This window comes from Aeromonas oralensis (assembly GCF_049665575.1).
Taxonomy (GTDB): domain Bacteria; phylum Pseudomonadota; class Gammaproteobacteria; order Enterobacterales; family Aeromonadaceae; genus Aeromonas; species Aeromonas hydrophila.
The window spans coordinates 2,119,174-2,176,844 of the sequence record NZ_CP187186.1; the positions used below are offsets into that span (position 1 = coordinate 2,119,174).

Annotated in this window: 41 protein-coding genes and 4 pseudogenes (2 of these 45 only partly in view); 29 read left to right on the plus strand and 16 right to left on the minus strand. The window is 62.3% G+C overall.

Annotated elements, in window-relative coordinates; all coding sequences use genetic code 11:
• On the plus strand, positions 1–137 hold the final stretch of the coding sequence (locus tag ACPDZI_RS10050; RefSeq protein WP_024941711.1) for a dicarboxylate/amino acid:cation symporter. 1,102 nt of this gene lie to the left of the window's left edge; only the last 137 of its 1,239 coding nucleotides appear in the window; the start codon falls outside the window, past its left edge; its stop codon occupies positions 135–137.
• 60 nt (positions 138–197) lie between these two features.
• On the opposite strand, the gene ACPDZI_RS10055 is transcribed toward ACPDZI_RS10050, so the two are convergent.
• Positions 198–593: a MerR family transcriptional regulator gene (locus ACPDZI_RS10055; protein ID WP_016350830.1), complete on the minus strand. Its 396-nt coding sequence runs from the start codon at positions 591–593 to the stop codon at positions 198–200.
• A 121-nt stretch (positions 594–714) separates the two neighbouring features.
• Here ACPDZI_RS10055 and ACPDZI_RS10060 point away from each other — a divergent pair, with 121 nt between their 5' ends.
• Positions 715–1,878: a thiolase family protein gene (locus ACPDZI_RS10060; protein WP_135319801.1), complete on the plus strand. Its 1,164-nt coding sequence runs from the start codon at positions 715–717 to the stop codon at positions 1,876–1,878.
• Here ACPDZI_RS10060 and ACPDZI_RS10065 read toward each other — a convergent pair.
• The 11 genes and pseudogenes from ACPDZI_RS10065 to ACPDZI_RS10115 form a co-directional block, all read right to left on the minus strand.
• Positions 1,875–3,098 carry an EAL and HDOD domain-containing protein gene (locus tag ACPDZI_RS10065; RefSeq protein WP_076360687.1) on the minus strand — a complete coding sequence of 408 codons (1,224 nt, stop codon included), beginning with the start codon at positions 3,096–3,098 and terminating at the stop codon, positions 1,875–1,877. The two genes, ACPDZI_RS10060 and ACPDZI_RS10065, sit on opposite strands and share 4 nt — an antisense overlap.
• Positions 3,099–3,226: 128 nt before the next feature.
• Entirely contained in the window at positions 3,227–4,483 is a 1,257-nt protein-coding gene (locus ACPDZI_RS10070) for an OmpP1/FadL family transporter (RefSeq protein ID WP_408755200.1), read from the minus strand.
• A gap of 253 nt (positions 4,484–4,736) precedes the next feature.
• Positions 4,737–6,035 carry an outer membrane protein transport protein gene (locus ACPDZI_RS10075; RefSeq protein ID WP_076360689.1) on the minus strand — a complete coding sequence of 433 codons (1,299 nt, stop codon included), beginning with the start codon at positions 6,033–6,035 and terminating at the stop codon, positions 4,737–4,739.
• A gap of 410 nt (positions 6,036–6,445) precedes the next feature.
• Positions 6,446–7,189 carry a DUF3379 domain-containing protein gene (locus tag ACPDZI_RS10080; protein ID WP_011706005.1) on the minus strand — a complete coding sequence of 248 codons (744 nt, stop codon included), beginning with the start codon at positions 7,187–7,189 and terminating at the stop codon, positions 6,446–6,448.
• A complete protein-coding gene (locus ACPDZI_RS10085; RefSeq protein WP_017408325.1) occupies positions 7,182–7,772 on the minus strand; it encodes a sigma-70 family RNA polymerase sigma factor in 591 nt (196 codons plus the stop codon). Before ACPDZI_RS10085 ends, ACPDZI_RS10080 begins: the two co-directional genes overlap by 8 nt.
• A gap of 33 nt (positions 7,773–7,805) precedes the next feature.
• Positions 7,806–9,325 (minus strand): annotated as a pseudogene (locus ACPDZI_RS10090) (hypothetical protein).
• Positions 9,322–10,821, minus strand: a complete 1,500-nt coding sequence (locus ACPDZI_RS10095; RefSeq protein WP_438834563.1) for a tetratricopeptide repeat protein — start codon at positions 10,819–10,821, stop codon at positions 9,322–9,324. The pseudogene ACPDZI_RS10090 and the gene ACPDZI_RS10095 overlap by 4 nt, the downstream one beginning before the upstream one ends.
• Positions 10,821–11,834 carry a VWA domain-containing protein gene (locus ACPDZI_RS10100; RefSeq protein WP_438834456.1) on the minus strand — a complete coding sequence of 338 codons (1,014 nt, stop codon included), beginning with the start codon at positions 11,832–11,834 and terminating at the stop codon, positions 10,821–10,823. The genes ACPDZI_RS10095 and ACPDZI_RS10100 overlap by 1 nt, the downstream gene beginning before the upstream one ends.
• Positions 11,831–12,406: a DUF4381 domain-containing protein gene (locus ACPDZI_RS10105; RefSeq protein ID WP_438834457.1), complete on the minus strand. Its 576-nt coding sequence runs from the start codon at positions 12,404–12,406 to the stop codon at positions 11,831–11,833. The genes ACPDZI_RS10100 and ACPDZI_RS10105 overlap by 4 nt, the downstream gene beginning before the upstream one ends.
• A complete protein-coding gene (locus ACPDZI_RS10110; RefSeq protein WP_438834458.1) occupies positions 12,391–13,281 on the minus strand; it encodes a DUF58 domain-containing protein in 891 nt (296 codons plus the stop codon). The genes ACPDZI_RS10105 and ACPDZI_RS10110 overlap by 16 nt, the downstream gene beginning before the upstream one ends.
• A gap of 34 nt (positions 13,282–13,315) precedes the next feature.
• The gene (locus ACPDZI_RS10115; RefSeq protein ID WP_438834459.1) at positions 13,316–14,266 is read right to left on the minus strand and encodes an AAA family ATPase; all 951 of its coding nucleotides are present in this window, start codon (positions 14,264–14,266) and stop codon (positions 13,316–13,318) included.
• A gap of 193 nt (positions 14,267–14,459) precedes the next feature.
• Here ACPDZI_RS10115 and fadI point away from each other — a divergent pair, with 193 nt between their 5' ends.
• The 5 genes from fadI (at position 14,460) to ACPDZI_RS10140 (ending at position 19,998) form a co-directional block, all read left to right on the plus strand.
• Positions 14,460–15,770 carry an acetyl-CoA C-acyltransferase FadI gene (fadI, locus tag ACPDZI_RS10120; RefSeq protein ID WP_438834460.1) on the plus strand — a complete coding sequence of 437 codons (1,311 nt, stop codon included), beginning with the start codon at positions 14,460–14,462 and terminating at the stop codon, positions 15,768–15,770.
• Positions 15,770–17,917 (plus strand): fatty acid oxidation complex subunit alpha FadJ, encoded by a 2,148-nt coding sequence (gene fadJ, locus ACPDZI_RS10125; protein ID WP_197918080.1) that lies wholly within the window; start codon positions 15,770–15,772, stop codon positions 17,915–17,917. The genes fadI and fadJ overlap by 1 nt, the downstream gene beginning before the upstream one ends.
• Before the next feature lie 294 nt (positions 17,918–18,211).
• Positions 18,212–18,352 carry a TIGR02808 family protein gene (locus tag ACPDZI_RS10130; protein WP_005301193.1) on the plus strand — a complete coding sequence of 47 codons (141 nt, stop codon included), beginning with the start codon at positions 18,212–18,214 and terminating at the stop codon, positions 18,350–18,352.
• A 192-nt stretch (positions 18,353–18,544) separates the two neighbouring features.
• Complete coding sequence (locus tag ACPDZI_RS10135) at positions 18,545–19,102, plus strand: YaeQ family protein (protein WP_016350817.1); 558 nt, start codon at positions 18,545–18,547, stop codon at positions 19,100–19,102.
• Positions 19,103–19,113: 11 nt separating this feature from the next.
• Positions 19,114–19,998, plus strand: coding sequence for an AEC family transporter (locus ACPDZI_RS10140; RefSeq protein ID WP_010633898.1), 885 nt, complete (start codon positions 19,114–19,116; stop codon positions 19,996–19,998).
• Positions 19,999–20,165: 167 nt separating this feature from the next.
• On the opposite strand, the gene ACPDZI_RS10145 is transcribed toward ACPDZI_RS10140, so the two are convergent.
• Positions 20,166–20,459 (minus strand): HNH endonuclease signature motif containing protein, encoded by a 294-nt coding sequence (locus ACPDZI_RS10145; protein WP_438834461.1) that lies wholly within the window; start codon positions 20,457–20,459, stop codon positions 20,166–20,168.
• 387 nt (positions 20,460–20,846) lie between these two features.
• On the opposite strand from ACPDZI_RS10145, the gene ACPDZI_RS10150 reads away from it, so the two are divergent.
• The 10 genes and pseudogenes from ACPDZI_RS10150 to ACPDZI_RS10195 all read left to right on the plus strand — a co-directional run bounded on the left by ACPDZI_RS10150 (position 20,847) and on the right by ACPDZI_RS10195 (position 33,206).
• Positions 20,847–21,167, plus strand: a complete 321-nt coding sequence (locus ACPDZI_RS10150) for an AAA family ATPase (RefSeq protein WP_438834462.1) — start codon at positions 20,847–20,849, stop codon at positions 21,165–21,167.
• An 87-nt stretch (positions 21,168–21,254) separates the two neighbouring features.
• Positions 21,255–22,823, plus strand: coding sequence for an ATP-dependent nuclease (locus ACPDZI_RS10155; RefSeq protein ID WP_438834463.1), 1,569 nt, complete (start codon positions 21,255–21,257; stop codon positions 22,821–22,823).
• A gap of 178 nt (positions 22,824–23,001) precedes the next feature.
• The gene (locus ACPDZI_RS10160; RefSeq protein WP_438834564.1) at positions 23,002–23,265 is read left to right on the plus strand and encodes a phage protease; all 264 of its coding nucleotides are present in this window, start codon (positions 23,002–23,004) and stop codon (positions 23,263–23,265) included.
• A 51-nt stretch (positions 23,266–23,316) separates the two neighbouring features.
• Positions 23,317–25,250 (plus strand): annotated as a pseudogene (locus ACPDZI_RS10165) (sigma 54-interacting transcriptional regulator).
• 428 nt (positions 25,251–25,678) lie between these two features.
• Positions 25,679–26,866 carry a knotted carbamoyltransferase YgeW gene (ygeW, locus tag ACPDZI_RS10170; RefSeq protein ID WP_438834464.1) on the plus strand — a complete coding sequence of 396 codons (1,188 nt, stop codon included), beginning with the start codon at positions 25,679–25,681 and terminating at the stop codon, positions 26,864–26,866.
• A gap of 127 nt (positions 26,867–26,993) precedes the next feature.
• Entirely contained in the window at positions 26,994–28,193 is a 1,200-nt protein-coding gene (dpaL, locus tag ACPDZI_RS10175; RefSeq protein ID WP_438834465.1) for a diaminopropionate ammonia-lyase, read from the plus strand.
• Positions 28,194–28,315: 122 nt separating this feature from the next.
• Positions 28,316–29,533, plus strand: a complete 1,218-nt coding sequence (locus ACPDZI_RS10180; RefSeq protein WP_146062518.1) for a YgeY family selenium metabolism-linked hydrolase — start codon at positions 28,316–28,318, stop codon at positions 29,531–29,533.
• Positions 29,534–29,651: 118 nt separating this feature from the next.
• Positions 29,652–31,076, plus strand: coding sequence for a dihydropyrimidinase (hydA, locus tag ACPDZI_RS10185; RefSeq protein ID WP_438834466.1), 1,425 nt, complete (start codon positions 29,652–29,654; stop codon positions 31,074–31,076).
• 95 nt (positions 31,077–31,171) lie between these two features.
• Positions 31,172–32,104 (plus strand): carbamate kinase, encoded by a 933-nt coding sequence (arcC, locus tag ACPDZI_RS10190; RefSeq protein ID WP_438834467.1) that lies wholly within the window; start codon positions 31,172–31,174, stop codon positions 32,102–32,104.
• Between the two features lie 178 nt (positions 32,105–32,282).
• Complete coding sequence (locus ACPDZI_RS10195; protein ID WP_438834468.1) at positions 32,283–33,206, plus strand: DMT family transporter; 924 nt, start codon at positions 32,283–32,285, stop codon at positions 33,204–33,206.
• Positions 33,207–33,274: 68 nt separating this feature from the next.
• On the opposite strand, the gene yqeB is transcribed toward ACPDZI_RS10195, so the two are convergent.
• Both yqeB and yqeC read right to left on the minus strand, forming a co-directional pair.
• Complete coding sequence (gene yqeB, locus ACPDZI_RS10200; RefSeq protein WP_438834469.1) at positions 33,275–34,867, minus strand: selenium-dependent molybdenum cofactor biosynthesis protein YqeB; 1,593 nt, start codon at positions 34,865–34,867, stop codon at positions 33,275–33,277.
• A 19-nt stretch (positions 34,868–34,886) separates the two neighbouring features.
• The gene (gene yqeC, locus ACPDZI_RS10205; protein WP_438834470.1) at positions 34,887–35,735 is read right to left on the minus strand and encodes a selenium cofactor biosynthesis protein YqeC; all 849 of its coding nucleotides are present in this window, start codon (positions 35,733–35,735) and stop codon (positions 34,887–34,889) included.
• Here yqeC and mocA point away from each other — a divergent pair.
• The 12 genes and pseudogenes from mocA to ACPDZI_RS10265 all read left to right on the plus strand — a co-directional run bounded on the left by mocA (position 35,734) and on the right by ACPDZI_RS10265 (position 57,375).
• On the plus strand, positions 35,734–36,369 hold the full coding sequence (mocA, locus tag ACPDZI_RS10210; protein ID WP_408834972.1) for a molybdenum cofactor cytidylyltransferase: 636 nt from the start codon (positions 35,734–35,736) through the stop codon (positions 36,367–36,369). The genes yqeC and mocA overlap by 2 nt on opposite strands.
• 420 nt (positions 36,370–36,789) lie before the next feature.
• Positions 36,790–39,900, plus strand: a complete 3,111-nt coding sequence (gene ygfK / locus ACPDZI_RS10215) for a putative selenate reductase subunit YgfK (RefSeq protein ID WP_438834471.1) — start codon at positions 36,790–36,792, stop codon at positions 39,898–39,900.
• 30 nt (positions 39,901–39,930) lie between these two features.
• On the plus strand, positions 39,931–41,259 hold the full coding sequence (ssnA, locus tag ACPDZI_RS10220) for a putative aminohydrolase SsnA (RefSeq protein ID WP_438834472.1): 1,329 nt from the start codon (positions 39,931–39,933) through the stop codon (positions 41,257–41,259).
• A gap of 80 nt (positions 41,260–41,339) precedes the next feature.
• The gene (gene ygfM / locus ACPDZI_RS10225; protein WP_438834473.1) at positions 41,340–42,116 is read left to right on the plus strand and encodes a molybdopterin-dependent oxidoreductase FAD-binding subunit; all 777 of its coding nucleotides are present in this window, start codon (positions 41,340–41,342) and stop codon (positions 42,114–42,116) included.
• Positions 42,113–45,011: pseudogene (locus ACPDZI_RS10230) on the plus strand (molybdopterin-dependent oxidoreductase Mo/Fe-S-binding subunit). The gene ygfM and the pseudogene ACPDZI_RS10230 overlap by 4 nt, the downstream one beginning before the upstream one ends.
• A 95-nt stretch (positions 45,012–45,106) precedes the next feature.
• Positions 45,107–46,623 (plus strand): annotated as a pseudogene (locus ACPDZI_RS10235) (nucleobase:cation symporter-2 family protein).
• Between the two features lie 24 nt (positions 46,624–46,647).
• A complete protein-coding gene (gene guaD / locus ACPDZI_RS10240) occupies positions 46,648–47,964 on the plus strand; it encodes a guanine deaminase (RefSeq protein WP_323933132.1) in 1,317 nt (438 codons plus the stop codon).
• Between the two features lie 285 nt (positions 47,965–48,249).
• Positions 48,250–49,626 (plus strand): NCS2 family permease, encoded by a 1,377-nt coding sequence (locus ACPDZI_RS10245; RefSeq protein ID WP_438834565.1) that lies wholly within the window; start codon positions 48,250–48,252, stop codon positions 49,624–49,626.
• Between the two features lie 330 nt (positions 49,627–49,956).
• Positions 49,957–52,275, plus strand: a complete 2,319-nt coding sequence (gene xdhA, locus ACPDZI_RS10250) for a xanthine dehydrogenase molybdenum-binding subunit XdhA (protein WP_438834474.1) — start codon at positions 49,957–49,959, stop codon at positions 52,273–52,275.
• Positions 52,268–53,146, plus strand: coding sequence for a xanthine dehydrogenase FAD-binding subunit XdhB (gene xdhB, locus ACPDZI_RS10255; protein WP_336988141.1), 879 nt, complete (start codon positions 52,268–52,270; stop codon positions 53,144–53,146). The genes xdhA and xdhB overlap by 8 nt, the downstream gene beginning before the upstream one ends.
• Positions 53,143–53,628: a xanthine dehydrogenase iron sulfur-binding subunit XdhC gene (gene xdhC, locus ACPDZI_RS10260; RefSeq protein ID WP_323933129.1), complete on the plus strand. Its 486-nt coding sequence runs from the start codon at positions 53,143–53,145 to the stop codon at positions 53,626–53,628. Before xdhB ends, xdhC begins: the two co-directional genes overlap by 4 nt.
• Before the next feature lie 528 nt (positions 53,629–54,156).
• Positions 54,157–57,375: an ExeM/NucH family extracellular endonuclease gene (locus ACPDZI_RS10265; RefSeq protein ID WP_323933128.1), complete on the plus strand. Its 3,219-nt coding sequence runs from the start codon at positions 54,157–54,159 to the stop codon at positions 57,373–57,375.
• A 135-nt stretch (positions 57,376–57,510) separates the two neighbouring features.
• Here ACPDZI_RS10265 and ACPDZI_RS10270 read toward each other — a convergent pair whose 3' ends face one another.
• Positions 57,511–57,671: the 3' portion of a glycine zipper 2TM domain-containing protein gene (locus tag ACPDZI_RS10270; protein WP_041218099.1), read on the minus strand. It continues 385 nt past the right edge of the window; the window shows 161 of its 546 coding nt (coding positions 386–546); its start codon lies off the right edge, out of view; the stop codon is at positions 57,511–57,513.

Below are 57,671 nucleotides of genomic sequence, written 5' to 3' on the forward strand. Positions count from 1 at the left end.
GGCTGCCGCTGTTGTTTGCGCTGGATCGTTTGTTCGACATGATCCGTACCGCCCTCAACATCACCGGTGATGCGGCCTGCGCCGTCATCGTCGACCGCTACAGCCCGGATTACGATCCGGACCGCTGGAACAAATAATCCAGCTGCAATGAACAAGGGGCCCGCGGGCCCCTTTCTTTATGCTTGTTGTTGTGAGCATCAGCCGAGCTGAGCGAGTGCCTGCTGGCAGCGCTGCTCGGCGGCGTCCAGCTCCAGCAGCACCATCTTGATGTCTTCGAGCTGCTGCTGCAGGGTCTCCCGTTTGTCGGCCACCAGCCCCAGCATGGTCTGCAGCTGGGTACGGCTGCTCTTGTCCGCATCGTAGAGATCGAACAGATCGCGGATATCCGCCAGGCTGAAGCCCAGTCGCTTGCCGCGCAGGGTCAGCTTGAGCCGCACTCTGTCCTGCCGACTGTAGATCCGGGTCTGTCCCTGCCGGGCAGGATTCAAAAGTCCCTGATCTTCATAAAAACGAATACTTCGGGTCGTAACATCAAATTCACGGGCCAGTTCGCTGATGCTGTAGGTCCGCGTGTCATCCTTGGTTCGGTTCATGGCGCTATCTTGGCTGTCAATCCTGGCTGGCACCTTACCCAAACGTCAACTGCCCCGCAAGTCTTGTTCCCTCAGCGGTGGCAGCATATGTTATTCCAATGTAACAAGGAGAGTGCAATTGATGGATATCGTGATAGTTGCGGCCAAACGTACCCCCATGGGGGCCTTCCAGGGGGCCCTGGCCAACCTGACGGCTCCCGAGCTGGGCGCCTGTGCCATTGCCGCGGCCATGGCAGAAGCTGGGCTCAAGGGGGAGCAGATCGATGAAGCCTATCTGGGCAACGTGCTGAGTGCCGGGGTTGGCCAAGCACCCGCCCGCCAGGCGGTACTGAAGGCAGGCTTGCCGGACAGCATCCCCTGCACCACGGTCAACAAGGTGTGCGGTTCCGGCATGAAGGCGGTGATGCTGGCGGCCGATGGGTTGCGGCTCGGCGATACGAACGTGGTGATCGCCGGCGGGATGGAGAGCATGAGCCGCGCCCCCTATCTGCTCGACAAGGCGCGCAGCGGTTTTCGGATGGGGCACCAGAGCGTGCTCGATCACATGTTCCTCGACGGACTGCAGGATGCCTACGAAGGTCAGCTGATGGGGCATTATGCCCAGCTGAGCGCCGATCGCGCCGGGTTGACCCGTGCCGATATGGATGCCTTTGCCATCGCATCGCTGGAGCGGGCGCTGGCGGCCCAGCGCAGCGGGGCCTTTGCGGCGGAGCTGGCGCCGGTGAGGGCCGGAGATACCCTGCTGCTGGCCGAGGATGAGCAGCCTGCCAAGGCCAGGCCCGAAAAGATCCCCCAGCTCAAGCCGGCCTTCAGCAAGACGGGCACCATCACGGCAGCCAATGCCAGCTCCATTTCGGATGGGGCGGCGGCGCTGATCCTGATGCGTTCCGACACTGCCGCGCAGCTGGGGCTGCCGGTGCTGGCGCGACTGGTGGGTTATCAGAGCCACGCGGCCCTGCCCGCCGAGTTTACCAGCGCGCCGATCGGGGCCATCAAGGGCCTGCTGGCCAAGGTGGGTTGGCGGGTGGAGGAAGTGGATCTGTTCGAGGTCAACGAGGCGTTTGCCATGGTCAGCCTGCTGGCGATGGCCGGTTGCCAGCTGCCCCATGACAAGGTCAATGTGAACGGTGGCGCCTGCGCGCTCGGTCATCCGCTGGGGGCGAGTGGCGCCAGGATCCTGGTGACCCTGATCCATGCTCTGCGCGAGCGCGGCCTCAAACGCGGGGTGGCCAGTTTGTGCATCGGAGGCGGGGAGGCGACGGCGGTCGCCATCGAGCTGGGTTAATCTGTCTCCGCCATCGCCTGGAGTTGCTGGTTGACCCATGCGGTGGCGGTCAGATAGAGCTGGCTGACCTTCTCTTCATTGAGCCCGAGCCGGGCTGTTCTGGCAGTGATCCGCTGCCAGTTCGCATTCTCGTAATCTTCGCAAAACGACAGATAGAACCCCAGGTTGCCTTTGCGTTCCAGCAGGGCGACCCGGATCTCCTCGATCAGTGGAATGGTGCCGAGCAGCTTGTCCATCGGCTGTTCCATCAACACATCAAGCAGGGAGAAGAGGCCGGTGATGAAGGCTTGCTGGGCTTCCTGAGTTGGTGCATGGGTATGGGCCAGCAGCTCGCAGAAACGGGCCCGGATCATCGACATCTGATAGAGCTCGGCACTCTTGCCGTGGCCGGCGCTGGTGGCTGCCACCAGGGTCACGAAGCGTTTGAGCTGGGTGTGGCCGAGATAGACGGCGGCTTGGCGAAAGGAGGAGATGGGGTTGGCGTGGCTCTTGAGGTGGTTGACGTAACGCAGCAGCTTGAGGGACAGGGAGATGTCCTGACTCAGCAGCTGTTCGATGCGGTTGAGGTCGGGTTCGGGCTGGTTGACCACGTTGAGCAGCTGCATCACCACCACCTGGGCTGGCTCCATGGTCGCCTGCTTGACCATCTCGGGCCGGCTGAAGAAGAAGCCCTGGAACAGGTCAATGCCAAGGCGCTTGACCCGTTCAAACTCCGCCTTGTCTTCCACCTTCTCCGCCAGATAGGTGAGCTTGAGCTGCTGATGCTGCTGGATGAACACCTTGATCTGCAGCAGCGACGTGGCGCGCAGATCGAACTTGATGATGTGGATGTAAGGGAGGAAGCGCTCCCAGTCCGGCGACATGGTGAAGTCATCGAGAGCGAGCTGATAGCCCAGCCCGTGCAACTGCTTCACCTTGGCCAGCAGCGCATCGTCGGGATCGGCATCTTCCAGGATCTCGATCACCACCTTCTCCGGCGGCAGGCATTCGGCCAGCCCTTCCAGCAGGAGGGAGTGAGGGAAGTTGATGAAGCAGGGGCGACCGCCGAGCAGCTGATCGATGTTCTGTTGCAGGAACTGTTCGACCACCAGTCTGGCGGTGGCTTGCTGGGAAGAGATGGGAGGAAACACGTTATCCAGACTGTCGCGAAACAGCAGCTCATAGGCGTGGGTCTTCAATTCCCGATCCAGGATGGGCTGCCTTGCTACGTATGAATACATGCATCTCTCCAGCGTGTGTACTGGATTGATTTTATTGTGAAGCCGCCCACTATGCCAGCGCTTGGAGGCCAGAAACGGTCAATAACTGGCATAGTGCTTGAATGGGCGGGCAAGGGTGCCCGCCCGCGTCAGAACAGGTAATTGAGCTGCAGACCGGCCAGCCAGGCGTCCCCTTCCGAAGTGCCCTGGAAGGTGGAGGTGGTTTGCGGTATGCCGGGTTTGAGCTGCATGGTCTCGCTCACGTCCACCTTCTTGCCGTCGATCAGCGTCACCCCCAGATCCAGCGAAAGGTTGCGATCGATCTGATAACCCACCCCGGCGCTGTACCAGACCCGATCCGAGTCGGGGATGGAGATGGTGCGGCGATCCGCCGGGACCGGGCTGCGGTCATAGGCAAGGCCGGAGCGCAGCTGCCATTGCGGCGCCAGCTGGTAGGTCAGGCCCAGCGCGTAGCGCCAGCTGTCTTCCCAGTGCTCGTCCTTGATGTGCATGACTCCGTGGTGATCGAGCTCGGATTCCAGCTGCACGAACTTGCTCCAGTTGGTCCAGTTGATGCTCGAATGCAGCGCCAGCGCCGGCGTCAGTTGATGGAACAGGGCCAGCTCGGCGGTGGCGGGCAGCGGCAGATCCAGGCTGCCGGTATCGGTGAAGGGCTGCCCGTTCTGATCGATGCCGATGGCGTCGCCGGAGAGCTTCAGGGTGACGTCGTGGCGGTAGGAGAGGCCGATGCGGGTTGCCTCCGACAGCTCTAGCAGGGTGCCCACGTTCCAGCCCATGGCCCAGCCATCCCCTTTCAGGTGCTTGGCGATCTGGTTGTTGGACGGGAAGGTGCCACCCACTTCCCCTTCGCCCTGAATGGCGGAGAGGCCGGCGCCGACGGACCAGACGCGGTTGATGCGGTAGGCCAGTGACGCACCCAGATCCACGGTCTTGATGTCGGAGACATTGCCGAAGTGACCGGCATTGTAGTTGTCCGGCATCTTGACGCCGAGCCCGTAATAGGAGGTGGCAGCCAGCCCCAGGCGCCACTGGTCGTTGAGCGGCACTATGAGGTAGGCGTTGGGCACCCAGGCATCATCGGCGATGTCGTGGGCCGCCGCATCCAGACTGACCGGCCCCTTGGGGGTCGGCACCCGGGTGGTGCCCTCGATGTTGACGTCGGGGTGCACATAGATGAAGCCACCGGAGAAGGCCATGGTATCGAAACGGGTCATGGCGGCGGCGTTGCGGGAGAGCACGCTGGCATTGTCGGCGATGGCGGCTTCGCCGGCGAAGGCGCGGCCCATGCCGGTGGCGGATTGCTCGGCCAGCTGAAAACCTGCCGCCTGGGCTTGGCTCGACAGCACCAGCAGGGCGATGAGAGACGGCTTCATGATGGAGTGCATTGCATTGTCCTTGAAAATGAACCTGGAGTTCGAACGTTCTTATGGTCGGAGGCAGGATTTTATATGGTATGACCAGTAAGGCAACTGGCGTGGGGGCGAGCGGATGAAAACGGGATTAAATGCTGGGGGATATGCTGCTAATAGCTTGATAAAAAAAGAAAAGCGTACAGTTGTTTACTACAGATGTACGCTGAAACAGGAATTTTGGATAAAAAAAGAGCGCCCGCAGGCGCTCTGGTCAATTTGCTGATTATCAGAATTTCATGTTGAACTGAGCGGAAGCGAGGAAGGCGTTGCCGTGGGAGGTGCCTTTCCAGCGCAGGGCTTCGTTGCTTTCGACCAGCTTCTCGTTGACGTCCACTTTCTTGCCATCCAGATAGGCCATGCCGAAGTCGACGCTCATGTCCTTGTCGATGTGGTAGGTGGCGCCAGCGCTATACCATACGCGGTCGGAATCCGGGATGCTCAGGCTGCGGTATTCCGGCTCGATCGGGGTGTTGTCGTAGGCAAAGCCGATACGGGCTTCCCAGGACGGGTTGACATACCAGGTGCCGCCCAGAGAGTAACGGGTAGAGTCCTTGAACTTCTCCGGCTTGTAGAGGCAGACGCCGGCACCGTCGGTGCTGTTGCACTGACCGCTGGTGGCCCTGAGCTCCTGGAAGGCGCTCCAGTCGGTCCAGTTGACGGAGTAGTGCACGGCAAACTGCTGGTTCAGACGGTGGTAACCGGCGAACTCGGCCTGGGCTGGCAGATCCAGCGGCAGTTCGCCACTGACAGTCTTGAAGCCGGAAGAGGTGCCCTGATAGTCACCCTTGAACTTCAGGTCTACCTGGGAGCGATAGGTCAGCGCGAAGCGGTTGTTCTCGTTCACTTCATACATGGTGCCCACGTTCCAGCCGTAACCCCAGTCGTCACCCTTCAGGTGGCTGACGATGGTGTCCTTGCCGATACCCGGTACGCTGCTCAGCGGCGGCACGGCGGCCAGCACGCCGGCGCGGCGGTTCAGTTCAGCCTTGGCATAGACCAGGTTCAGACCGGCGCCGAAGCTGAAGTGCTGGTTGACGCGGTAGGCGATGTTCGGGTTGATGTTGAAGGTGAGCAGTTCGGTGTTGCCGGCAATGGAGCCACCGTTGAAGTTCTCGGTGTACTCGGTCGACAGACCGTAGTTGGAGAACAGGCCGATACCCCAGGCCCACTGGTCGTTCAGCGGCTGGATGAAGTAGGTGGCAGGCACGAAAGCGCTCGGCGCGATGCCGCTTTCGCTGGCACCGGCCATCTTGGCAGGGCCTGCATAGATGTCACCATTTACATCCACGTCCGGCTTGATATAGGTACCGGAGACAGAGAACGCCATCTTGTCAAACTGGGTCATGGCTGCCGGGTTGCGGGACAACACGGAGGCGTTGTCCGCCACGGCGGCTTCCCCTGCATACGCACGACCCAAGCCGGAGGCTGAGTGTTCGTTCAATTGGAACGCGGCGGCGAAGGTTTGGGTACTGGCCAGGGTGACGGCGGCAGCGATCAGGCTCTTTTTGAAAAAGGCAGTTGTCATAGTGTTCTCTCTTGTAGGCAGATTTTCCGTCGGCATCAGGGCTATTTTGCCTCTGTATGTGACAAGATCTGTTGTTATTTCAGCTTCTTCCCATTCAATTCTGGCGTGATTCTATGGATCTGGTAGGAGGTAAGAAATCAGACCAGTGACAGCAGAATACATAAAAGTTTCCGGAGTGTTAATCATTTGTTTTAATTCGCCGCTTAAATAGTCTCTTTTACCATTTATTGGACAAAAAACACTCACGTGCGGCGATCTGCATCACAAAAATATTTTTGGGTATTTGCGGGGAATGAGCGGCGAATAGGGGAGAATCGTGATGGGAAAGGGGATAAACGGGCAGCCAACCTGATTGGTCTGCCCGTTGGCTTGACCCGCTACTAGGCGAGTCAAGATTGGGTTAATGCCTGTTAAATCGACCAGTGCAGCCGGGATTCCAGCTGCTCTGCCACCGGCGCCAGCGGCTCCTCCATCTCACCGATCAGCACCATGTTGGCCCCCTTGAGTTGCAGGATCTCGCCCTTGAGCTGGCCATCTTCAAAGGTGGGCTGCAGGGTGAGTGGCACGTGCTTGGGTACCAGGAACAGAGTGACCGGGCCCATCTTGCCCTGCAATACCATGTGCAGCGCCGGCCCCTGATAGAAGGAGCAGTGGTTGACATAGGTGATCTTCAGCCCCTGCATGCCCATCAAGGTCGCGCCATATTTCTCCATCTTGGCGTTGATGGTGCGCAGGCTCACCTGCTCGTCCACATCCTTGATGAAGGGCTCCTCGCCATAGACGTGGGCCATGGCGACCTGGGCCAGCGAGAGCTCGTCGGGAGCGGCCAGCGGCCAGCTCAGCCAGCGAGTGCTCATGCCGAGCAGGAAGGCGACCGAGGCAGCCATCGCCAGCGCACGCCAGTTGCTGCGCGGGCGCACCGGCAGGGGAACCACCTGCGGCTGATCGGCTTCCAGCGCCTGTCTGAGCAGGATGCGCTCGGCCAGCCCGGCCGGCACCTCGACCTCCATGGCTCGCTGCAGGCTGCGATCGAGCTGCTTCATCTCGTCCAGGTGCTTGCGGTTGGCGGGGGAGCGCTGGGCCTGCTCGAGAAACGCGGGATCCTGCTCATGTGGATGGGCTATGGCCCGACGGCGAAATTCCAGCTCATCCATTGGTGTGTCCTCTCTGTTGGGTCGTTGACTCCATGGCCTCTTTTATCTGGTTGCGGGCCCGAAACAGGCGAGTCATGACGGTGTTCTTGTTGAGCCCCAGCTGCGCAGCTATCTCGTCGCCGCTAAAGCCCCCCAGCACCTGCAGCAGCAGGGGTTCCTGATATTCGGCCGGCAGGCGGGCGATGTGACGTCTGAGCCACTCGTTCTCCATCTCCTGCTCGCTGTGCAGTGCCTCCTGATCGCTCTGGGGATGTTCGTCGAGATCGACGAGGTCAAACTGCTTGCGCTCGAACCGACGTGCATTTTCCCGCCGCAGTATGGTGATGAGCCAGGCCTTGGCGGCCTTGTCGTCGAGCAGGGAGTCGATGCTCTTCCAGGCGCGCAGAAAGGTCTCCTGCACCAGATCTTCCGCCACTTGCGGATCCCGGCACAGCCAGTAGGCGTAGCGGTAGATGTCCCCGTGCAGGGCATGTACCAAGGCTTCGTATTTGGTTTGTTTGTCTGCCATGCCTCCATAGACCGGGGAGGTCGTGGGATCCTTTCCGACCGTGGCACCTTTTTTTCTGAAAAAACCTAAAGCCATCGCTGGGCTTCCTTATTTGAATGAAGGCCGGGATCAACCGATCCTGGCCAGTTGCCTGAGGCCATAGGCTATCGCAAAAGTTTCGTGGCCGCATAGGGCGCTGGCAAAGTCCGCCCAGGTTTGCGGGTGGCTCCCAGCAGGGGATACGGTAGCGAAGCAGGCGCGCTCCAGGGCGGCAAAGTGAGGCTCAAGGGCGGGATCGCGACGACAGGGCAGGATATCGAGGCGGGGATGGGGCAGTGGCCAGCGCAGGCGGGCCCATGCCAGCAAGCGGGCCCGGATCTGCTCGGCATCGGCCCGACACAGCGCCTGTTGCAGGCGATAAAAGGCGTGCCAGCGCGGTCCGTGGCGCCAGCAGGCCCGCAGCAGCAGGGCCCAGATGACCCAAAGCAGGCTCTCGTCGTTCGGCCCATCCTGTGCCGGCTGCGACTGCGTGCCTGCGGCGATGTGCAGGGGCGTGGCGGGCAGCCGAGCATATTCAATGCGCCCGCGCTGGGTGTTGAACCAGGCCAGCTCGATGGCAGGCAGCAGGTAGTCGCCGGGTTCGTCAACGGTCAAGGCCTGGCGCCACTCGCGCTCGAAGCGCAGCGTCCCCTTGGCGAGATAGCGCTCCTGCTGCTGCTCCCCATCTGGCCTGGTCCTGATGCCGGCGGGCAGGCCGGATGAGCCGAGCAGGCGTGCCAGATTGAGGCGGCTGCCATCGCCCCCTCCAGGGTGAGGGTCAGGGTGCGGATCACCGGCTCACCCGCTCTGGCCGCCGTGGGCGGATCCAGCCGCTGGCTCAGGGTGAGCTGGCTTGCCACCGGTTGCAGCGGAGGCTCGTCGATCTGCACGAACAGGGTGGCCGCCCGAGCCGAGAGCGGATCACTGCCACCGTCATCTTGCGGCAGGCGCCCCTGAAAGCGAGGGGATTCCAGCGGATGGCGCCCCGCTTCTTTGGCCTGCAGCAGCCAGCTGCGGGTCAGGCGGCCGGGCAGGCCGGGGCTTGCCGGTGGCTGCCACTGATCGTTGCCGAGGCGGCGAATGGTAAAGGCATCGCTGGTCGGCTCGGTGAGGTTGGGGGCCTCCATGTTGGCCGGCAGCCAGAGGCTGAGCTGATAGACAAAGGGCTGGCCGGGGTAGAGTGGCCCCTGTTGCAGCACCCGGGCCTGCAGCTCGATGGGAGAGATGGCAGGCGCTGGCGCGAGATTGCCGGCTTCACTGCGCGGCGGAAAGGGGATGGACGGAGTCTGCTGCGCCCCCAGTGGCAGGGCCGGCACCTGCTGCGGGCTGGTATCCAGCAGGTGCAGGGGGATCTGCCAGCGGGTCAGACTCTGCTGCGGGGCGCTGACCCGGCTCATGGTCACCTTGCCCACCGCAAACTGACGCAATAGGGGGGTGATGGCAAGCTCACTGCTCTGGCGCTCGCCGTCCGCTTCGATGATCAGCAACCAGTCGCGGCGATCGGCCCCCGGCAGCAGCTCGGCCCGGGGCGGGGCGGCAAAAACCTGCGCCGTCATCAGCCAGAGCAGCAACAGGCACAGGGCACGGCAAGGGGCGAAGAGGCGGCTCACCAGGGATCCTCTCCTTTCAGGTTGCCGGGGGCGAGGCCGCGATCGCTCTCCTGCTGGCGCCTGCGTTGATCTTCCTTGCGCAGCCGCTGCTCCAGCAGCAGGACGGGAGGTGACGGAGGCAAGGGCGCATCCGGGGTGGCGGCCTGCTCGGGAGCATCGATGGGCTTGGGATCCTGCGCCTGTGGGGTTGCCTCGGGCGGCTGGGCGCGCAGCAAGGTCAGGTTGTAGCGCGCATCCTGATGGCTGGGTTCCAGCGCCAGAGCCGCCAGGTAGGCCTGCTCGGCGGCCGCCAGCTGACCGAGCTGCACCAGGGCATTGCCCCGGTTGTAGTGGGCAGTGGCCGTGTTGGCTCGGCCATAGGCGGCGACCGCCTTGGCGTAGTCGCCAGCCCGATACCAGGCATTGCCCTGCCAGACGGGATCCGCAAAGGTGCGGGCGGCCTCCTTATAGTGCTTTTGCAAGAAGGCCTGCCAGGCCTGATTGTCATGGGTAGCAGGCGGCAGGGCCGTTGATGCCTGGCTGGCCTGCAGGGAGGGAGGGGTGAGCAGCAGCGTCCCCGCCAGCACCAGCCAGAGGGTGCCGATACGGGCCAGCAGCGCCAGTGGCAGCAGGGGCAGCAGCAGCCAGGGGCCGAGATCCATGGCCTGGTGCGCACCTGTGGTCTGGCTCATGGGCAAGGGGGCAAAGCGTGGCACCCCCTGTTGCAGCCACTGCAGTTGACCGCCGAGATCGCCTGCCAGCTGTTGCAGGGTGGCCACGTCGGGGGCCGGCAGGGTGCGGCCGAAGCCACCACCCATGGTGGCGGGCAGGCGACTAGCCTGGCCGCTGTTGACCAGCAAAATGTCGAGACGTGCTTGTATCTGGGCGTGGCAAAAGAGGCTGCCCTGGCAGGGCCACACCGCCTTGATCCGCTCGGCCTGACGGGCGGTCAGGTCGTCGGTGATCAACAGCAGGCGGGCCTGCTGGCCGACGGGGATCTGCTTGAGCGCCAGCGCCACCGCGCGCTCGGGCGCGCTGCCTTGCCTTGGCATGATGGCCGGGCGCAGGTCGGGCAGCAGCAGGGCGAGGGCCTGGTGATCCCGGGTTGGCGGCATGGCGAGGTAGGCATCCCCGGCAAACAGGATGAGGGCGATGGGATGGGCCGCTTCCTGCTGGGCTCGGTCAGCCAGCAGATCCTGCAGCAACACCCGCACCCGGGTGGCCCGGTCCGGCAGCAGATCGGTGGCCAGCATGGAGCGGGAGAGATCCAGCAGCCAGATGTCGAGGGCCGGGCTCGGAACGTTCTGGCTCTGCTGGCGCAGGGCCGGGCCGCTCAAGGCTAAAATCAGCGGCAGGCAGGCCAGCCAGAGCCAGGGGAAGTGGCGCCGCTGCCCCGGCAGCAGATAGGCCTGCATGGCGGGGGCCAGCAGCGGCGCCTGGCGGTGACGGCGCCATCCCTGCCACAGCCAGGGCAGCAGGGCCAGCAACCAGAGCGGGCGCAGCAGGGTGAGCTCCATCATGGGGCGCCTCGGGAGGGGTTGTCAGGCAGAGTGGCTTTGCGGGTCAGCCGCAGCGGCCAGCGTAATCGGGCGGGCCAGCTTAGCAGCAGCCAGGCCAGCGCCAGTGGCCAGGGGTAGAGCTCCTGGTTGGGGCGATAGTGGGTCTGCGCGGTGGCGACGGGCTCCAGAGTATCCAGCGCCTGATTGATGGCCTCGAGATCCCCCTGGGTGCGCGCCCGGAAGTAACGGCCATGGCCCACCTCGGCCAGCTGCTGCAAGAGGGCCTCGTCCAGCTCGGCGCTGGGGTCGCTCTGGGCCGGGGCCTGCGCGGGGGTTATCGCCTCGGCAAAGGTATCCGGATCGGCGCCCACTCCCAGGGTATAGAGGCGAATACCTGCGGCAGCGGCCTGCTTGGCCTCGCCCAGAGGATCGGCGCTGCCGGCGGTATTGCGCCCGTCGGTGACCAGCAACAGGGCGGTAGAGCGATCGGGGGCCTTGTGCTGGCGAGCAAGCAGGATGGCCTCGCCAAGGGCGGTGGTGCGTCCCACCAGCTCGAAATCGAGCTCGCGGGTCAGACCGAGCAGGGCGTTGGTCTCCTGGGTCAGGGGCGAGAGCAGGTAGGCATGATCGGCGAACACGATGAGGGCGATACGATCGCCGGGGCGGGCGGCGATGAGCCTGTCTATCTGCTGGCGCACCGCGCTGAGCCGGTCTTTTTGCTCCCCTTGATCCAGCATGTCCTGGGTGCGCATGCTGTCGGAAAGATCCACCGCCAGGATGAGATCCCGACTGCTCTGATAACTCACCTGAGGCGGCTCCTGCCACTGGGGGCGGCAGAGCGCCAGCACTAGGGCGCACCAGCACAGCGCCATTCGCCACAGGGGCTGGCCGGCATGGGGGTGCAGCAGGGGAAAGCCGGCATGGGTCAATACGCCAGGATCATGTGCGCCGCGGGAGCGGGGCGGCAGACCAAAGCGCACCAGCAGCGGCAGCGCCAGCGCCAGGGCAAACCAGGGCCAGGCGAGGATCATGGCCGTCTCCCGGCGCGCGCGTTGCTCGTGCGGGCCCGCCGCCAGCGAGTGCGCAGGTCCAGCAACCAGGCTGGCGGGCAGATGCAGCTGCGTCCCCAGACGAGGTAGGCCCGGCACAGCGCCTGGCGCTGCTGCGCATCTGGGCTCTGACCGCCGTAGAGCCAGGCAGACCAGTGCGGGGCCAGCTCGCGAAAGCGGCTGCCCCCCAGAGCATCGAGCCCCAGAGAATCAAGAAAGGCGAGCCAGGGTGCGCCTTGCAGGGAAGCCGCCTCGGGCCAGCGGGGCAGTACGGCCTCGCGCAACACGGCCTGCAGCTGGGGCACCAGGTCGGGGGCCTGCCAGTCAAGCTGTCGCCGCCAGCGGTGATAACGCAGCAGGCTCTGTACGCCGAGGATGAGCATTGTGCCGACCAGCAGCGCGATCAGCAGCCACCACCAGCCCAGCAGGCGGGGATCAGCGGCCAGCTGTAGCGGCGGGCCGGGGTGAATGTCGCGCAGCTGCGCCGCCAGCGGGGAAGTGGGGACGCTGCTGCCCGGCACGGCGCTGGCAAGCCAGCTCAGAATTGGCGGCATGCCCCCTCCTGCCACTGGCGTTGCAGCGGCTGGCCGTTGTCGAGCCGGTAGAGGCGCTGCACCAGCGGCAGCAGTTGCTGATGGCCCTGGCGGGCCAGTTGCTCGGCGGCCTCTTGATAGCGCCAGGCGAACCCCGGTTCGCCGGCCTCGAGCCAGCCGCTCTGTTGGCCGGCGCGCACCGCCAGACGGCCCTGGGCGGGCAGGGCTGCCTCCAGCGGATCCCGAATTTGCCAGCAATGCAGGTCGTGGCGCCGGCCGAGCAGTTGCAACTGGCGGCAGAGCGCCTCATCGAGGGGACTGTGATCGGTGATGAGAGTCAGTCTGGCGCCGTGGGGCAGAGTGAGCCGGGCCAGGGTATGGGCGAGGGCGTTGGGGGGCGGCGTGCGCGCCAGTCCCAGCCGGTAGTGATGGCAGAGGGCCTCCAGCAAGGGTACCAGGGTGCCGCGCTGGTGTTGCAGGTGCGGCTCCACGCCGTGGCAGATCAGGGTGTTAGCCTGCTTTTCCCCTTGCCAGAGCAGGGCGGCGGCCAGCTCGCAACCCAGGCGCGCCTTGAGCTGGTGGCAAGAGCCGAAGTACATGGCCGGGGAGAGATCGAGCAGCAGCCAGTGGGCCTGATCCTGCTCTTCGCTGTAGAGCCGGGTATAGGGGCGACCGAGGCGAGCGGTCACCCGCCAGTCGATGTGGCGTACCTCGTCGCCGGCCTGATAGGCGCGCAGCTCGCGAAAGGTGAGCCCCGGCGTACGGCCAAGCCGGCCCTGCGCCACCGATTGAATGCGCGAGCGCGGCCCCTGCCGGGCCCACAGCCTGATCGCCAGCAGTCTGGCAAGCGGGAGGGCGATATCAGGATGGGCGAGGGGATCGACGGCGCTCGTCATGGCAGCAGGGCCCGCACAGAGGAAACGAGCGGGTTCAGGGGCATGGGATCGCATCCAGCAGCAGGGTGATGAGCGCCTCGTTGTCGAGGTTGTCCGCCAGCGCCTGATAACTGGGAATGAGGCGATGGCGCAGCACGGCCGGCGCCAGCTGCTGGATGTCTTCGGGCAGCACGAAATCCCGCCCGGCCAGCCAGGCCCTGGCGCGAGCCGCTCTGGCCAGACCTATGCTGGCCCTGGGGCTGGCGCCCACCGCGACCAGGGGTTCGAGTTCCGTACACAGGCCGCTGCCGGGGCGGGTGGCGCAGACCAGTTGCACCAGATAGTGCTCCAGGCGCCCCTGCATCTGCACCGCCTGCACCGCGCTGCGGGCCGCCAGCAGATCGGCCTGGCTCAGGGTGAGCGGCGGCGTCGGCAGGGTGTCGCCGCGGGCGTTGAGCTGGAGGATGGCCAGCTCCATGGCGGGGCTCGGGTAGTCCACCAGCAGCTTGAGCAAGAAGCGGTCGAGCTGGGCCTCCGGCAGGGGATAGGTCCCCTCCTGTTCTATCGGGTTCTGCGTGGCGGCCACCATAAAGAGGGGCGGCAGGCGCCAGCTCTTCTTGCCCACGGTGATCTGATGCTCGGCCATCGCCTCCAAGAGGGCGGACTGTACCTTGGCCGGCGCCCGATTGATCTCGTCCGCCAGCACCAGGTGGTTGAAGAGGGGGCCGGGCTGAAACACGAAGCTGGCATCCTGGGGATGAAACACCTCGCTGCCGGTGAGATCGGCAGGCAGCAGGTCGGGGGTGAACTGGATGCGGGCAAAGCGCCCCTCCACCGCGCCGGCCAGCGCCTTGACGGCCCGGGTCTTGGCAAGGCCGGGGGCGCCTTCGATCAACACATGTCCTTCACATAACAGAGCTATCAGCAGCCCCTCGATGAGGGGGCCCTGTCCCAGAATTTGACTACCCAGATAGTCCCCAAGCTGTCTGAACTCGGCCGCTGCCATGCAATAAACCCGTTGTTTTCATAGAAGTTGATCTTTTTATACTCCAGTTGGCGCACAAGGGCGAGGGAGGGGGCCAAGATGGCGGCAATTTAGTTTCAATCAGCTGTATGAAATTTGTGAGTGGATTGTTAAGATGTGGCGCAATGAGGTCAGACCTCTCCCTTTAGTCTTCTCGTTTAACCAAGGAGCCAGGATGAAAGAGCCATTGAAACTGACGACTCGCCAGGGCGAACGGATTGCCGTCGTGGCGGGTTTGCGCACTCCCTTTGCCAAGCAGGCCACCGCCTTTCACGGCGTGCCTGCGGTGGATCTGGGCAAGCTGGTGGTGAGCGAGATGCTCGCTCGCACCGATCTCGATCCCAAGCTCATCGACCAACTGGTGTTCGGCCAGGTGGTACAGATGCCGGAAGCCCCCAACATTGCCCGCGAGATCGTGCTCGGCACCGGCATGAGTGTCAGCACCGATGCCTATAGCGTGTCGCGCGCCTGCGCCACCAGTTTCCAGGCCGTCGCCAACGTCACCGAATCCATCATGGCCGGCACGGTGGACATCGCCATCGCCGGCGGTGCCGACTCCTCGTCCGTGCTGCCCATCGGGGTCAGCAAGAAGCTGGCCCGCGCCCTGGTGGATCTCAACAAGGCGCGCAATCTGCAGCAGCGCTTCAATATCCTGCGCCAGCTGCGGGTCAAGGATCTGCTGCCGGTGCCGCCCGCCGTGGCCGAGTACTCCACCGGTCTCTCCATGGGGCAGACCGCCGAGCAGATGGCCAAGAGCCACCAGATCAGCCGCGAGGCGCAAGATGCGCTGGCGCACCGCTCCCATACCCTGGCTGCGCAGGCCTGGGCCGAAGGCAAGTTGAGTGGCGAGGTGTTTACCGCCCACGTGCCTCCCTACAAGGCGCCGCTGGAGCGAGACAACAACATCCGCGAAAGCTCTGATCTGGCGAGCTATGCCAAGCTCAAACCGGTGTTTGACCGGGTGCACGGCTCCGTCACCGCCGCCAACGCCACTCCGCTCACCGACGGCGCTGCCGCCGTGCTGCTGATGCGCGAAGGGCGGGCCAAAGAGCTTGGCCTCGAGCCACTCGGCTACATCCGCAGTTTCGCGTTTTCTGCCATCGACGTGTGGCAGGACATGCTGATGGGCCCCTCCTACGCCACCCCGCTGGCACTGGATCGCGCCGGCATCACGCTGGCCGACCTGACTCTGATCGATATGCACGAGGCCTTTGCCGCCCAGACCCTGGCCAACCTCAAGATGTTTGCCAGCAAAGAGTTTGCACGCGATAAGCTGGGCCGCGATCAGGCCATCGGCGAGGTGGACATGGACAAATTCAACGTCCTCGGTGGCTCGCTGGCCTTTGGTCACCCCTTTGCCGCGACCGGTGCGCGCATGATCACCCAGACCCTGCACGAGCTGCGGCGCCGGGGTGGGGGATTGGGGCTGAACACCGCCTGTGCGGCGGGTGGTCTCGGCGTGGCCATGGTGTTGGAGGTAGAGTGATGAGCGAGAAGACTTTTTCCCTGGCGGTGCGCCAGGATGGCATCGGCATTCTCACCATGGATGTGCCGGGCGAGAGCATGAATACCCTCAAGGCCGCCTTCGTGGAAGAGATCCGCGCGGTGCTGGCCGAGGTGAAAGCCAATAAAGAGCTGATCGGCCTGGTGGTGGTCTCCGGCAAGAAGGACTCCTTCATCGCCGGCGCCGACATCAGCATGCTGGCGGCCTGTAGCAGCGCCAAGGATGCCGAGACGCTGTCGCGGGAAGGGCAGGTGATCTTCGCCGAGATCGAGTCGCTGCCGATCCCGGTGATCGCCGCCATTCACGGCCCCTGCCTCGGCGGCGGATTGGAGCTGGCACTGGCTTGCCATGGCCGGGTGGTCACCGATCACGGCAAGACGGTGCTCGGCCTGCCCGAGGTGCAACTGGGCTTGCTGCCGGGCTCCGGCGGGACCCAGCGTCTGCCGCGCCTCATCGGGGTGGCCAAGGCGCTCGATCTGATGCTGACCGGCAAGCAGGTGCGGGCCAAGCAGGCCAAAAAACTGGGGCTGGTGGACGACGTGGTGCCGCCCTCCATCCTGCTGGACGCCGCCATCAAGTTGGCCAAGAAGGGCAAGCCCCGTCACGAGCTGAAGCGGGATCTGCAGGGCAAGCTGCTGGAAACCAACAAGCTTGGCCGCAAGGTGCTGTTCGATCAGGCCCGCAAAGGGGTGAAGGCGAAGACCCGCGGCAACTACCCGGCCCCGGATCTGATCCTGGAAGTAGTGCGCATCGGGGTGGAAGAGGGGATGCAGGCCGGCCTTGCCGCCGAATCCCGCCACTTTGGCGAGCTGGTGATGACCAGCGAATCCGCTGCCCTGCGCTCCATCTTCTTTGCCACCACCGAGATGAAGAAGGAGGTCACCTATCAGGGGGCCGAGCCGCGCAAGGTAGGTCATGCCGCCGTGCTGGGCGGCGGTCTGATGGGGGGCGGTATCGCCTTCGTCACCGCTACCAAGGCGGGCGTGCCGGTACGGATCAAGGACGTGGCCAGCAGCGGCATCGGCAATGCCATGCGCTACAGCTACGACATCCTGGCCAAGAAGCTCAAGCGTCGCCAACTGCTGCGCAGCGAACTTGAGAAGCAGATGAGCCTGCTGACCGGCACCCTCGACTACTCCGGTTTCCATCGGGTCGACATGGTGGTGGAAGCGGTGTTTGAAGATCTTTCCCTCAAGCACCAGATGGTGAAGGACGTTGAGCGTGAATGTGGCGAGCACACCGTGTTTGCCTCCAACACCTCCTCTCTGCCGATCCACCAGATCGCCTCGGCGGCGGCCCACCCGGAACGGGTGGTGGGGCTGCACTACTTCAGCCCGGTGGACAAGATGCCGCTGGCGGAGATCATCCCCCACGCCGGCACCAGTGCCGAGACGGTCGCCACCACCCTGGCCTTTGCCCGCGCTCAGGGCAAGACCCCCATCGTGGTCAAGGACGAGGCTGGCTTCTACGTCAACCGCATCCTGGCCCCCTACATGAACGAGGCGGCGCGCCTAGTGCTGGAAGGGGAGCCGGTGGAGGTGCTGGACGGTGCCCTGCTCGATTTCGGCTTCCCGGTCGGCCCCATCACCTTGCTGGACGAGGTGGGGATCGACGTGGGTGCCAAGATCTCCCCGATCCTTGAAAAAGAGTTGGGGGGCGAGCAGTTCCAGGCCCCGGCGGCCTTTGACAAGCTGCTGCAAAACGATCGCAAGGGGCGCAAGAACGGCAAGGGCTTCTACCTCTACGGCAAGGCGGCTCCGCGCAGCAAGCTCACCGGCAAAGAGGGCAAGAAGACGGTGGACGAGAGCGTCTACGGTGTGCTCGGCATCTCGCCCCAGGCCAAGCTGGCCAAGGCGGAGCTGGCCGAGCGCTGCGTGCTGATGATGCTCAACGAAGCGGCCATGGCGCTGGACAGCGGCGTGGTGGCCTCGGCTCGCGATGGCGACATCGGCGCCATCTTCGGCATCGGCTTCCCGCCGTTCCTGGGCGGCCCGTTCCGCTACATGGACAGCCTCGGCATCGAGCATCTGGTGGGGCGCCTTGAGCACTACCAGAAGCGCTATGGCGACCGCTTCGCCCCCTGCGATCGCCTCAAGGCGATGGCGGCGGAGCAGCAGCGCTTCTATTGAGCGTGCGCCGCTCGCGGCAACAGGCCAACCGACAAGGAGGCGACCCCGGGGTCGCCTCCTTCTTTTGGCGCCTGGATGGAAAATGCGGGGGCAGCAGGCTGACAACTGGTTGAATCCCGTCCATATTTTTCCTCGGCAAGGGATAAATTGTTGATCCAACTCAAACTAGCCCCCTATTTATTACTTTGGTGGCATAGGACTCAGGCGCTGGTTGGGGTCAAATAGCATCATCAGGAACGGGGGGATAACCCCGTCACGAAAGGGACACCCATTTCACTGGATGAAGGACACATAATGAGTCTGCTTGAACAAACCATCTGGACTGTATTGGGATACGGGGCCATGCCCTTTATCTTCCTGAGCGGGTTTGTGGCGGTGGCAGTGACCTGCTGCCTGCTGCTCAATGCCTTCGGGGTCAAGTCCGCCGAGAAGTGATCCGCTTCTTTCGTTCATACCGCCAAATGCCAGTCTTCGGACTGGCATTTGTTTTTTGAGCCTTGGCAGGCAGTTATCTGCGCTCCAGGGGCCAAATGTGTGCTGCTTGAGGTCGAACCGGCCGCCGATTTTGATTACACTGGCGCGCAGTTTTTCGTTTCGGCCCGCTTCCCAAGGTATTCAAGGTTTTCTATGGCTCTCAAGGCAACCGTATTCAAGGCTCAGCTCAGCCTGTCCGACATGGATCGCAATCTGTATCAGGACTTCTCTCTCACCCTGGCCCGTCACCCCTCCGAGACCGACGAGCGGATGATGATCCGGCTGGCGGCCTTCGCCTGGCATGCCGCCGAGCGACTGGAGTTCACCAAGGGCCTCTCCGCCGATGACGAGCCGGAACTCTGGCGCAAGAACTATTCCGACGAGATTGAACTCTGGATAGAGCTCGGCCAGCCCGACGAGCGCCGCCTCAAGAAGGCGTGCAACCGTTCCCGTCATGTGGTGCTCTACCTCTACGGCGGCCGTGGCACCAGCGTCTGGTGGAAGCAGAACCAGGGCAAACTCGGTCTGCACGACAACCTCACCGTGATTGAGCTCTCCGACAGCCAGACCCTGCCGCTGACCGAGATGGTGGAGCGCACCATGCAGCTCACCTGCACCATCTCCGATGGCCAGCTCTGGGTGAGCAATGGCCGCCAGGAAGTGACCCTGGATCCCGTGCTGCTGATGGGAACCCCCGCCCGCGAACTGTAAAGGACCTGCCCATGTTCAGCGCGCTGCTCAATATCGTCATTCCGGTGTTTGCGGTGGTGGGGCTTGGCGCCCTCTACGGCCGGTTGCGCCCGGGCGGTGCGCTGGGTTACGTCAACCGGGCCAATATCGAGCTGTTCACCCCGGCGCTGGTGTTCTCGGCGCTGGTCAAATACCCGCTGGATCTGATGGCTCACCTCTCGCTCATTGCGGCGGGGGCCCTGGTGATCCTGCTGCCGGGGCTGCTACTCTCCCTGCTCAGGCTTCGCAGCATCAGCCGACCGGCCCTGATCCTGCCCGCCATGTTTCGCAACACCGGCAACCTCGGCATTCCGCTGATGGTGCTGGCCTTCGGCGAGCAGCAGCTGGGCGCCATCATCATACTGTTCGTGCTCTCCAACCTGCTCCACTTCTCGGTGGGCATGTTCATCCTCTCGGCCAACACCTCCCGCTGGCTCTGGCTGAGAAGCCCTGTACTGTGGGCCGCCTTGGCGGGCCTGCTGGTGGCCAACCTGCACATTCCGCTGCCCGAATACCTGGTGACCAGCGCCTCTCTGCTCGGCCAGATCTCGGTGCCGCTGATGCTGTTTGCCCTCGGCATCCGGCTGATGGAAGGAGAGCTGGATCACCTGGGGCTCGCCCTCAAGTGCAACCTGCTCTATCTGCTGGCGGGCGGCATATCCCTGGGGCTGGCGGTCTGGCTGCTGCCGCTGCAACCTGCCTGGATCCCGCTGCTGATGCTGTCGGTGGCGCTGCCGCCGGCGGTGCTCAACTACATGCTGTGCGAGCAGTACCAGTGCCAGCCGGAGAAGGTGGCCAGTATCGTGCTCGGCGGCAATGCGCTCTCGGTCCTGGTGATCCCGCTTGCAGTCTGGCTGGCCCTGCATCTGGGTAGTTGATCCTGTTCAGCAATAAAAAGGACGCCTGAGGGCGTCCTTTTTATTGCTGAACAGAAAGTTCGATTACGATTCGCTAATCGAACCTACGGCCCTGCACTCGTGTTACCCGCCAGAGCGGATGGTCAGCCCGATAGCAAGGTGTTGGCCATTGGCGCGGTTGAACAGCCTTAAACACCATTGGTTTTGCTCCCCTTGACCTTGCTGGTGATCCCTTTAGGAAACCAGCCCCCTTTACCCACCCGCGCCCGTACTTTTTTCTGATATTGCTCAGGGGATAGCACCTTGGGGGTTTTGTGGCGGGTGCTGTTGCAGTGCTGACAGGCGGCCACGATATTGGCGGGCTGGTTCGAGCCACCTTCGCCGCGTGGCTGCAGATGTTCCCCCGTGCACTGCAATAGCCGGGCTTCGGCAGGGGTGAGGCGATATTGCTGCATCAGTGCGGCAGGGGAGGCTTCCCACATCGGCAGTCCGCAATAGAAGCAGTGAAAGGATTGACGAACGGCAGCTTGGTGGCGTTGTTTGGCGATGTTTGGCGATGTTACCCATGGTCGTGACCTCAATCAGTTTGATATTGAAGTCCGTGACGGTATGGATTGGATAATGGCCGGACGGACTTCGGTTCAAGTTGAAGTCCCGTCCTCCACATGTTCGCGGCGGCGGGTACTGACCAGAGGTCTCTGGGCAGCCTTACGCCGCTCACCTTACGATACAGCGGCAATCAATTGATAGCGTGGTTTTAGATTGCTGTAAAGTTAATAATTCAGAGATGTGATCGTTACCCTCATTTGAATCCATAATATGTGGTAAGATAATTTACTAGTTACTCTTTTAAAATCCATTGATATTTTTTGAAGTTATTGATTGTATGTTTTTTGAATTTTTATTCTGGTGGAAAAATGATTATTGGTCTGTTCCTAAGAAACTATAAGTGTTATGAAAATTTGAACTTCATAGGATTTTCTGATGACAGTGGTGATCTGTTGAATGTTTTTACAGGCCCAAATGGTGTGGGTAAGTCATCAATTCTTGAAAGTATGCACTGTCTATTTAATGGAGTAGACCCTAAAACTTGGTCAATGAGTATTGGCAAAAAACAAGATAGAACTCTTGTAGCACCATTGTTTTTAGTAAAAAAAGACTTGAGCATTTCTAACTCTGAATATATTTAGGCAATTTCTAATACATTTTGGGGAAGTGACTTTTCAACGGTACACAAAGGGGAATATGAGAAAGAATTTAGTGAATTCAGAGAGTGATTGAAATCTAAAGTAAATTTAGATGACTACTGGTTATTAAGTGCAGGAAAGGATTCTACAGGCTCTATAAGGTTGTCACCATTTCATACACAAATAATGAATAAGACAAAGCGAGATGATGTTTCTTTAGATAGAGTAAAGAAGATTTATGTCAACTTGATTGACAGGTATCGATATGTTTATATTCCAGTTGAAAATAGAGTAAGTGATGTATTAGCTTTGCAAGCAAGTGAGATGCAAGGCTTAATGGATAAAGCCGTTGTTGATGAAATTAAGCTTCTTCTAGACAGAAAAGAGCACCAACCTGGTTTTGGTAAAAAGAAAAGCATATTGGACTTAGTTAATGATAGCTTGGAAAAATATATTGGTACAATTAACGATAAAATGGATGGGGAGTATCGCTTTCAAGCTAAAGGTGGTGTAAAGAAAACTATAAGGCCAAATGATATTACTGAAGTTATAATAAAAGAGTTCTTTTCTGTGAGACCATTAATGAAAGATGGTAAGCATATCAAAGATCTGAGCTCTGGTCAGCAACGCTTGGCATTAATAGATGTGGCGACAACATTACTGTCTACCAGAACAGAAAAGGCAAAGGAAATAATATTGGCTATAGATGAGCCTGAGAACTCGTTGGAGTCTTCACTCCGTTTTAAATCATTTCTACGGTTGATTAATATAGCTGAGCTATACGGTCGGCAATTGTTTTTGACTACACATTGGTATGGTCTTTTATTAAAGCCTGCTCGAGGTAAGTTGCATTATATTGATAGGGTTGGTGCTCCTGTAATTTCTTCGTTTCCCTTGAATACCATCTATGACTATAGGAAGTCATTTCCTCAATCAGTTGAAATGAAAAGCTATTTTGACCTTGTTAGCTCTATGCTTACGCTATTGAAATCTGGGGGAAATAACTGGCTTGTTTGTGAGGGAGGAGAAGATGCAAAATATTTGGAACTATATCTTTCTAAGCATCTCCCAAATGTCAATATATTATCTTTTAATGGATGCGGAAATATAAAGAAATTATATCAGTTCCTCAAGATTCCATTGGGTGATAGTGATGAGTTGGCTGCTGTAAATGGTAAGGTGTTCTGCTTGATTGATACGGATACAAAAAATCTAGTAACTGTTCATGGATATAAGTCAGATAAATGCTTAAGGTTTGAGCGTTTAGCATTAGACAAGAGTAAGTTTAGTGCACGTACTAATAGCGTTGCAAATCCAGATGCGACACAAGCAGAAATTGAAGATGTGCTTGAGGGGATTATTATGTGGGATGTGCTTGAGGCATTAGCTAAAGGAGACCCATATTTAGCTGGCATGCTTGAAAACTACTCACTTGATAGTGGTGCTTTGTATACCGGTTTCTCACATGGATTCCCATTTTTAAAGAGAAATAATATACACGCACATGAGCGAATAGAAGAGCTAAGAACATATTTAGATTTACCCGAAATGAAACGGAAGATTGCAGAAGAGTACTGTCACCAAGCCTTAGGATGGGAAGATCTCGAGCCATTGCCGTGGATGTCTGAGATCATTAAGCATTTCACTCCCAAACATTAACCCACCATAAACCCCACCCCCTTTCATGCCGCTGCACTATGGCGGCATAAACATATCCAAGACTCCATACTCAGCGCCCTTCGTGGCCATCCTCCAAGCCAACCCCGTCAGCGGGGAACGGCTGGCGGTGCTCGATGCGTAGCTCACCCCCAAGGCGATGACTGGTACCAGCTAGCTGCTGCCGGTCGGCCCTTTTAAAGCCCGTGATGGTCGCCCGTTCGATATGGCGAGTGGCCACTGGCAATTGGACGGACAGATCGCTGCTGCCCTGATTGCACGAGCCAAAGCCCTTGGGCAAGACTTCCTGATCGATTACGACCACCAGACCCTCAAGACTGACCAGAATGGCCAGCCTGCGCCAGCTCTCACTCCCGGTAGTGGGGCGGGTGCAAGTTCCCTTTTCGTGATCCTCGGCGAAGTCGCTGCCATCGAATTGGCATAGTATCTGGCCAGCATGAATCCCACCCGGGGTGGGAGCCAGGGGATTTACAACATGATGTCCGTCAGTAACCAATGTTTGTTGATGCAGATCCAGCCCACCATTTTGCGCTTTGCCAAGATGCTGGCCAGCGTGCTGCAACTGGAAGTGGAAATCGTGGACGCCAACATGGTGCGGGTGGCGGGAACCGGCCCTTACGGCAAGTTCTTCGGTCGCCAGCTGGAGGGGGACTCCCGCCTGTTGCGCTACGTCATCGAGCATCAGCGCGAGAAGATCGTCACCCACACCAGCGAGGATCCGGTCTGCGAGGGTGCAGCTGCAAGGAGAGCTGCCGGGAGCGGGCCTTTCTCGGGGTGCCCATCATGGTGGAGGAGAACTGCATCGGGGTGATCAGCCTGGTGGCCTTCAATCCGGAGCAGCAGGCCCGTCTCAACAACAATCTGCAGGAGGTGTGCGACTATGTGCAGCATATCTCCAGCATCTTCGTCGCCAAGCTGCTCGACTCGCGCGGCCTGTCGGACGGGGTCAACAAGGTCTTCCTGAGCCTGATGAACCACATGGATCAGGGCTGCCTGCTGCTCGACGAGAAGAGCCAGCTGCTCTACGCCAACGAAGTAGCGCTCAAGCAGCTCAATTGCCAGCAGGAGGCGCTGCTGGGCTGCGAGATAGGGCTGCGACCGCTCACCTTTGCCCAGCAGGGGTTGACCGGCCACCTGCAACACATCGTCACCCTGGGGGATCGTCAGGAGCTGATCATCGGCCAGCTGCACCACGTACAGGGCCAGCAGCTGTTTCTGATGGCGTTTCACCAGTCCCACGGCACGCCGAACCCTCCGCTGGATCCCGACGAGGGAGTCAGCATGCTGATCGGGGAGAGCAAGCCGATGCGGGCCCTGAAAAAGCTGCTCCATCGCATCGCCCTGAGCCCCTCCAGCGTGCTGGTGTGCGGCGAGAGCGGCACCGGCAAGGAGGTGGTGGCCCGCGCCATTCACCGGCTCAGCCCTCGCCGTGACAAGCCCTTCATCGCCATCAACTGTGCCGCCATCCCCGAGCAGCTGCTCGAGAGCGAGCTGTTCGGCTACGTAAAGGGGGCCTTCACCGGGGCTTCCAGCACCGGCAAGCAGGGGCTGATCCAGGCCGCCCAGCAGGGTACCCTGTTTCTCGACGAGATAGGGGACATGCCGCTTACCATGCAGGCCAAGCTGCTGCGGGTGCTGGAGCTGCGGGAGGTGACCCCCATCGGCGCCAGCCGGCCGGTGCCGGTGGACATTCGCATCATAGCCGCGACCCATCAGCATCTGGAGCAGTACATCGCCGAGGGCAAGTTTCGCGAGGATCTCTTCTATCGCCTCAACGTCATTCCCATCCACCTGCCGCCCCTGCGCGAGCGGGAGGGGGACGTGGCGCTGCTGACCCACTACTTCCTCAACCTGCACACCAGCCGCATCGGCCTGCTGTATCCGGGGCTGAGCCCGGAGGTGATGGCGCTGCTCGAAGGCTACCGCTGGCCCGGCAACGTGCGCGAGCTCAGCAACCTCATCGAGTACCTGGTGAACGTGGTGCAGGCGGGGGAGGTGATCGAGAGCATCCTGCTGCCCCCCAATATCCTGCGCAACCAGCGCAGTGGGGTGGACGAACCGCCACGCAGCACGGCGCAAATCGCGCGCATGCCGCTCTCGCCCGACCCTTACCCCCATGGCGTGCTGGCCGACCCTGCGCTGGGTCCTGTCGCTGGCAACCCGGCATCGGCTACCGGGACGCCCTGGTCATCGCCAGAGGCAAGCCTGCCAGAGCCGGCTGCCGGCCAGGTCGAGCGCGGGTTGGCGCTGCCACTTGGCGAAAACGGGCTGGAGAACATGGAAAAGCAGATGATAGAGGAGACCCTGCTGCGCCTTGGCAACAAGAAGCTGGCCGCCCAGGCACTCGGGATCGGCATCGCCACCCTCTATCGCAAGATAAAGAAGTACGAGATAGCCGTGCAGGCCTGAGCCCGCTTCGGGTCGCCTGACGGCCCCGCTTGACCGCGCCGCGACCGACAATCGCGGCGTTATCATTATGAGAATGTGGCCTCGCTTTCTATCAATTGGCAGGCTCTGGTGATAGCCGGACTGATAATTATCAGGGCCGGCTTGGCCTCCTCTCACCCTATTCTCGCGCTATTTCTGTGGCGCGCAGCCATCCGCTGGAAAATAAGCTGGCTCACCTGCCTTGGCGGGGCGACATATAGCCTCAGGCTGTGCGCCGGCTCACATTCAAGACACCTTTTCTGGTTATTTCCCGCTTATTTATGCGTTGGCACGCTTATTGATTGCCCTTATTTGACGCTGACCGATGAACTCACCCAATGGCCCTTGTTTCGGTGACCTGTGAGTGGAAGGGGAGCAATGCATTTCTCATCAACAGATTGGGGCTAACGATGAAAGCAGTGAACCAGTTAATCAAAGAGATCAATGAACTCAAGTCCAACCTGCATGAAAAAGACTTCCTGCTGACCTGGGAGCAGACCCCTCAGGAGCTGGCGCTGGTACTCAAACTGGCCGAGGCCCTCAAGGGACTGCGCGCCGAAAACATCGCCACCAAGCTGTTCAATACCGGTCTTGGCATCTCGGTGTTTCGCGACAACTCCACCCGTACCCGTTTCTCCTACGCCTCCGCCCTCAACCTGCTCGGCCTGACCCAGCAGGATCTGGACGAGGGCAAGTCCCAGATTGCCCACGGCGAGACCGTCCGTGAAACCGCCAACATGATCTCCTTCTGCGCCGATGCCATCGGCATTCGCGACGACATGTACCTGGGCGCCGGCAACGCCTACATGCGTGAAGTGGGCGCCGCGCTCGACGAGGGGGTCGAGAAGGGGGTGCTGCCCCAGCGCCCGGCGCTGGTCAACCTGCAGTGCGACATTGATCACCCGACCCAGTCCATGGCTGATCTCGCCTGGTTGCAGGAGCACTTCGGGAGCCTGGAGAACCTCAAGGGCAAGAAGATTGCCATGACCTGGGCCTACTCGCCGAGCTACGGCAAGCCGCTCTCCGTGCCGCAGGGCATCATCGGTCTGATGACCCGCTTTGGCATGGACGTGACCCTGGCCCACCCAGAGGGGTATGACCTGATCCCGGACGTGATCGAGGTGGCCAAGGAGAATGCCAAGGCCTCCGGTGGGAGCTTTCGCCAGGTCACCTCCATGGAAGAGGCGTTCAAGGATGCCGACATCGTCTATCCCAAGTCCTGGGCCCCCTATCAGGTGATGGAGCAGCGCACCGAGCTGCTGCGGGCCAACGATCATGCGGGCCTCAAGGAGCTGGAGCAGCATTGCCTGGCACAGAACGCCAAGCACAAGGATTGGCACTGCACCGAAGAGATGATGGCCCTCACCAAGGGGGGCGAGGCGCTCTATATGCACTGCCTGCCGGCGGATATTTCCGACGTCTCCTGCAAGGAAGGGGAAGTGAGTGAAGGGGTATTCGAGAAATACCGGATCGCTACTTATAAAGAGGCGAGCTGGAAGCCCTATATTATCGCCGCCATGATTGTCGCCCGTAAATTCTCGGCACCGGGCGCCGCCCTCGAAGGCTTGATAAAAGAGGCGCAAAAACGCGTCAAATAATGGCCTGGCCGGGCGGGAAATAAGTCCCGCCCGGCCGTCGTCATCACGCAATTATTGTCACGGGTTCTCTCCCCGGGGCGCTTTTCACTCGATGATCCCCGGCGAGATGACTCTTTGCGAGGTATTCATGTCCCAATTTGCCCTGAAGATGGAGATTGCCGATAACCGTTTCTTTACCGGTGAGTCGCTGCCCCTGTTTTCCCGTGTCGAGGCGCAAAAGGCTCGCGCCTTTCATAAAAAACTGGCCGGTTATGAGCCCACCCCCCTGTGCGATCTGACAGCGCTTGCCGCCTATATCGGGGTGAAGAACATCCTGGTGAAGGATGAGTCCAAGCGCTTTGGCCTCAACGCCTTCAAGATGCTGGGGGGCGTCTACGCCATCGCCAACCTGCTCTGTGAAAAATACGGGGTGGCGGTGGAGGATTTCACCTTCGATCTCATCAAGCGCACCATCAAGGAGCCGATGACCTTCGCCACCACCACCGACGGCAACCACGGTCGTGGCGTCGCCTGGGCCGCCAAGCAGGTGGGCCAGCATGCGGTGGTCTACATGCCAAAGGGCTCGGCCCAGGAGCGGGTGGACCACATTCTGGCGCTGGGGGCCGAGTGCATCGTCACCGACATGAACTACGACGACACAGTGCGCCTGACCATGAAGATGGCCGAGGAGCGCGGCTGGTACATAGTGCAGGACACCGCCTGGGAGGGGTACACCAAGATCCCGACCTGGATCATGCAGGGCTACGCCACCCTGGCCGATGAAGCGGTCGAGCAGATGCAGGCCATGGGCATCAAACAACCCACCCACGTGCTGCTGCAGGCCGGGGTCGGGGCGCTGGCGGGCGGCGTGCTCGGTTATCTGGTGGACTGCTTCGGGGCGAAGAACCTGCACAGTATCGTGGTCGAGCCGGATCAGGCCGACTGCATCTACCGCTCCGGCGTGGCGGGGGAGATGGTCAACGTGGGGGGCGACATGCGCACCATCATGGCTGGCCTCGCCTGCGGTGAACCCAATCCCCTCGGCTGGCCTGTGCTGCGCGGCTGCACCACCCAGTTCATCTCCTGCCACGACAAGGTGTCGGCGCTGGGCATGCGGGTGCTGGGAAACCCCCTCGGCAATGACCCCCGCATCATCTCCGGCGAATCCGGCTCGGTCGGCACTGGCGTGCTGGCGGCGGTGCGCCACCACCCGGATCGCGCGGCGCTGATGGCCCGGCTGGGGCTCGATGAGCAGTCGGTGGTGCTGGTGATCAACACCGAAGGGGACACCGACGTGGCCCATTACCGGGAAGTGGTGTGGGAAGGCAAGCACCCCGCCTGCGACTAATCCCTGCGAGAACAGAGACACGAATTGAAAACTGATCGCGCCTCACCAACGGGGCGCGGTAACGGGCACAGGGCGCTGCCGACGAACAGGCCGCGCACTCTCAGTTGTTATGGAGAATCACAATGAGCAAGCAAATTCCGTTTGAAATGGTGTTGGAGAAGGCCTACCAGTACAAGGCCGAGATGACTCAGTTCCTGCGCGACATGATCGCCATCCCGAGCGAGAGCTGCGATGAAGAGCGGGTGGTGCTGCGCATCAAGCAGGAGATGGAGAAGGTCGGCTTCGACAAGGTGGAGATCGACCCCATGGGCAACGTGCTGGGCTATATCGGCCACGGCCCGCACCTGATCGCCATGGATGCCCACATCGATACCGTCGGTATTGGCAACCGCGCCAACTGGACCTTCGATCCCTATGAGGGGATGGAAGATCACGAGATCATCGGTGGCCGTGGCGCCTCCGATCAGGAAGGGGGCATGGCCTCCATGGTCTACGCCGGCAAGATCATCAAGGATCTGGGGCTGGAAGACGAGTACACCCTGCTGGTGACCGGCACCGTGCAGGAGGAGGATTGCGACGGCCTCTGCTGGCAGTACATCATCGAGCAGAGCAAGATCCGCCCCGAGTTCGTGGTCAGTACCGAACCGACCGACTGCCAGATCTACCGTGGTCAGCGTGGCCGCATGGAGATCCGCGTGGAAGTACAGGGGGTCAGCTGCCACGGCTCCGCGCCGGAGCGCGGTGACAACGCCATCTTCAAGATGGGCCCGATCCTGGGTGAATTGCAGGAGCTCAGCCACAACCTCGGCAACGATGACTTCCTCGGCAAGGGCACCCTGACCGTCTCCGAGATCTTCTTCACTTCGCCAAGCCGCTGCGCCGTGGCGGACAGCTGCGCCGTCTCCATCGACCGCCGCCTCACCTGGGGTGAGACCTGGCAAGGGGCGCTCGACGAGATCCGCGCCCTGCCTGCGGTACAAGCCGCCGGTGCCGAGGTCTCCATGTACCAGTACGACCGTCCTGCCTACACCGGCCTGGTCTACCCGACCGAGTGCTACTTCCCGACCTGGAAGGTGGAAGAGGATCACATCACGGTCAAAACCCTCTCCAAGGCGTACACCCAGCTGTTCAACAAGGCGCCTGTGGTGGACAAGTGGACCTTCTCGACCAACGGGGTCTCCATCATGGGTCGCCACGGCATTCCGGTCATCGGTTTTGGCCCGGGTAAAGAGCCGGAAGCTCACGCGCCGAACGAGAAGACCTGGAAAGAGCATCTGGTCAAGTGCGCCGCCATGTACGCCGTGATCCCCATGCTCTATCTGGCGGAGCTGGACAAGTAAGGGGGCTGCCGGGTGGTGACTGCCATCACCGCCCGGCTGTTGCATGTGTGGTAAGTGCCCCGTCTTTAGCAGGCGGGGCCTTGCTGTTTGACGCGATCGGATGTGCGAGGTGATGGGGATGAAACGGCTGATCAAACACGGTGTGCTGGTCGATGCGCAGGGTGAATATCGTCAGGATCTGCTGATCGAGAACGGGGTGATCCTTGAGCGCGCCGCCGCTATCGAGCCCGATAGCGAGACCGAGCTGATCGATGCCAGCGGCTGCTACGTGATGCCGGGCGGCATCGACGTCCACACCCACTTCAACATAGATGTGGGCATTGCCCGCAGTTGCGATGATTTTTTCAGCGGTACCCGTGCCGCCGCCTGTGGTGGCACCACCACCATCGTCGATCACATGGGATTTGGCCCGGCGGGGTGCAACCTGCATCACCAGTTGGCCCGTTATCACGACTACGCCGCCGAGCAGGCAGTGGTCGACTACAGCTTTCATGGCGTTGTCCAGCATGTGGATGACGCCATCCTCCACGAAATGGCCGCCATGGTGCAGGAGGAGGGGATCAGCAGCTTCAAGCTCTATCTTACCTACCAGTACAAGCTGGGGGATCATGACGTGCTGCGCGCGCTGGCCCGCCTCAAGGAGGTGGGGGCGCTCGCCACCGTCCATCCCGAGAACGATGCCGCCATCGCGGCGCGCCGGGCCGCCCTGCTGGCCGCCGGCCACTCTGAGCCCTGGTATCACCCGCAAAGCCGCCCGCTGCAGTGTGAGGCGGAGGCGATCGCCCGGATGATCAATCTGGCGGGGCTCGCGGGCAATGCACCCCTCTATATCGTCCACCTCTCCAACGGCTTGGGGTTGGAGTATCTGAAACTGGCGCGCCGTCAGGGGCAACCGGTCTGGGTGGAGACCTGCCCGCAATATCTGCTGCTTGATGAGCAGTGTTATTACAAGGAAAACGGGGTCGACTATCTGCTGAGCCCGCCGCTGCGCTCGCGCCGCGAGCAGGACAAACTGTGGGTCGGTATCGCTGCTGGTGACATCGATACGGTGGCGACCGATCACTGCAACTTCTCCCACGCCCAGCGCATGACCCTCTCGGGGGGCGATTTCAGCCGCTGCCCCAACGGCTTGCCCGGGGTCGAAAACCGGATGCAGCTGCTGTTTGCCCACGGGGTATTGGGCGGGCGCATCTCGCCATCCCGCTTTGTAGCTCTCACCAGCGCCAACCCGGCGCGCCTGTTTGGCCTCTGGCCTCGCAAGGGCAACCTGCAACCGGGGTCTGACGCCGATCTGGTGCTGATGGATCCCCGCGGTGTCACCCTGATTTCTCACCCACTGCTGCATGACAACGGCGACTACAGCCCCTACGAGGGGATGCATTGCCCCGGCCGGATTAGATTGACCCTCAGCCGCGGCGAGATAGTGGCCCGCGACGGCGAGTTTCTGGGGCTGCGTGGTCATGGCCGGTTTTTGGCCAGAGCGCCCTTTGATCCGGTGTTGGCGCCGGAGCTGCACTCGCCTTGCCCCGCGGTGGCCGGCTGACAATCCGTTCGAAACACGCAGATCAGCAAGGTTATGTGAACAACGAAAGGTGGGCCGGTATTGCGCCGGCTAGTTCCATCACTGGAGATAACAAGATGAAACAGAGAATCGTACTGGCCCTTGGTGGCAATGCGCTGGGCAACAACCTGCCCGAGCAGATGAAGGCGGTGCAGAGCACGGCGGGCACCATTGCCGACCTGATCGCCCAGGGGCATGAGGTGGTGGTGACCCACGGCAATGGCCCGCAGGTGGGGATGATCCAGCAGGCGTTCGAGGTGGCGGCCCGCCACGATCCCAAGGCGCCCCATCTGCCCATGTCGGTCTGCGTGGCCCTGAGTCAGGGGTATATCGGTTATGACCTGCAAAACGCCCTGCGCGAGGCCTTGCTGGTGCGCGGTATTCACAAGCCGGTGGCCACCCTGGTGACCCAGGTTGAGGTGGATAAAAACGATCCCGCCTTCCAGGACCCGAGCAAACCTATCGGCGGCTTCTTCAGCAAGGAGGAGGCCGAGGCGCTGATGGCCAAGGGCGAGCGGCTCAAAGAGGATGCCGGTCGCGGCTATCGCCGGGTGGTGGCATCCCCCAAACCCATCGACATCATCGAGAAGGAGACTGTCTCTGCCATGCTGGCCGCCGGCCAGGTGGTGATCACCGTCGGTGGTGGCGGCATTCCGGTGCTGCGCGAAGGCAATCACCTGCGCGGTGCCAGCGCGGTGATCGACAAGGATTGGGCCAGTGCCAGGCTGGCGGAGCTTATCGATGCCGACATGCTGATCATCCTCACCGCGGTGGAGAAGGTCGCCATCAACTTCGGCAAGCCCGATGTGCAGTGGCTCGACACCCTGAGCGTGGCCAATGCCAACAGCTTTATCGCCCAGGGGCAGTTTGCCAAGGGCTCCATGTTGCCCAAGGTGGAGGCGGCGCTCTCGTTCGCGACCTCCATGCCGGGGCGCAAATCCCTGATCACCTTGCTGGAGAAGGCCGCCGACGGCATTGCCGGCAAGACCGGCACCCTGATAAGCCAGTAGGGTCGAGCAAGCTTGTAACCTGGGGGCCGCCGGCCCCCTTTCTGTTGGCTGATGTAGGGGATTGGCAGAAGGAGGCATGGGCCGGTCAGCTCTTATCCGCAGTGGGCAGGGGGGCGGCAGAGGAGTAAGATGGCGCCCCGAATGGCGGACGCACCGACCGCAGCAACAAGGCAGCACAATGAATAGCAAGTTGAACATGGCGGCGCTGGGAGGATTGGTCCTGCTCACCGCCATCTGGAGTTACAGCTGGATCGTGATGAAGCAGGTGATGCTCTACGCGGGGGCGTTCGAGTTCACCGCTCTGCGCTGCCTGTGCGGATCCCTGGTGTTGCTGCTGGTGCAGTGCCTGCGCGGACGCCGTTATCTCAAACCCACTCCGTTTCGCTATACCCTCGCCATCGCCCTGTTCCAGACCTGCGGCATGGTGGGGCTGGCCCAGTGGGCGCTGATCAGCGGCGGGGCGGGCAAGGTGGCCATTCTGAGTTACACCATGCCGTTCTGGGTGGTGATCTTCGCGGCGCTCTTTCTCGGGGAGCGGATGCGCAAGCTCCACTATCTGGCGGTCGGGGTGGCCGCCTGCGGCCTGCTGCTGGTGATCGAGCCCTGGCAGCTGCACCTGGATTCCATGAAGAGCGCGCTGCTGGGGATTGCCTCCGGCATCTGCTGGGGGATCAGCGCCATCATCGCCAAGCGGATGTATGCCCGCCACCCCGGGGTGGATCTGATGTCCCTCACCACCTGGCAGATGATCTACGCCACCCTGGTGATGGCGCTGGTGGCGGCGCTGGTGGCGGAGCGACCCATCGACTGGCAGCCCTATGTGTTTGGTGCGCTCGCCTACAGCGCCATCTTTGCCACGGCGCTGGCCTGGAGCCTCTGGTTGTTCGTACTGAAAAAGCTGCCGGCGGGGATCGCTGGGCTCAGCACCCTGGCGGTGCCGGTGAGCGGCGTGCTGCTCTCCTGGTGGCTGCTTGGTGAAAATCCGGGGCCGGTGGAGGGGAGCGGTATCGCCCTTATCGTGCTGGCGCTTCTCGTTATCAGCCGCAAGGGCAAGCGCTCCGTGGTGTCGGTGGCGGGGGAGACCCGGGCCAGGCAGGGCTAAGCCGATTGCCGGCAAAGTGACAAAAAGGGCCCGCCATGATGGCGGGCCCTTTGTGTTGGTGCGCTGGCTTATCTGCGCTGGGCCAGATGCATCATAGCCTCCAGCACGGCGCCGCCGATCGCCCGCGCCTTGTCAGAGACGGTAGTGGGATCGGCCCGCTCGCCCCTGGGGTCGATGTCACCGATCTTGAAGCCGACGGTCACCTTGATGCCATCGCTCAGCAGCCCCCGCACCATGCCGGAGAGCGGCGCGATAATGGGAGCGTCCCCCACGTGGGCGATCACGTCCCCCTCCTGCACCAGATCGCCGAGCTTGATCAGGCTCTTCATCACCCCGGCGACAGGGGCGCGTACCACCCGACGGGCGGAGTGTCCCTCGATCACCCCGGGAATACCGGTATTGGGCTGGGCAGGGCCCTGATAGATGACCCGCCCCAGATGGTGGCCGCGGTTGGTCTCGATCACCGCATCGCAGTCGCGACCCGCCTCAAACCCCGGGCCCAGGGCCACCGTGATGGGGGCCATCTCTCTGTGGGTGCCGAGATTCTGCTTGGCGAGGATGGCATCCACCAGATAGCGGGGCTTGAGTTCGGCAAGGGTGGCGCAGTCGGGGTCAACCAGTAGCGGAATGATGCCCCGATCCAGCTGCTCGAACGCCTGTTCGACGCTCTCGACCCGCTTGGCTCGCACCCCCTCGACGCTGATTTCGCCGTCGAACATCCCCTGGGCGAAGGCGACGGTGCGGCGGATCACGGTGGGCTTGTCGAGATCCAGCATCACCACCTTGAAGCCGGCATGGTAGAGACGCAGCGCCACCCCGGTGGCGATATCGCCGGAGCCGCGCATCACCACCAGCTGATCCCGCTTGAGGCGCACGTCATCCTGCATCAGGCCGCCAGCCTTGCCGTTTTTCACCTGCAGCAGCTCGGCGAGGATGCTGATGGCGATCTCCTCGGGGGTTTCGGCACCTATGTTGTAGCCGATGGGAGCGTGCAGCCGCTGCAGTTGCTCCTGACTCACCCCCTGCTGGCGCAGGGCCTGGGTGAAGGTCTGCACCTTGCGCTTGCTGGCAAGCAGCCCCAGGTAGGCGAGGGGACGGCTGATGAGCCGATCCAGCGCCTCCTTGTCCTGATGGTTGGTGGCGATGATGACGAAGTTGGCGGGCTCGATGGCCAGCTGCTCGATCACCGCGCTGATGGTGTCGGCCTGCTGCAGATGGGTGCCGGCCGGGAAGCGATCTGGGCTGAGGCTCCCCTCGAAGCAATCCCCCACGTGAATATCAAAGCCCAGCGGCGCCGCGGCATGGGCCAGTGCCCGGTTGACGTGGCCGGCGCCGATCAATACCAGGCGGGGGCGCAGGCCGTAGACGTCGATGTAGACCGACATGGCGCCGCCGCAATCCGAGCCCACCGCATGTTCGCCGTTGCGGGCCATCCGGCCGTGGAAGATGCGGGGCTTGCGCTCGGCAATGGCGGCCACGGCTTCTTCGATCACCAACCGCTCTATCATGCCGCCGCCGATGGTGCCGAGGATCCGGCCATCGGCCATCACCAGCATCTGGGCTTGATGGCGCGGGGTGGAGCCGCGACTCTCGATGATCTGGGCCATGGCAAAGGGGGTGTTCTCCTGCTCCAGTCGGGCAGCGTGTGCAAACAGATTCATAAGGTACCTCGTATCATCCTTAACGGGTCAGCGACTGCGCGGCTTCGGGGGCAGGCCGACAGCAAACATGGTGAATGGCGCCGGGTTCACGCACGGCCCCCTGCCAGATGGCGTGAAGCTCGGGGTGGCGCTGCAGCAGGTTTATCAGGGCGGGCAGCCACTGCTGCTCATTTTGATAATCGCCATTGATAAACCAGACTCGGCGCGCCCCGGACGGGGTGCCCTTGAACGCCCCCTCGGGGTGGGCGATGAGCCGGTCAAACAGGGCCCAGTCGAGCGGGTCACCGGCCTCTATCCCGCACAGGGCCTGGAACTCGGCCCAGCGGTGGATCTGCGCCGGGTCGGCGCTGGCGCCCACCATGGCGCCGCCCACCAGGGCGATCACCCAATCACTGTGCTGAGGAATGCAAGGTTCGTGCAAAGCGGGCGCTTTCAATAACTTGTGATGGGCACCGTCCGCCTCCACCAGGATGATGTCGAAGCGTTGCTGTCCCTTGAGCAGATCGATCTGCTGGGGGCTCGGCCCCACCGCCTTGCCGCTGGCCCGATCGAGGTGGCTGAACAGCACCAGCTGCATCGGTTCATCGGGCAGCGCCTGGCAGCGGGTCAGCTGCCGGATGGGGTCGGCCTCGATCAGCAGGGTGCGCCGAGGGGAGGGGGCGGGCAGAAACATCCGGGTGCTGGTGGTGAGCAGCACCTTCTTGCCCTGTTGATGGAAATAGTCGGCCAGCCAGAAGAGGGTGCTGGTTTTCCCCCCGGCGCCGCAAAGACTAATTAAAGTGGTACGCCCATCAATATTTTCGGTGAGCGGGTTTAATAGACTCTCGATATTTGGCGAGGTGAGCAAGATGGGTGATGAAATAGCCATGGTGACGACCGATGAAAATAGAGGCGCGGTCAGTGAGAAGCACTGGCATTCGCGCGAGCGGTGCGACTGCCTAATTACGGCGGCCGGGCTCTCATCACGAATGGGCGCGTGGAAATTGATGCTACCGTATCGCCAGAGCACGATTCTTGATGAGAGTCTCAAAAATGCCCTGGTGCTGTGTGACCGGGTCATTCTGGTGGTGGGGCACCGCGCCGATGAGCTGATCAGCCGCTACGCCAATCACCCCCGTATCCGGTTGGTACACAACCATGATTATGCACAGGGGCTTGGCAGCTCCATCCGCGCGGGGCTCGCCGCCTGTAGAAGCGATCACCTCTTCGTGAGCCACGGCGATCTGCCCTGCATCCCCCCCGAGGTGTACCGCACGCTCTGGCAGGCGCGGGGGGACGAGACCCTCTTTCCCTCTTATCAGGGGGAGGCGGGCCACCCCGTGCTGTTGCCCAGAACCCTTGCCAGGGCGCTGGCGGCGGCGCCGGCACAGGGTTCGGTGCGCCGCTGGCTGCTGGCGCATCCCCACCGATTCATCGAGGTGCAAAGCGCCGCCATCCTGCAGGATGTGGACACCCCGGAGCGTTATCAGGCGCTGCTGGCAAACGAAGCATTCGAGCGCTGAACTGGTCGACTGGCAGAGGCTTGCCCGGCCTTGCTTTGCATATTTATCCCCTTGTCTAACCCGTTATCTGGGACCGATAGCGGCCGTTATCATCCTGGCCGGCCTGATAATGGCGCTGGCCGCGTTCTTTATCAAACTGATAGCGCGCCGCGCCAAAGTGAGATCATTGTTAGCCGTGAGGGCGGTGTTTCCATTATTTAAATTCGGTGTTGATAGCCACTCTCATTGTCGAAACTGGTATCGGCTTTCGATGTTTTATTAATTGGAGGTGTCTCACGTTTTTATGGCTTAAAAATAAAAAGATCCGGCGCTGGCCTGATTGTTGCTCTTGTCAGTTTCAAGGGGCTTTTTATGCGTGGTTATGGATGGTCCCCATTTATTCACCCTGTCAATGAGCAGTGCCGCTGCAAGGAGATCAACATGGGCGATATTATGCGACCCGTTCCCTTCAAGAACCTTCTGGTCCGTATCTTCTCGGAATATAAAGCGAGTCAATCCATCTTCGGCATTCCCGCCGCGCAATTCTATCGCAAGCAGGACGAGCGCAAGATCAAGGTGTTCGGTGAAACCTGCGAGACCCCCATCGGCCCGGCAGCCGGCCCCCATACCCAGCTGGCCCAGAACATCGTCACCTCCTGGCTGACCGGCGGGCGCTTTATCGAGCTCAAGACGGTGCAGATCCTGGACCGTCTCGAACTGGAAAAGCCCTGCATCGATGCCGAAGACGAATGCTTCAACACCGAGTGGTCCACCGAGTTCACCCTGACCAAGGCGTTTGACGAGTATCTGAAGGCCTGGTTTGCCCTCTACCTGCTGGAAGAGGTGTTCGACCCGCGCCTTGAGGGAGAGGCCAAATCCTTCATCTTCAACATGAGCGTGGGTTACAACCTCGATGGCATCAAACAGCCGCCGATGCAGCAGTTCATCCACAGCCTGATGGATGCAAGCCAAAGTCCGAAATTTGCCGAGTACCAGCAGGTGGTACGTGACCTCGTGGCCGACGAGCAGTTTATCGCCGAGCTGGGACTGGGGGCGCGCCGCGATCGCCTGCAAAAGCTGGTGGATCGTATCCCGGCCAATCTGGTGCACGGCGTTACCCTCTCTACCATGCACGGCTGCCCGCCGAACGAGATTGAGGCCATCTGCCGCTACATGCTGGAAGAGAAGGGGCTCAACACCTTCGTCAAACTGAACCCGACCCTGCTGGGCTACCCGCGGGTGCGCGAGATCCTCGATACCTGCGGCTTTGATTACATTGGTCTGAGCGAAGCGTCGTTCGATCACGACCTCAAGCTGGATCAGGCCAAGGCGATGCTGACCCGTCTGATGGCGCTGGGGGCCGAGAAGGGGCTCACCTTCGGGGTCAAGCTCACCAACACCTTGGGCACCATCAACCGCAAAGGGGCGCTGCCGGGGGGTGAGATGTACATGTCCGGCCGCGCGCTGTTCCCCCTCTCCATCAACGTGGCCGCCGTGCTGTCCCGCGCCTTCGATGGCAAGCTGCCCATCTCCTACTCGGGCGGTGCCAGCAAGTTCAACATCAGCGATATCTTCGAGACCGGCATTCGTCCCATCACCATGGCCACCGACCTGCTCAAACCGGGTGGCTACCTGCGCCAGATCGAGTGCCTCAACGAGATCGACGCGTCCGATAGCTGGGCCATGACCCAGGTCGATGTCGAGAAGCTGGAAGCCCTTGCCGCCAAGGCCCTCACCATGGATTACACCCAGAAGGAGTGGAAGTCCGAGGATCGCATCGAAGTGGGTGGCGGCCTGCCGCTGACCGACTGCTACGTGGCGCCCTGCGTCACTGCCTGCGCCGTGCATCAGGATATCCCCGAGTACATTCGCCTGATGGGTGAGGGGGAGTATGTGGCTGCGCTGGAACTTATCTATCAGCGCAACGCCCTGCCCGCCATCACCGGCCATATCTGCGATCACCAGTGCCAGTACAACTGCACCCGTCTCGACTACGACAGCCCGCTCAATATCCGCGAGCTCAAGAAAGTGGCGCTGGAGCGCGGTTGGGAAGGGTACAAGGCGCGCTGGCACAAACCGGGCGGTAGCGGTGACAAGCACCCGGTCGCGGTGATTGGCGCCGGCCCGGCCGGTCTCTCCGCCGGTTACTTCCTGGCCCGCGCCGGTCACCCGGTCACCGTGTTCGAGCGCGAAGCGGATGCCGGTGGCGTGGTCAAACACATCATCCCCGAGTTCCGCATTCCGGCCGAGCTTATCCAGCACGACATCGACTTTGTCGCCGCCCACGGGGTCAAGTTCGAGTTTGGTTGCGATCCGGCGCTCACCGTCGACAAGCTGCACGCCCAGGGCTTTACCTATGTCTTCGTCGGCATCGGTGCCGACAAGAATGGCGGCATGCGTCTCGAAGGGGGGCATGATCGGATTTACAAGTCTTTTAACTTCCTGCGCAGCTTCAATCAGGGCAAACCGCTGCCGCTGGGCCGCCATGTGGCTGTGGTTGGTGCCGGCAACACCGCCATGGACTGTGCCCGCGCCGCCCTCAAGGTGCCCGGTGTCAGCGATGTGACCGTGATCTACCGTCGCAGCGAAAAGGAGATGCCCGCCTATCGCGAGGAGTATCTGGAAGCGGTGGAGGATGGGGTGCGTTTTTGCTTCCTCACCAATCCGGAGCGCTTTGACAAAGATGGCAAGCTTGTCGTGCGGATGATGGCGCTGGGGGAACCTGACGAGCAGGGCCGCCGCCGTCCGGTACCCACCGAGCAGACCGAGGTGATGCAGATGGATGCCTTGATCACCGCCATCGGCGAGCAGCCTGACTGCGAGGTATTGAAAGCCATGGGCATTCCCCTTGGCAGCGATGGCTGGCCCGAGGTGGATAGCCAGAGCGGTGAGACCAGCCGTCGCAACGTCTTCCTTATCGGCGACGTGCAGAGCGGCCCGTCCTCCATCGTCGGTGCCATCGGCGGTGCTCGCCGCGCCGCGGATCTGGTGCTGGCCCGTGAGCATATCGCCAGCCAGCAGCGTGACGTGGCCACCCAGCCGTCGGGCAAGGACGAGATCTACCGCCGCAAGGGAAGCATCGCAGTCACCATGGTTGACAGGAGCGAGCGGGAGGCCTTCGTGGCGCAAGAGGCGCACCGTTGCCTCGAGTGCAACTACCTCTGCAGCAAGTGCGTGGATGTCTGCCCCAACCGGGCCAACGTCGCCATCGCCGTGCCGGGCTTCAAGGACCAATTCCAGACATTGCACCTGGATGCCTACTGCAACGAGTGCGGCAACTGCGCCCAGTTCTGCCCGTGGCAGGGCAAGCCCTATCAGGACAAGGTCACCATCTTCAGCCTGCCCGAGGACTTCGACAACAGCCGCAACCCCGGTTTCTATCTGGCGGATGGGGGTGAGCTGCGGGTACGTCAGGGTGGCGAGACCTATCGCCTGACCATAGACGCCCAGAGCCGGATCAAGGACGCGCCAGCGGCCCTTGGCGACATGTGTCGCATCATCAGCCATGTCCATGCCCATCACCACTACCTGCTGGGGGCCGTCGAGGCCTGAGCGAACAACGAATAAGCGAAGGAGCCAACCATGTTTATTCTGAAAAACGTCACCGCCGTCCAGCTGGAGCCGACCCTGGTGCTGGAAGGGGTGGATATCGCCATCGAAGGATCACTTATCAAAGCGGTGGGGCCCAATCTGCGGGCCCTCTACCCGGAGGCCAACTATCGGGAGATGGGCGGCAAGCTGGTGATGCCGGGCATCGTCTGTGCCCACAACCACTTCTACTCCGGCCTGTCGCGGGGGATCATGGCCAACATCGCCCCTTGCCCGGACTTTATCTCCACCCTGAAAAACCTCTGGTGGCGGCTCGATCGGGCGCTTGATGAAGAGTCCCTCTACTACAGCGGCCTCATCTGCTCGCTGGAAGCGATCAAGAGCGGCTGCAGTGCGGTGATCGACCACCACGCTTCGCCCAACTTCATCAAGGGTTCCCTGAATGTATTGCGCAAAGGGTTTATGGAGGCGGGTCTGCGCGGCATGACCTGCTTCGAGACCACGGATCGCAACGGCGGCCTCGCCGAGTTGCAGGCCGGGGTGGAGGAGAACATCCTGTTTGCCCAACAGATCGATGAGGCCAAAGCCAAGGGGAACGAACCCTATCTGGTGGAAGCCCATATCGGTGCTCACGCCCCTTTCACCGTACCCGACGAGGGGCTGGCCATGCTGCGCGAAGCGGTGCAGGTCACCGGTCGCGGGCTGCATATCCATGTGGCGGAAGACCGCTACGACATGGCCCACGGCCACCACCACCATGGCAAGGAGCCCATCGCCCGGCTGGACGAGTTTGGCCTTATCGACAGCAAGACCCTGATCGCCCACGGCATCTACTTAAGCCCGGCTGACATCGAGCTGCTCAACAGCCGCGATGCCTTCCTGGTGCACAACGCCCGCTCCAACATGAACAACCACGTGGGCTACAACATGCACCTGCCGGAGTATCGCAATCTGGCGCTCGGTACCGATGGTATCGGCTCCGACATGCTCGAAGAGCTCAAGTTTGCCTACTTCAAGCACAAGGATGCCGGCGGAGCACTGTGGCCCGACAGCTTTGCCCGCTTCCTCTGGAACGGCAACACCCTGCTGGAGCGCAACTTCGGCGCCAAATTTGGCCGCCTGGAGCCGGGTTACAAGGCCGACCTCACCATCTGCGACTACGCCGCACCGACCCCGCTGGCGCCGCGCAACCTCGGTGGCCATCTCGCCTTCGGTATGGGCTCATCCTCGGTCAACAGCGTGATGGTCGAGGGACGCATGGTCTATCAGGATCGCGAGTTCGCCTTTGACGTCGAGCCCATTTATCAGCAGGCCAGCAAGGTGGCGAGCCGCCTGTGGCAACGGATGGATCAGCTGGCCTAAGGCCACCCTCCGCACGTTTGGACTGGATTGCCCGCCCTGTGGATTTGCCCAGCGGCGGGCAGCAAGAGTAAGGACGACACATGATTGAGCAATTCTTCCGACCCGAGCAACTGGGTCAGGCTTTGGAACTCAAGGCCCGCTTTGGCAACGACGCCGTCTACATGGGGGGCGGCAGCAAGCTCAACGCAGCCCCGACCCGCACCGACAAGAAGGTCGCCATCTCGCTGGACAAGCTCGGACTTGGCCAGATTGAGCAGCAGCACGGCCAGCTCCACATCGGCGCCACCGTCACCCTGCAAGCCCTCAAAGACGACCCCCGTACCCCGGCCGCCCTGTGCGAGGCGCTGGGGTTTGTCTACTCCCGCCATCTGCGCAATCAGGCCACCATTGGCGGCGAAATTGCCTGCCAGCAGCAGGACTCCCCGCTGTTGCCGGTACTGCTGGTACTCGAAGCCGTGGTGGTGCTGGAGAACAATCAGTTGCAACCCATCGATGCCTATCTGGCGGGCCAGCGCAAGGAGCTGGTGCTGGGGGTGGTGCTGCCGGAGCCCGCGCTGCGCTGCGCCACTCGCCGCATCAGCCGCAACGCCGATGGTCTGGCGGTGATGACTGCCGCGGTGGCCCTCGACGCCCTTGGCGAGATGCGAGTCGCCGTTGCTGGCGTTACGCCGCAACCGATGCGCCTGCGTGATGTGGAGCGCCGCGAGCTGCACGATGCCGCACTGGAAGCGGCCGTGAGCGAGCTGGTTGCACCGCGTGAGGATCTCGGCGGGAGCGTGACCTACAAGCGCTATATCAGCGGGGTAGTGGTGGCGGATCTGCTGGTCGAGTGCCAGCAGCAGGAGGTACAGGCATGATGGAACTCAACTTTACCCTGAACGGTGCCCTGCGCACCGTCATCTGCAAGGCCGGTGATAATGCCCAGCGGGTGCTGTTCAACCAGTGCCGGATGCACTCGGTGCGCAACAGCGACGACGGCTTCGGCTTTGCCGGCTCCGACGCCATTCTCTTCAATGGCAAGGTGATCAACGCCTCCTTGCTGATCGCCGCCCAGCTGGATGGCGCGCAGGTGCGCACCGCCGAGGCGCTGGGCAGCTGGAACCAGCTCAGTCTGGTGCAGCAGGCGATGGTGGACGTGGGTGTGGTGCAGTCCGGCTACAACGATCCGGCCGCCGCGCTCATCGTCACCGACCTGCTTGATCGCCATCCCGAACCGACCCGTGATCAAATCGATGACGCGCTCTCGGGCCTCTTTCACCGGGACGGCGGCTACCAGCAGTTCTATCAGGCCATCGAGCTTGCCAGTTCACGGATGAAGGATCCCGATTATCTGTGCCAGATTGCCCCCGAGTTCCGTGACGATCTGCGCCATATCGGCAAGAGCTGCCCCAAGGTTGACGCCGCCAAGATGGTACAGGCCAAACCCTGCTACGTGGAGGACAGGGTCACCGAGGATGCGCTGGTCATCAAGATGCTGCGCAGCCCTCATCCCCATGCGGTGATCACCAAACTCGACGTGAGCCGCGCCGAAGCCATGCCGGGGGTAGTGCATGTCATCACCCACCTCAACTGCCCGGATATCTACTACACCCCGGGTGGCCAGAGTGCCCCCGAGCCGTCACCGCTCGATCGCCGCATGTTTGGCCGCAAGCTGCGTCACGTCGGTGATCGGGTGGCCGCCGTGGTGGCCGAGAGCGAAGCCATCGCATTGGCCGCGCTGAAACTCATCGAGGTCGAGTATCAGGTGTTGCCGGCGGTCATGAGCATTGACGAGGCGATGGCCCCCAATGCGCCGCTGGTCCACGACGAGCCCATCGTCTACATGGCCGGCGCTCCGGCGGATCTCGAGCAGCAGAACGCCTGCTCGGTGCGCCGTGGCGACGAGCACATGATCATCAACTTCCCCATCGGTTCCCGTCCGCATGAGAACCTGGCCGCCAGCGTCCATGGCCAGATCGGCGATGTGGCCAAAGGCTTTGCCGAGGCGGACGAGATTGTCGAGCGCACCTACGAATCGACCCAGGCCCAGCAGTGCCCGACCGAGCCGCACATCTGCTTCACCTACATGGATGGGGATCGTCTGGTCATTCATGCATCGACTCAGGTGCCGTGGCACGTACGCCGTCAGGTGGCGCGCATTGTCGGCATGAAGCAGCACCAGGTGCATGTGATCAAGGAGCGGGTAGGGGGCGGCTTTGGCTCCAAGCAGGACATCCTGCTGGAAGAGGTGTGCGCCTGGGCGACCAAGGTCACCGGCCCGTCCGGTTACCTTCCGCTACACCCGGGAAGAGGAGTTCATCAGCAACACCTCCCGCCATGTGGCCAAGGTGAAGGTGAAAGTAGGGGCCAAGAAAGATGGCACCATCACCGCCATCGAGATGGATTTTCGCGCCAACACCGGCCCTTACGGCAACCACTCATTGACGGTGCCGAGCAATGGCCCGGCGCTCTCCCTGCCGCTCTATCCGTGCGACAACGTGCGCTTTACCGTCAACACCTACTACAGCAACATCTGCCCGACCGGTGCCTATCAGGGTTATGGCGCGCCCAAGGGCAACTTCGCGCTGACCATGGCCATCGCGGAACTTGCCGAGAAACTGGGGATCGATCAGCTCGACATGGTGGAGCACAACCGGGTACACGAGGGGGACATCCTCAAGGTGCTGGGGGCCATCGGCGAGGGCAAGATGCCCACCTCGGTGCCCCACGCGGCCAGCTGCGCCCTCGAACCCATCCTCAAGCAGGGCCGCGAGCTGATCGCCTGGGATAGCCCCAAAGCCGCCGACGGGGATTGGCGCATCGGCCGTGGCGTCGCCATCATCATGCAAAAATCGGGGATCCCGGATATCGATCAGGCCAACTGCATGGTCAAGCTGGAATCGGACGGCACCTTTATCGTCCACTCCGGTGGCGCCGATATCGGCACCGGCCTCGACACCGTGGTGGCCAAGCTGACCGCCGAGGTGCTGCACTGCCCGCTCGGGGATGTGCATGTCATCTCCGGCGACACTGACCACGCCCTGTTCGACAAGGGGGCCTACGCCTCGTCAGGCACCTGCTTCTCCGGCAACGCGGCCAAGAAGGCGGCCGAGAATCTCAAGGAGAAGATCCTGTTCCACGGTGCCGCCATGCTGGGCGAGCCGGTAGCCGATGTTGAGCTGGCGTTCCCGGGCCTGGTGCGCGGCAAGCTGGGGGAGGTGAGCCTCGCCAAGCTGGCCCACAAGGCCGAGACCGGTACCGGCTTCGGTATCTTGGTGGGCACCGCCAGCTACATCACCTCTGAGCTTGCCTTCCCGTATGGCGCCAACTTCGCCGAGGTGGCGGTCAATGTCAGAACCGGCGAGATCCGGCTCGACAAGTTCTACGCCCTGCTCGACTGCGGCACCCCCATCAACCCGGAGCTGGCGCTCGGCCAGATTTACGGGGCGACCATGCGGGCTATCGGCCACTCCCTGACCGAGGAGATCTGCTACGACGGCAAGGGCATCCCGCTCACCCGGGATCTGAAGAGCTATGGCGCGCCCAAGATCGGCGACATTCCGCGCGATTTTAGGGCCTTCCTGGTACCGAGTGACGACAAGGTCGGCCCTTACGGCGCCAAGTCCATCTCGGAGATCGGGGTCAACGGCGCGGCGCCTGCCATCGCCACCGCCATCCACGACGCCTGTGGTGTCTGGTTGCGCAAGTGGCACTTCACGCCGGAGCAGATCCTGCGCGAACTGGGCAAGCTGGAGCAACAAGCGTCGGCATAACAAAAGAAAAGGTGAGGGGCGGGCGCAGGCTCGCCCCCAGCACCTGACAGCGGAATGAGTACTCCGCCCATATTCTGTGTGATGGGACAATCAAGATGTCTAAAACAACACGCAAGCACTCGGACCTGATTTACGCGCTCGAAGACAAACCTCCCTTTTACCAAACCCTGATGGGGGCCGTGACCCACCTGCTGGCCATCTTCGTGCCCATGGTGACGCCGGCCCTGATCGTGGGCGGGGCCCTTGGCCTCTCCACCGAGACCACCGCCTATCTGGTCTCCATGGCGATGATCGCCTCCGGCATCGGCACCTGGCTGCAGGTGAACCGCTACGGCCCCATCGGCTCGGGGCTGCTCTCCATCCAGTCGGTCAACTTCTCCTTCGTCACCGTGATGATCGCGCTTGGCAGCGCCATGAAAAAAGATGGCCTGCACGAGGAGCTGATCGTCTCGACCCTGCTCGGGGTCTCCTTCGTCGGGGCCTTCCTGGTAATGGGCTCCTCCTTTGTGCTGCCCTATCTCAAGCGGGTGATCACCCCCACCGTGAGCGGGGTAGTGGTGCTGATGATTGGCCTGAGCCTCATCAAGGTGGGGATCATCGACTTTGGCGGCGGCTTCTCCGCCATGAGCAGCGGCACCTTCGGCAAATACGAGAACATCGGCCTGGGGCTGCTGGTGCTCTGCGTCATCGTCGCCTTCAACTGCAGCAGGAGCCCCTTGCTGCGCATGAGCGGCATCGCCATCGGCCTGCTGGTGGGCTATGCGGTGGCCCTGATGCTCGGCATGGTGGATTTCTCCGCCCTTGAGAACCTGCCGCTCATCACTGTGCCCATCCCGTTCAAGTACGGTTTTTCCTTCGATCTGCACGCCTTCGTGCTGGCCGGCACCATCTATCTGTTGAGCGTGCTGGAGGCGGTGGGGGACATCACCGCCACCGCCATGGTCTCCCACCGGGATATTCAGGGCCCCGAGTTCCAAAAACGGCTCTCCGGCGGCGTACTGGCGGACGGTCTGGTGTCGGTGATCGCCTCGGCGCTCGGCTCCCTGCCGCTCACCACCTTTGCCCAGAACAACGGCGTCATCCAGATGACTGGGGTGGCCTCGCGCCACGTGGGCAAGTTCATCGCCGTCATCCTGGTGCTGCTCGGCCTCTTCCCGGTGGTAGGGCGCTTCTTTACCACCATACCGTCTCCGGTGATGGGGGGGCCATGGTCATCATGTTCTCCATGATCGCCATTGCCGGCGGACGCATCATCATCAGTCACGGCTTCGATCGGCGCGAGACCCTGATCGTCGCCACCTCGCTCGGGCTGGGGCTCGGCGTCTCCTACGACCCGAACGTCTTCAAGGTGCTGCCGGCGGGCATTTACATGCTGGTGGAGAACCCCATCTGCGCCGGCGGCATCACCGCCATCATCATGAACCTGGTGCTGCCCCAGAGCCGCAGACGCCAAGCGGCCGCCAATGCCGCCGAGGCGGTGGAGCTGATCCAGCTGAGCGACAAACCCGACACCCGTTTTGCCACCCGACCAGCCCCGTCGGCCACCGTCCGCCAACAGGGGCTGGCGACGGACGAGGCCCAGGTGCGCGCCCCGCAAGTGGATCGCGGCTAACGAACAACAAGAGGGAATTGAGAGATGAAAAACGACAACTCCGTCAAGGCGGTGCGCGGCAGCTTCTTTGACATCACCCGGGTGGTGAGCCAGCCCGAGGAGATAGAGCCCAATGCCCGCCTCATCGAAGACGGCCTGCTGATCATCCGCAACGGCTGTATCGACTGGTTCGGCCAGTGGGAGGAGGGCAAGGAGCGGATCCCGGCCCAGGTACGGGTGCGCGACTATCGCGGCAAGATGATAGTGCCGGGCTTTGTCGATACCCATATCCACTACCCGCAAAGCGAGATGGTGGGGGCCTATGGCGAGCAGCTGCTGGAGTGGCTCAACCGCCACACCTTCCCGGCCGAGCGGCGCTACAACGATCTCGAGTACGCCCGCGAGATGTCCACCTTCTTCATCAAGCAGCTGCTGCGAAACGGCACCACCACGGCGCTGGTGTTCGGTACCGTCCACCCCGAATCGGTGGATGCCCTGTTCGAGGCGGCCAGCCGCATCAACATGCGGATGATCGCGGGCAAGGTGATGATGGATCGCAACGCACCAGATTATCTGCTGGACACTGCCGAGAGCAGCTATGCGCAGAGCAAGGCGCTCATCGAGCGCTGGCACGGCAACGGCCGTTTGCTTTACGCCATCACGCCGCGCTTTGCCCCCACCTCGACCCCGGCGCAGCTGGCGATGGCGAGACGGCTGCGCGAAGAGTACCCGACCACCTACCTGCATACCCACCTGTGCGAGAACAAGGACGAGATAGCCTGGGTGAAATCCCTCTTCCCAGAGCACAAAGGCTATCTCGACGTCTATCACCAGCACGGGCTCACCGGCCACAACTGCGTGTTTGCCCACTGCGTCCATCTGGAAGAGCAGGAGTGGGACTGCCTGAAGGAGACCGGATCCACCATCGCGTTTTGTCCCACCTCCAATCTGTATCTGGGCAGTGGCCTCTTCAAGCTGCACAAGGCGTGGCACAAGCAGGTGAAGGTGGGGATGGGCACCGACATCGGCGCTGGCACCACCTTCAACATGCTGCAGACCCTCAACGAGGCCTACAAGGTGATGCAGTTGCAGGGCGAGCGCCTCTCGGCCTATCAGGCCTTCTATCTGGCGACCCTGGGCGGCGCCCATGCGCTGGGGCTGGACGAGCAGATCGGCAGCTTCGCGGTGGGCAAGGAGGCGGACTTCGTGGTGCTCGACCCGGTCGCCACCCCGCTGCAGCAGCTGCGTTATGACAACTCCACCACCCTGCGCGACAAGCTGTTCGTGCTGCTGACCCTGGGGGATGACAGATCCATCTACCGCACCTATGTGGATGGTCAGCTGGTGCACGAGCGGGGCTGATCCGGTTTTCAAAGCAGAGGGGCGGGCATGCTCGCCCCGGGAACACGGCAGCAGGGACCAGCGTGGTGCCTGCGCCGCACGACAGGCGAGGCGCTTGCCCCGCCACAGCAGGTGAAATGGCCCGGTTTTTTTAGATGGCAAGTCAAACGTTTGCCTTGCCTGCCAACCCCATGATGCCGGCGACCGTGGCAGCAGAGATCCACGGCACCGACCGCCATTTCGTCACGACACATTCAGGGATGCAGGAAGGAGTCGGCCATGAGCCAGACAAACAGGATAAACGAGATGGACGGGGCAACTGCGGACAAGGGGGCGGCGGCGGGACGAGAGCCCGCCGGCAGCGCGCTCGATCGCTACTTCATGATCAGCGAGCGGGGCAGCAACGTGCGCCAGGAGGTGCTGGCGGGGCTCACCACCTTCCTCGCCATGGTCTATTCGGTAATCGTGGTGCCCAGCATGCTCGGCAAGGCGGGCTTTCCCCCCGGCGCTGTGTTCGTGGCCACCTGTCTGGTGGCGGGCTTTGGTTCGCTGCTGATGGGGCTCTGGGCCAAGCTGCCGATGGCCATCGGCTGCGCCATCTCGCTCACCGCCTTTACCGCCTTCAGCCTGGTGCTGGGGCAGCAGATCTCCATCCCGGTGGCGCTCGGCGCCGTCTTTCTGATGGGGGTGCTGTTTACCGCCATCTCGGTGACCGGGGTGCGCAGCTGGATCCTAGACAACCTGCCGATGGGGATTGCCCACGGTACCGGCATCGGCATCGGGCTCTTCCTGCTGCTGATCGCCGCCAACGGGGTGGGGCTGGTGATCAAGAACCCGCTGGAGGGGCTGCCGGTGGCGCTGGGGGCCTTTACCTCCATGCCGGTCATCATGTCCCTCATCGGGCTGGCGGTCATCGTCGGGCTGGAGAAGCTTAAAGTTCCGGGCGGGATCCTGCTGGTGATCATCGCCATCTCCATTTTCGGCCTCATCTTCGATCCGGCGGTCAAGTACCAGGGGCTGTTCGCCATGCCGAGCCTCGCCGACGAGCAGGGCAAGTCCCTCATCTTCAGCCTGGACATCATGGGGGCGCTCTCGCCGCTGGTGCTGCCAAGCGTGCTGGCACTGGTGATGACGGCGGTGTTTGATGCCACCGGCACCATTCGCGCCGTGGCGGGGCAGGCCAATCTGCTGGACAAGGATGGCCACATCATCAACAGCGGCAAGGCGCTCAGCGCCGACTCCATCAGCAGCATCTTCTCCGGTCTGGTGGGGGCCGCGCCGGCCGCCGTCTACATCGAATCGGCGGCGGGCACGGCGGCAGGGGGCAAGACCGGCCTCACCGCCACCGTGGTGGGGGTTTTGTTCCTGCTGATGTTGTTCCTCTCGCCGCTCTCCTATCTGGTGCCGGCCTATGCCACTGCACCGGCGCTGATGTACGTGGGGCTCTTGATGCTGAGCAACGTCGCCCGGCTCGACTTCGATGACTTCGTCGGGGCCATGTCCGGCCTGCTGTGCGCCGTCTTCATCGTGCTCACCTGCAACATCGTCACCGGCATCATGCTGGGCTTCAGCGCCCTGGTGATCGGCCGTATCTGCTCGAAGGAGTGGCGCAAGCTCAACGTCGGCACCGTCATCATCGCCCTGGCGCTGGTGCTCTTCTACGCTGGCGGCTGGGCCATCTAGTCCGCATCGCGTCCTTCTTTATCGCGGGGCCAGCCTCTCTTGGCCGGCCCCGCCCTTCAAACCGAACTCATACCATTTTGATAACGGGGGCTACCAGATTGATAACGCCGCCCGGCAATGGCGCCGCCGAGTCCTCCATGGGCTGCTGCTGCGGGGTTGACCACGGCCATGACGGAGAGCCTGATGGGCGCCGGATGGGATCTTCTTCACACTTCTTCCCTTTGCTCGCCGCCTTTGCCCCCCGGTTGGCCCACCTTGCCGGAAACGGGCGCATATCTTGCTGTTTTTTATACCGGTTCTGATTTTTTCTGCCTGACAAAGGACTTGCATATGTCCATAGGATTACCGCTCAAGCGGGTGGATGCCGAGGCCAAGGTGACCGGCAGCGCCCGCTATACCGACGACAACATCATGCTCGGCATGCGCCACGCCAAGTACGTGCGAAGCCATATCGCCCACGGCAAGGTACTTGCCATCGACGCCAGCGAGGCGCTGGCCCTGCACGGGGTCGAAGCCGTGTTCACCCACGAGGATGTGCCCACCACCTGCTTTCGCACCGCCGGTCACGCCTGGTCCCTCGATGAGACCAAGCGGGATGTGAAAGACCGCCGCCTGCTCACCGACCATGTGCGTCACTTCGGCGATGGCGTCGCCATCGTGGTGGCCCGCGATCCGCTGGTGGCCGAGAAGGCCGCTGCCCTGGTCAAGGTGACCTACGAGCCGCTGCCGGTGATGACGGATGCGGCCAGCGCCCTGGCCGAGGGGGCTTATCCCATCCACCCGAGCGGCAACCTGCTGCGCCAGAGTCAGATCCGGGCGGGAGAGCCGGAGCAGGCCATCGCCGCCGCCGACTTGCAGTTCAAGGGGCACTACCAGACGCCGGTGGTGCAGCACTGTCATCTGGAGACGGTCACCTGCTACGCCTACATGGATCAGCCGGACCACATCATCGTCGTCACCAGCACCCAGATCCCCCAGATTGTGCGCAGCCGGGTGGCCAAATCCCTCGGCCTGCCTTGGTCGAGCGTGCGGGTGATCAAGCCCTACATGGGTGGCGGTTTTGGCAACAAGCAGGATGTGCTGGAAGAGCCGATGGCGGCGTTTCTGAGTTACCAGCTCGGTGGCGTGCCGGTCAAGGTGACGCTGAGCCGGGAGGAGTGCTTCTTTGCCTCCCGCACCCGCCACGGCTTTGCCATCGACGGCACCCTCGGTATCAACCGGGATGGCACCCTCAAGGGGTATCAGCTCGACGTGCTCTCCAACACCGGCGGCTATGCCTCTCACGGCCACTCCATCGCCAGCGCCGGCGCCAACAAGATCAGCTACCTCTATCCGCGCAGCGCCTTTGGCTACGACGCCAAAACCTTCTACAGCAACCTGCCCACCGCCGGTGCCATGCGCGGTTACGGCGCGCCGCAGGTGGTGTTTGCCCTTGAATGCATGCTGGATGATGCCTGCGCCGAGCTGGGTCTGGATCCGCTTGCAGTGCGCATCGCCAACGTGGCCCGTGAAGGGGACGTCAATCAGGTCAACCAGAAGGCCATCTACAGCGCAGGGCTCCCTGAGTGTCTGCACCGGGGTAGCGAGCAGTTTGAGTGGGATCGGCTCAAGGCCGAGTGCTTGGCGCAGGATCCGGCAAGTAGGGTGCGCCGTGGTATCGGGGTGGCGTGCTTTAGCTACGGCTCCAACACCTATCCGGTGGGGGTCGAAATTGCCGGCGCCCGCATGCTGCTCAATCAGGATGGCACCGTCAATCTGCAGATCGGCGCCACCGAGATAGGGCAGGGGTCGGACACCGTCTTTGCCCAGATGGCGGCCCAGACGTTAGGCATTCCTTTTGAGCAGATCCGGGTCATCTCGACCCAGGATACCGACATCACCGCCTACGACCCGGGCTCGTTCGCCTCGCGCCAGAGCTATGTGGCGGCCCCTGCCATCCATCAGGCGGCGCTGCAGTTGCGGGCCCGCATCCTGTCGCTGGCGGCCCAGCTCTGTCATCAGGATGTGGGGTCGCTCACCTTGATCGACGGCTATGTGGTGCTGGCGGGTGCGCCGGACAAGGTGCTCATCAGCGTCGCCGAGGTGTCGGTCAACGCCTACTACCACCTCACCATCGGCGGCCAGATCACCTCCGAGGTCTCCCACAAGACCACCACCAACCCGCCGAGCTTTGGCTGCACCTTCGTCGATCTCAGCGTCGACATCGATCTCTGCAAGGTGACCATCAACCGCATCCTCAACCTGCACGATGCCGGCAAGATCCTCAACCCACAGCTGGCGGAGGGGCAGGTGCACGGCGGTATGGGGATGGGGATCGGCTGGTCCCTGTTCGAGGAGATGATCATCGACGCCAAGACCGGCGTGGTGCGCAACCCCAATCTGCTCGACTACAAGTTTCCCACCATGCTGGATTTGCCCGAGCTCGAATGCGACTTCGTGCAGACCTACGAGCCCCAGTCGGTCTATGGCCACAAATCCCTGGGGGAACCGCCCATCATCTCGCCGGGCCCTGCCATTCGCAATGCCATCCGCATGGCGACCGGCGTCGCCATCAACGAGCTGCCCATCACCCCCAAGACCCTGTTTCGGGAGTTTGTCGCGGCGGGTTTGATTGGCGAGGGAGCAGGGGAGGAGCAACGCCATGTTTGATATTGCCCGTTACTACAAGGCCCACAGCGTGGCCGAGGCGGTCGCCCTGCGCCAGGCCGACCCCGAGGCGCGCCTCTTGGCCGGTGGCACCGATGTGATGATCCAGCTCCATCACCTCAACGCTGCCTATCGTCATATCGTCGATATTCACGACTTGCCCGAGCTCAAGGGGGTGAGCGAGCTGGCCGACGGCGCTATTCGCATCGGCTCTGGCACCACCTTTACCGAGCTCATCGAAAACGAGCTGGTGCAGCGCCGCTTGCCGATGCTGGCCGAAGCCGCTGCCACCATCGCCGGTCCGCAGATCCGCAACGTCGCCACCTATGGCGGCAATATCTGCAATGGTGCCACCAGTGCCGACTCGGCGGCGCCTACCGTCGCGCTGGAAGCGGAGCTGGAAATCGCCGGGCCCAATGGCACGCGCCGCATCCCCATCGCCGGATTTCATACCGGTCCCGGCAAGGTGGCGCTGCAACCGGCGGAGATCCTGGTGGCGTTTCACTTTGCCCCAGACGCGCACCCTCAGGTGGGCTCCCACTACTTCAAATACGCCATGCGGGGCGCCATGGACATTGCCACCATCGGCTGCGCCGCCTACTGCCAGATTGAGGATGGTCACTTCAAGCGCCTACGACTGGCTTACGGAGTGGCGGCCCCGACGCCGGTGCGCACCCCGCACGCCGAAGCGGCGGCCGAGGGGCAACCGCTGACCCGGGCGACGCTGGCGGCGATTGCCGAGGCGGTGGTGGCTGATGTGGCGCCGCGATCCTCCTGGCGGGCAGAAAAGGAATTTCGCCTGCACCTGATCAAAACCCTGGCGCACCGGGTGATCACCTGCGCCGTCGAACGTGCCGGAGGCAAGATCCTATGATGCAACCGCAAAGCTGTCCCACTGTTGCGATCCAGTGCGAGATCAACGGCAAACCTTACTCCTACGCTGTGTCGCCCACCATGTCGCTGCTCCACTTCCTGCGCGGGCAGGGGATCATCAGCGTAAAAGAGGGGTGCAGCGTCGGTGAGTGCGGCGCCTGTACCGTGCGGGTGAATGGTACTGCTATCGACAGCTGCCTCTATCTGGCGGTGTGGGCCGATGGCAAATCCATTCGCACCGTGGAGGGAGAGCGACAGGGCAACGAGCTCTCCGATGTACAACAGGCCTTTATCGACGAGGGGGCGGTGCAGTGCGGTTTTTGCACCCCGGGCCTTGTCATGGCGAGCGCCGCCCTGCTCGACAAGACAGATCGCCGCCCCTTGAGCGAGGCGGAGATCCGCCGCGGGCTGTCGGGGAATCTGTGTCGCTGCACCGGTTATCAGAACGTGGTGCGGGCGGTGAAGAAGTGCTGCAAGGGGTGATGGGTTAGCCCCTCGATTAGCCTCGCAAACCGTCGTTCAGCAGCAAGGTGACAGCACCTGAAATAGGCCGGGAGGTTATTTTCACTCCGCTGCTCAAGCACGCATCCCGTTATTTCGGGCGGGCAATGGGGAACAGGCATCCCGCGCAGCCCGGTTGCCAGCACAAATAATAAGCAGGCGGGTCCGTGCAGCGGCCTGAAAATGGCAAGCGACTGTTTTTACGCGATATGTCAGCTTGTGTCGCCATCTTGTGCGCCGCCTTTGCCTATTGGCGGCAGCAAATATCGGCGGGCGGGAAATAACGGAAAATAATGGCAAGGGGTCTGAAAAAGCCCCCTTTTTTGTCACGTGGTCGCAACATTTTTCTGTAATTGTTAGCCAGCTCGCGGCGACCCTTCGCGGAAACGGGCAGAGTAGGCGCCATGGTCGGCGAAGGCCGCCATGATGCGCAATCAGGGTTGTAATCAGGTGCTGCGGCCCGTCTAACGGGGCGCAAAACATAACATCAAAAAGAAAAAGGAAACTGGCATGTCAGGAAGACACTCTCTGGTAGCGCTGGCCGTCGGGCTGGCGCTGGCGGGACCGGCACAGGCACAGCTGCTCATCAGCGAATACCTGGAAGGCTCGGGCAACAACAAGGCGGTGGAGCTGAGCAACCTCGGCAGCGACCTCGTCGATCTCTCCCAATACCGGTTGGCGCTCTACGCCAACGGCAAACCCATCAGCGAATCACCCACCAACAGCCTGGCGCTGCAAGGCACGCTGGCCCCGGGCGCCACCCTGGTGCTGGCCAACCCCTCCGCCAGCAGCGAGATCCTGGCCAAGGCCAACCGCACCAGCGGCAACCTGGTGTTCAATGGTGACGACGCCCTGGTGCTCTATCGCGGCAGCGAGATAGTGGACAGCTTCGGCCAGGTCGGTGTGGATCCGGGCACGGCCTGGGTGTCGGGCAACGTCTCGACCCTGGACATGACCCTGCGCCGCAAGGCCACCGTCACCATCGGCCGAACTGATGCAACCGCCCCCTTCGATCCGGCGCAGGAATACGTGGCCGCCCCGAAAGATGACGCCAGTGGCCTGGGCTGCAGTGGCGATGGTCCCTGCGATGGCACCCAGCCGCCCGCCTTCGTCTGCCCGGTGGACAGCCTGGTGCCGGTGCCCGCCATTCAGGGCCCCGGCAGCAGCAGTCCGCTGGTGCCGGCCGGCAAGTTTGAATCGGAACAGGCCTATGCCACCCGCGGCGTGGTGACCCAGGTAGTCAGCGGCCTCTACAAGGGCTTCTTCATTCAGGATGAGCAGGGGGACGGCGATCCGGCCACCTCCGACGGCCTCTTCGTCTACAGCACCAAGGCCAACGCTGCCATCGTGCCGGGGGCCGAGGTGTGCGTCTCGGGCAAGGTGAAGGAGTATTTCAACCAGACCCAGCTCAACGCCGACGAGCTGGTGGTGACCCGGCCGCTGGGGGCCATCCCGGCTGCGGTGGATCTGCTGCCGGTGGCGGGCGAGAGCCTGAGCCAGCTGCTGGAGCGTCATGAGGGGATGCAGGTACGGCTGGTGCCGGAATCCAGCCTGGTGGTGACCCGCAACTTCAGCTTCGATTACGACGGCAAGCGCAACAACCTGGTGCTGGCCTATGGCGCGCCGCTCATCAAGTCGACCCAGAAATTTGCCGCCATGAGCGAGGAGGCGAGCAACTGGGCCCTGCGCAACCAGCAGAACCAGCTGGTGGTGGAGACCGACGCCAAGGCGCCGGATGGCGTGCTGCCCTGGTTCCCCGGCTTCAACGCCGAGGACGGTTACCTGCGCATCGGCGACAAGCTCAACGGGCTGGAGGGGGCGCTTGGCTACTCCTACAACCTGTTCCGACTGGTGGCCAGCAACCGCATTGACGCTAGCCAGATAGATCACAGCGGCTGGGATCGGGTGGAAACCCCCGAGCTCGCCGAGGCGGGGGATCTGCGGGTCGCGAGCTTCAACGTGCTCAACTTCTTCACCACGGTCGTGGGGGGCGATGCCAACCCCACCGGCAGCAACCGGGGCGCCTTGACGGTAGCGGAGTTCGAGCTGCAGCGCACCAAGATAGTCAGCGCCATCACCCGCCTCAATGCCGACGTGGTGGGGCTGATGGAGATCGAGAACAACGGCTACGGCGACAACTCCGCCATCGTCAACCTGGTGGCGGCCCTCAACGCCGCCCAGCCGGATGAGGCGGATCACTACCGCTGGATTGCCTCGCCGGATGGCAAGCCCATTGGTACCGACGCCATCACGGTGGGGCTCATCTACCGACCCGCCAAGGTGACCCCGGAGGGGGCTGCTGGCCTTATCGCGCTGCCGGTGCAGCAGGCCGAGGCGGTGGACGCCAGCGGCAAGCCGGTGACCATCAATCAGGGGATGCGCGAGTCACTGGTGCAGCGCTTCAGCTCGCCCAAGGGGGATGCACCGCTGACCCTGGTGGTCAACCACCTCAAGTCCAAGGGCTCCGCCTGCCTCGAGGATTACCCCGACTACGCCACTGCCGATCCGCTGGATGGCCAGGGCCACTGCAATGCGTTGCGGGTCTCCGCCGCCAAGGTGCTGGGAGAACACCTCAAGGATTTGGCCGGGGATCTGCTGCTCATCGGCGACATGAACGCCTACGGCATGGAGGATCCCATTCGGGTGCTGACCGACTATGATCCGGCCGCCCAGTCGCGCCAGATCATGAGCGCCTCCTTTACCACATTGGCGGGTCAGCCCTTCGAGGAGAGCGGCAGCGCCCTTGGCAAGGGGTATGGCCTTATCAACCTCAACACCCGCTTCCACGGCACCGACACCTACTCCTACAGCTACGAAGGGGAGCTCGGCAACCTGGATCACGCCCTGGCAAACCCGAGCCTCGCGGCCAAGGTGATCGGCATCGAGGATTGGCACATCAACTCCGCCGAGAGCAACTTCTTCGAGTACGGCAGCAAGTACAGCGGCCAGCTGGCGAAATCCGAAGGGCCCTTCAGCGCCTCGGATCACGATCCGGTGCTGGTGGCCATCCAGTATCCGCTGCCGCCCGCCGGGGTATTGAGCCTCGAGAGCGCCGCTGCCAACGTGGAGGAGGGCAACACCCTGGCCTTGAGCGTGGCGCGCCGCGACGGCAGCTATGGTGAGGCCAGCGTCAGCTACCGCATTGCCTACGGCAGCGCCGATGCCAACGACGTGGCGCCGCTCACCGGCACCCTGCACTGGGCCGCCGGACAGAGCGACAGCCAGACCATCAGCATCCCGGTGAAGAGCGATACCCTGCGCGAAGGGGACGAGACCTTTACCCTGGAGCTGTTTGACCCGAGTGGCGCGACCCTGGGCGAGCAGCACCAGACCCTGGTGACCATCAAGGACAAGCTGGCGCCGTCCACCATCTCGCTGGCGCGCGCCAGCCTGACGGTGAACGAGGGGCAGTGGTTTGCCGAGATCCCGCTGGTGCGCAGCGGCGATCTGAGCAAGCCGGCCCGGGCCCGGGTGGCCCTTGACGGAGTCACGGCGCGCTGGGGGCTGGATTTCCTGCCCTGGTTCGGTCAGTCGGTGAGCTGGGCAGCAGGCGAGGGGGGCAGCAAGTCGGTCAAGGTGCTGATCATCGATGACTGGTTTGTCGAGCCCACCGAGCAGTTCAAGGTGAGCCTGGCGGCGCTGCAGGGTGGCCAACCGGGTAACCTGCAGGAGACCCGGGTCGACATTCTGGACAACGACAAGTCCTGGTGGCCCTTCGGGCGCCACTGAGGATAACTTCTCTATATGAAAAGGGGCCTGCGGGCCCCTTTCTGTTGTCGGTCACCTTGCTGTTGCAGGCCAAAGTGCCGAAAACAGCGAGGCCCATCACCAGGATGGGCCTCTGAGCTGGGCACGCCGACGGGATCAGCTGCCGCTCTGGGGGCCGTCAATCACCAGCTTGCCATCCTTGACCGGGATGGTGGCGCCGGGGGCCTTGTTCATGCGGATCACCCCTTCCTGACCGGCGAGGCGGTAGGTAACGTCATAGCCCAGGGTGCGGGTGCTGCTCTCCTGCACCGTCTTGC

Excerpts from the sequence above, each read along its gene's own strand:
- ACPDZI_RS10110 (WP_438834458.1), bottom strand. The coding sequence starts at position 13,281 with ATGACGAGCGCCGTCGATCCCCTCGCCCATCCTGATATCGCCCTCCCG.
- xdhC (WP_323933129.1), top strand. The coding sequence starts at position 53,143 with ATGATGCAACCGCAAAGCTGTCCCACTGTTGCGATCCAGTGCGAGATC.
- ACPDZI_RS10100 (WP_438834456.1), bottom strand. The coding sequence starts at position 11,834 with ATGATCCTCGCCTGGCCCTGGTTTGCCCTGGCGCTGGCGCTGCCGCTG.
- ACPDZI_RS10180 (WP_146062518.1), top strand. The coding sequence starts at position 28,316 with ATGAGCAAGCAAATTCCGTTTGAAATGGTGTTGGAGAAGGCCTACCAG.
- ACPDZI_RS10145 (WP_438834461.1), bottom strand. The coding sequence starts at position 20,459 with ATGTGGGAAGCCTCCCCTGCCGCACTGATGCAGCAATATCGCCTCACC.
- ACPDZI_RS10065 (WP_076360687.1), bottom strand. The coding sequence starts at position 3,098 with ATGTATTCATACGTAGCAAGGCAGCCCATCCTGGATCGGGAATTGAAG.
- ygfK (WP_438834471.1), top strand. The coding sequence starts at position 36,790 with ATGGGCGATATTATGCGACCCGTTCCCTTCAAGAACCTTCTGGTCCGT.
- ACPDZI_RS10105 (WP_438834457.1), bottom strand. The coding sequence starts at position 12,406 with ATGCCGCCAATTCTGAGCTGGCTTGCCAGCGCCGTGCCGGGCAGCAGC.
- ACPDZI_RS10135 (WP_016350817.1), top strand. The coding sequence starts at position 18,545 with ATGGCTCTCAAGGCAACCGTATTCAAGGCTCAGCTCAGCCTGTCCGAC.
- ACPDZI_RS10130 (WP_005301193.1), top strand. The coding sequence starts at position 18,212 with ATGAGTCTGCTTGAACAAACCATCTGGACTGTATTGGGATACGGGGCC.
- ACPDZI_RS10115 (WP_438834459.1), bottom strand. The coding sequence starts at position 14,266 with ATGGCAGCGGCCGAGTTCAGACAGCTTGGGGACTATCTGGGTAGTCAA.
- ACPDZI_RS10080 (WP_011706005.1), bottom strand. The coding sequence starts at position 7,189 with ATGGATGAGCTGGAATTTCGCCGTCGGGCCATAGCCCATCCACATGAG.
- mocA (WP_408834972.1), top strand. The coding sequence starts at position 35,734 with ATGGTGACGACCGATGAAAATAGAGGCGCGGTCAGTGAGAAGCACTGG.
- xdhB (WP_336988141.1), top strand. The coding sequence starts at position 52,268 with ATGTTTGATATTGCCCGTTACTACAAGGCCCACAGCGTGGCCGAGGCG.
- ssnA (WP_438834472.1), top strand. The coding sequence starts at position 39,931 with ATGTTTATTCTGAAAAACGTCACCGCCGTCCAGCTGGAGCCGACCCTG.
- ACPDZI_RS10245 (WP_438834565.1), top strand. The coding sequence starts at position 48,250 with ATGGACGGGGCAACTGCGGACAAGGGGGCGGCGGCGGGACGAGAGCCC.
- ACPDZI_RS10075 (WP_076360689.1), bottom strand. The coding sequence starts at position 6,035 with ATGACAACTGCCTTTTTCAAAAAGAGCCTGATCGCTGCCGCCGTCACC.
- arcC (WP_438834467.1), top strand. The coding sequence starts at position 31,172 with ATGAAACAGAGAATCGTACTGGCCCTTGGTGGCAATGCGCTGGGCAAC.
- ACPDZI_RS10195 (WP_438834468.1), top strand. The coding sequence starts at position 32,283 with ATGAATAGCAAGTTGAACATGGCGGCGCTGGGAGGATTGGTCCTGCTC.
- ACPDZI_RS10140 (WP_010633898.1), top strand. The coding sequence starts at position 19,114 with ATGTTCAGCGCGCTGCTCAATATCGTCATTCCGGTGTTTGCGGTGGTG.
- xdhA (WP_438834474.1), top strand. The coding sequence starts at position 49,957 with ATGTCCATAGGATTACCGCTCAAGCGGGTGGATGCCGAGGCCAAGGTG.
- ygfM (WP_438834473.1), top strand. The coding sequence starts at position 41,340 with ATGATTGAGCAATTCTTCCGACCCGAGCAACTGGGTCAGGCTTTGGAA.
- ACPDZI_RS10070 (WP_408755200.1), bottom strand. The coding sequence starts at position 4,483 with ATGCACTCCATCATGAAGCCGTCTCTCATCGCCCTGCTGGTGCTGTCG.
- yqeB (WP_438834469.1), bottom strand. The coding sequence starts at position 34,867 with ATGAATCTGTTTGCACACGCTGCCCGACTGGAGCAGGAGAACACCCCC.
- dpaL (WP_438834465.1), top strand. The coding sequence starts at position 26,994 with ATGTCCCAATTTGCCCTGAAGATGGAGATTGCCGATAACCGTTTCTTT.
- ACPDZI_RS10095 (WP_438834563.1), bottom strand. The coding sequence starts at position 10,821 with ATGGAGCTCACCCTGCTGCGCCCGCTCTGGTTGCTGGCCCTGCTGCCC.
- ygeW (WP_438834464.1), top strand. The coding sequence starts at position 25,679 with ATGAAAGCAGTGAACCAGTTAATCAAAGAGATCAATGAACTCAAGTCC.
- fadJ (WP_197918080.1), top strand. The coding sequence starts at position 15,770 with ATGAGCGAGAAGACTTTTTCCCTGGCGGTGCGCCAGGATGGCATCGGC.
- yqeC (WP_438834470.1), bottom strand. The coding sequence starts at position 35,735 with ATGGCTATTTCATCACCCATCTTGCTCACCTCGCCAAATATCGAGAGT.
- ACPDZI_RS10055 (WP_016350830.1), bottom strand. The coding sequence starts at position 593 with ATGAACCGAACCAAGGATGACACGCGGACCTACAGCATCAGCGAACTG.
- ACPDZI_RS10265 (WP_323933128.1), top strand. The coding sequence starts at position 54,157 with ATGTCAGGAAGACACTCTCTGGTAGCGCTGGCCGTCGGGCTGGCGCTG.
- ACPDZI_RS10085 (WP_017408325.1), bottom strand. The coding sequence starts at position 7,772 with ATGGCTTTAGGTTTTTTCAGAAAAAAAGGTGCCACGGTCGGAAAGGAT.
- ACPDZI_RS10060 (WP_135319801.1), top strand. The coding sequence starts at position 715 with ATGGATATCGTGATAGTTGCGGCCAAACGTACCCCCATGGGGGCCTTC.
- fadI (WP_438834460.1), top strand. The coding sequence starts at position 14,460 with ATGAAAGAGCCATTGAAACTGACGACTCGCCAGGGCGAACGGATTGCC.
- guaD (WP_323933132.1), top strand. The coding sequence starts at position 46,648 with ATGAAAAACGACAACTCCGTCAAGGCGGTGCGCGGCAGCTTCTTTGAC.
- hydA (WP_438834466.1), top strand. The coding sequence starts at position 29,652 with ATGAAACGGCTGATCAAACACGGTGTGCTGGTCGATGCGCAGGGTGAA.